A 57671-nucleotide genomic window follows, 5' to 3' on the forward strand; every position below is an offset into this window, starting at 1 on the left:
TAGCTGGAATTACAAATAATGTAAGAATCAACGAAAACATAATACCACCAATAATTACAATTCCTAATGAGATACGACTTGTAGAACCTGCACCAAATGCCACTGCAATTGGCAAAGCACCTAATGCCATAGTTAAACTTGTCATTAAAATTGGGCGCAACCTCATTGCTGCTGCACTTACAGCTGCTTCTGCTTTACTCATTCCTAATTTGCGTTGATGGTTGGCAAACTCTACAATTAAAATTCCATTTTTGGTCACCAAACCTATGAGCATTATTATTCCAATCTGACTAAAAATATTTAATGTTTGGTTGAAAATCCAAAGAGAAAGCATTGCACCAGCAATAGCTAATGGTACTGTAATCATGATGATAAGTGGATCTATAAAACTCTCAAACTGTGCAGCTAATACTAAGAATACTAATACCAAAGCTAATATTAGTGCAAATGATGTATTGGATGAGCTTTCTTCAAAATCTCTCGAAGTGCCTGATAATGCAGTAGAAAACGAGTCATCTAAAACTAATTTGGCAATTCGTCTCATTTCTTCAATTCCATCACCAACTGTTTTTCCTGGCGCTAATCCTGAAGAAACAGTGGCAGATTTATATCTATCATAATGATACCTTTGTGGTGGCTTAGCAACTTCTACCATTGTTATAATATTATCTAAAGAAATTAAAGTACCTTGATTATTTTTTACAAAAATATTTTTCAGATCATCAGGATTGTTGCGTTGGTCATATAAACTTTGTCCAATAATTTGGTATTGTTTTCCATCTTTCAGAAAATAGCCAAAACGTCTCCCACTCATTGTAAATTGTAGTGTTTGTGCTATATCTTGTACAGAAATACCTAATGCAGTTGCCTTATCCTTATCAATAATAATTTCTAATTCTGGTTTATTAAATTTAAGATTCACATCATAACCAAGAAATACTGGACTTTTTGAGACTTCATCCATAAATTTTGGTATTGCCTCTTTTAGTTTTTCAAAATCGAATGTTTTAATTACAAATTGTATAGGCATACCAAATCTTGCTGAACCAACAGAAATTGTTTGTTCTTGTATAACAAATGCCTTGCCTGTGTTATAGTTTGAGAAATTTCTATTTAAATACAATGCAACTTCATCTTGAGATTTTGTTCTATCTTCTTTCTCTTTTAAACGTATACGCATAAATGCTGTATTGGCAGCACCAGAGCCAGCAAATGATGGCGATGTAACACTCAGTGTCATTCTTTGTTCTGGTACAGAATCTAAAATAAATTGAGTAATATCGTCTACATAATTTTGCATTAATGGATATGATGTACCTTCAGGTGCTGTAACAGAAATTCTAAATGCTCCTCTATCTTCCATTGGTGCCAATTCAGATTGTAATGTTTTTCCAATAAAATATATTGTTGCAAAACATACTATGATGATAATGAAAGACACCCATCTTATGTTCATAAAAGATTCTAGCAAATTTTTATATGTGCTATCCATTGCATTAAAGAATGGTTCTGATTTTTTATAAAACCAAGTATGTTCATTATTTTTTCTGGCTACTAATACGTTTAATACTGGCGTAAGAGTAAGTGATACAAATGCAGAAATTAATACAGCACCAGCAACTACAATACCAAACTCTTTAAACAAGCTACCAACAAAACCTTCCATAAATACTATTGGAATAAATACTATGGCAATGGTAATTGATGTTGAAATAACAGCAAAGAATATTTCCTCAGAACCTTCTATTGCTGCTTGAAATCTTGGAATTCCTTTTTCAATTTTCTTAAATATATTTTCAGTAACAACAATACCATCATCAACCACCAACCCAGTTGCTAATACAATTGCTAATAATGTAAGTACATTAATAGTAAATCCAAAAACATACATAATAAAAAATGCACCTAACAAGGATACTGGAATATCTATTAATGGTCTTACTGCAATTATCCAATCTCTAAAAAATAAATATATTATTATAACAACTAAAACAATTGCAATGAGCAATGTTTCTTTTACTTCTTCTATTGATTTTTTTACAAATACAGTATTATCTAATGCAATATTTAATTTAATATCCTTAGGTACTTCTTTTTTTATTTCTTCCATTCTTTTATAGAACTCATCAGATATATTGATATAATTGGCACCTGGTTGTGGCACTATGGCTAATGCAACCATGGCAACTGCACTTTCTTTTAGGCTTGTTTCAAAATTTTCTGTACCTAAAACACTGTATCCAATATCTTTTAATCTTACTTTTTGGCCATCAGTATCTTTGATAATCATATCATCAAATTCTGTTGTTGTATTTAATCTTCCTAAAGAGTTTACGGTAATTTCTGTAGTAGAGCCTACAATTTTTCCAGAAGGTAATTCTACATTATTAGCATTTAAAGCATTTTGAATATCGATTGCGGTAATTTGATATGCTGCCAGTTTTATTGGGTCAAACCAAAGGCGCATAGCATAATTTTTTTGTCCCCAAATTTGTACAGTACTTACATCTGGTATTGTTTGTAGTCTTTGTTGTAATACATTTACAGCATAATCTGTAAGTTCTAACACACTTTTGGTTTCGCTTTGTACAGTCATAGAAATGATAGCGTCTGAATTGGCATCTGCTTTTGAAACAACTGGAGCAGCATCAATATCTTGTGGTAACAGTCTTACTGCTTGAGAAACTTTATCTCTTACATCATTTGCTGCCGTTTCTAAATCAGCAGATAATTCAAATTCTACTGTAATATTAGAAGAACCTTGATTACTTGCTGATGATATAGTACGAATGCCTTGTACGCCATTGATCGCATTTTCTAATGGTTCTGTAATTTGAGATTCAATAATATCTGCATTCGCACCAGTATAGTTTGTACGAACAGTAATAACTGGTGGGTCAATAGCTGGATATTCTCTTACGCCTAAAAATTTATATCCAATAATTCCAAATAGAACTATCATGACATTCATTACAATTGCAAATACTGGACGTCTTAAACTTAGTGATGGTAATCCCATAAAATAGTTATTATTTTATTTGTCTATGAATTATTTATTTTATGATAGATTTTGATGTAACTTCTTTGATTTTTACTTGCATATTTGGTTTTGCTTGTAATAAACCAGTTGTAAGTATTGTATCGCCTATGCTTATGCCATTTAATACTTGTACTTCACTTTCAGATCTGAATCCAATTTCTATATTTACAAATTTTACTTTTCCGCTATCAGTTACAACAACCTTGGTAGCTTTGTCATCAGGAATTACTGTATTGCTTGGAATCATGATAGTATTAGGCATTTCTTTTAATACTATCTTGGCTTTTATATATGCACCTGGAAATACTTTTGAAGTATTCGATTGTATCAATGCTCTTACTTTTAAATTTCTTGTATTTTCGCTGATGAATGGTTCTATAGCTATTACTTTTGCTTTAAAAATATCATCACTACTGGCTGTTTGACATTGTAGCATATCTCCTATTTGTATAAGACTGGAATATTTTTCTGGTACAAAAACATCAACTTTTAGTTGTGATGTATTTTGCAAACTTACTATTTGCGTTGATGGAGAAACATATGCACCTAAACTAATATTTCTCAGTCCTAATTTTCCTGAAAATGGTGCTCTTAATTCAGTTTTGTCAATTTGTACTTGCAACAATTGTAGATCAGCATCAATATTATTTAGATTATTTTCTGCGGCATCGTATTCCGCTTGCGATACACCTTTTATATTAATAAGTTCCTTTAGCCTTGTTAAATTAGTTTGTGCAATTTTTTGCTGAGTTTTTAGTTTAGCAGCTTGTGCTTTCAAATCTGCATCATTAATTTTTAGTAACAAAGTTCCTTTAGACACAATGGCACCTTCTTTAATATTTAGATATGTAACTCTACCTGAAGCCTCTGGTTGCAAAACAACTTCATCTTGTGCCAATACATTACCATTAACTGTAATTTCGTTATTTAACTTAGAATACTCAGCTACAAAACCATTGGCTATTAGAGTAGGTGACCCACCTTTTCCCATTGGTGCATTCTTTGCTTCCATCTCTTTGTTTTTGGAAATTTTTACATATGCCAAGATTGCCACAATGATTAATGTTATTAGTAAAAATATAATACTTGATTTCTTCATAAATATTAGTTATTTTTTATAGATTGGATAAATCTTTTAATGCTATTGATGTATACTTTTTCTGCTGATTCATTGCCTGATTTAATTTTATTCACCATTCTGATGGCAATAAATCCGTGAATAATAGCAATGTAATTATCACAAAGTTCTAAACTATATGTTTTTGACTTCTTTGCTTTAGTATTTATTTCTATGAATGAATTTATATAGAACTCAACTATATGAATTGGTAAATTGTCTTTTATTGGGCAAACGGCGCCTTGTAAATTATACATCAACTGATATATTTCTGAATTTTTTAGTGCAAATTTCCACCATGCTGATGCATATTCAATTAATCTATTTTCATGATTAGATGTCTTTGAATTAATTTTCTCAAATGTTAGTTTCATTTGTTGAAGACCATCATAACGTATATTTTCTAATATTTTCTCTTTACTTTCAAAGTATTGATAAATAACTGGTGCTGTATAATCTATTTCATCACATATTTTTCTGATTGTCAGATTTTGCCAACCATCTTTTGCTGCAATATTTCTTGCAGTAGATAGTATATGCTGTTGCATTTCTATACGTTCTTTTATCCTTCTTTCAGAAACTGACATTTTTATAACTAAGTTATATTTTATAACAAAGTTACAATTTATAGTAAATTAAAAAATTGTTTTATGTCAATAAATCATATAATAAACGTTATTTATGCTTAACATTATTTTTTATTATTTAATAATCTACTATTCTATCATTTTTATAAAAAAAAAGAGAATTTAGACTACAAAATATTTAAAGATGGATTTATTTAAAGTGTATCCTTTGTTTGACATTGAGTTAGAAAAAGCAAATGGTGTATTTGTATTTGATAAAAATGGCGAAAAATATCTGGACTTTTATGGTGGACATGCAGTAATTTCTATTGGTCATGCGCATCCACATTATACAAAACAAATAAAAGAACAAGTAGAAAAAATATCCTTTTATTCTAATTCTGTACATCTAAATATACAAGAAACATTAGCAAAAAAACTAGGTAAGATATCTGGTTGTGAAAACTATAATTTATTTTTAATTAACAGTGGTGCTGAAGCAAATGAGAATGCATTAAAGTTAGCATCATTTTATAATAAAAGAAAAAAGGTAATTGCTTTTCATGGTGCTTTTCATGGTAGAACTGCTGCTGCTGTTGCTGTGACTGATAATCCAAAAATAAAACCACCTATCAATTTTGATGACCATGTAATATTTTTGCCTTTCAACGACATAGATGCTTTAAAAAATACATTTGAAAAAGAAGGCAATGATATCTGCGCAGTAATTGTAGAAAGCATACAAGGATTGAATGGCATCTACGAAGCAACAGAAGATTTTTTGAAAACAATACAAACACTTTGTAATCAATTTGATGCCATATTTATTGCTGATGAAATACAATGTGGCTATGGCAGAACTGGTAAATTTTTTGCGCATCAGTTTGCTGATGTACAGCCAGATATTATTACTATCGCAAAAGGAATGGGCAATGGTTTCCCTGTTGGTGGTGTATTAATTTCTGAGAAGATAAAAGCAACTTATGGTATGCTTGGCACTACTTTTGGTGGTTCGCCTTTGGCTTGTGCTGCTTGTTTGGCTGTGTTGGACGTTATAGAACAAGAACAATTAATGCTACATGCTGAACAAATGGGCAAATACATATTAGAACAATTAAAACAATTCTCATCTATTAAAGCAATAAGAGGCAAAGGTTTGATCTTAGGTTTGGAGTTTGAAAATCCGATTAAAGCATTAAGAGAAAAATTACTCTACACACATAAGATATTTACTGGAAATTCAAACAATGCTAATACTTTGCGTTTGTTGCCTAGTCTTACCATACAACAACAAGAAATAGATATTTTTATTAATGCTTTGAAGGAAGAAATTAGTTAAGTAGTAATAAATCTAATATGGTACAAATTGCAAATAGTATGCTTGCAATACCATTTGTAGTAAAGAATGCTAAATCTACTTTTTGTAAGCCAAATCTGATAATTAAACTATGTTGATAGATTAGCAATATCGCAAAAATGCAGATGCCTGTCCAATACATAAAATGAAATTGCCCTAAAATTCCTGCATATACCAAACAAGTCATGCTGAAAAAGTGTAGAGTTCTTGAAATCCACTTTGCTCTATCTTGACCAAAGTAAGATGGAATAGAGTATAAATTATTTTCTCTATCAAATTGTTCATCTTGAAGTGCGTAAATAATATCGAAGCCTGATACCCAAAATAATACTGCAAACGAAAACATTAATGGTAATACATTAAATTTTCCTGTAACTGCAAGGTACGCTCCTATTGGTGCTAATGCTAAACCTATACCTAATACGATATGGCACAAAAAAGTAAATCTTTTGGTGAGTGAATAGCCTAAAACAACAGCCAATGCCACAAATGACAAATAAAAGCATAGTTTATTAATAAAATAAGTTGCAATTATAAATATAAGACAATTAATAATTATAAACCACAATGCATTTTTTGGCGTGATGATGCCTGCAGGAATTTCTCTAATGGCTGTCCTTGGGTTTTTTTCATCATATTTTCTATCTATGTATCTATTGAATGCCATTGCTGCATTGCGTGCCGTAAGCATACAAACTAATATCAATAACAATTTAATTGCCCAATATGTTATCGAAAAATTACTGTTACCATGTGTAGTATGGAATGCTAAGAAAAAGCCAATCAAAGCAAATGGTAATGCAAATATTGTATGTGAGAATTTGAATAAAGAAAGGTAATTTTTCATATCTAGTTAAACAATAAAATTGAAATTTGGTTTATTACTTAACCTTTACTGAAAACTTAACTTGGTTTGAAGATGGGTTTGTATTTGCTAATACTGAAATTGTTTTTGTATGATTTCCATGTTTTCCTTCAGAATTAAATGTAAAGCTCAATGTATCTGACATGCCTGGTGCTAATGGTTCTTTTTTGTACTCAGGAACTGTACAACCACAGCTACCTATTGCTGAAAAAATTATTAATGGATATTTCCCAGTATTTGTATAAATAATATTGTGTTTAATTTTTTCACCTTCTTTTATTGTACCTAAATCATATAATTCTTTTTCAAATTTTAATACCGTTGGAAATTGCATCAAACTATCTGGATTGCCTAATCTTGCTGTATCATATACTGGTCTATTACTTCGCAATATCTTTCTTATAGAATCCAATTTTGCCTTAGCTTCTTCTGGAGTCATTTTCTTTTCTTTCTTTGAAGAAGAATTACAAGCAGAAAGCACTACAATAATGCTCATAATAATAATGATAATATGTTTTTTCATTCTAAAATTTTAAGATGATTGCGAAAATACTTTTTTTATCTGATAATTTATAACATCATATCTCATTAAAAATAATTATCGATTATTTCTTTAACTGTGCTATAAAATCCTGAGCATTATAGGTATTAATGCAATTATTTTTCATCAACAGTCCTTTTCTTGCAGCCATTACACCATGTCTAATATCATGAATTCCATGCAAATTATGTGCATCTGGATTGATGGCAATTTTTACATTTTTCTCTTGACAATATGGTATCCACGAATAATCAATATCTAAACGATGTGGATTTGCATTAAGTTCTACACAAACATTGTTTGCAGCACAGGCATCAATAACTTTTTTGTAATTGAGTGGATAAGCTTTCCTTGAAAGTAACAATCTACCTGAAAGATGCCCAAGTATATTTGTGTAAGGATTTTCAATAGCTTTGATGATTCGTGCAGTCGCAGTTTCTTCATTCATTTTTAACTGCGCATGTACTGATGCAATTACCAAATCAAATGACTTTAAGATATCTGCATCGTAATCTAAATTTCCATTGTATAAAATATCAGCTTCTATACTTTTAAAAATTTTAAAATTTGGATATTTCAGATTTAGCGCATCAATTTCCTGATGTTGTTTTATAATATCTTCTTCTTTTAATCCACCTGCGTAAAATGCGCTCTTGCTATGATCAGAAATTGCCAAATATTCAAAATTTTGTTGCATACAATAATTTACCATTTGCTCAATAGTATTACTACCATCAGAATATTTGGTGTGTGTATGTACTATACCTTTTATATCTTTTAGCGTAATAATATCTTTTAATATATCATTTTCTGATAATTGAATAGTATTCTCTACATTGCGAAATTCTGGTTCTATGTATGGTAATTTTGCATCACTATAAATTGTTTCTTCTGAAGTATAAGTTTTATTGGCTGGCAGTCTTTTCTCTATCTCACTAATATGTTCTTCGTTGGAAGAAAGTCTAAACTGTTGGTTATAAAAATCATCATTTGTACAAAAATGAAAAGTGACTGGATAGTTCTTAAAATCTTGAATTAACTTTTCTTGAACAGCACTGTCGTTACTTGCTATTAAAATATCAATATTGTCTAATATAATTTCTTTAGTTCTAAACGCACCTACTACACTCATCATAATATTTGGAAATTGTTGTTCAATTTCTTGTTGAATTTCTATAACTAATGGTTCTGCACTTGCCCACAAGAAACTACTTGCATTTTTCTGCATAAACTCAATTTGCTCAATAATATTTGCTTGAGTTTTCTCTCCAAAACCTTTGATTGTTGTAAGTCTATTTTCGTAGCATGCATATAATAATTCTCCAATAGATTCAATCTGCAATTCATCCCAAAGTAATTTTATTTTTTTTGGTCCAATGCCTTTTATTTGTAAAATTTCGACAATACCAATTGGTGTGATAGCCAAATATTTTTCAAGCAAATCGAATTTATCTTCGTGTAGTAACACATAAATTTTTTGAGCTATAGCTTTGCCAATTCCTTGAATTTGTTCAATTTCTGAAGTTGATAGTTCAGTAAGATTTATATCTAAATTTTTGAGTGTGCGTGCTGCGAAATAGTAACTTTTAGTTTTAAAATCATTTTCGCCATGCAGTTCCATTAGTTCAGCCAATAGCTTAAATTGCTGTGATAATTGAGCATTTGTCATACGAACAAAGGTAGTTAAAATTGTTTTTTGTTAGTTAGAAAATAAAAAAGGCGACTTGCGCCACCTTAGTTGTATTAGCTCAAATATTGTTATTGTTTTTAATGGTATTCGTGAAACATATGAAATAAAAATGCCTCCTGATAATGGACAAGAGGCGAACCAATGCTTTCACAACGGAATAATCCTTATTGTGAATTGATTTTAAATTGTAGAATACAAAGTTACAAAACAGTTATGATATAAAAAAATATTTCTCTATTTTTATTGGAAAATTAAAAACTATGAATAAAACAATTTTAGGCTTAGACTTAGGTACCAAGAATCTAATAAAAAAAGATGGACAAGATTTCTCTTATCCATCTTCCAATTTAAAAATCAATTCACAACTAATTCTACACATATTATTAAACAATAATATACTTTGAATTATGTACATAATGCTACAAGTCATTGGGTTGAGCTTGCAAGGTAGTTTGAACCTACTCAATAATAATTCGTCAATCATTATACATTATATCGAATCGTCATTTGCAAATGTAATAAATAATATTTAATATTGTGTAGAATTAGAGTTTTACAAAATAATGATTTAACAATAAATACACATTAAAAGCTATGAAAACAATTTTAGGACTAGACTTGGGAACCAATAGCATAGGTTGGGCTTTGGTGAATGAAGACGATAAAGCTAACGAAAAATCAAGTATTATAAAACTTGGTGTAAGAGTAATACATTATGGCGAAAATATGGTAAAGACGGATTCTGGTGCAGCTTCTATGAAACCAGAAGAAGATTTTTGTTCTGGAAAAGGAATTTCACCTAATGCAGGAAGAACCAATAAAAGAAGTGCAAGAAGAAATTTACAAAGATTTAAATTGAGACGAAAAGAGCTTATTAGCATACTCAACAAAAATAAAATAATTAGTGACGATAATTTATTAATTGAAGATGGAAAAAACACCACTTATGAAACACTTAAATTAAGAGCAAAGTCAGCTGTAGAAAAAATTGAATTAAATGAATTTGCTCGAGTACTCTTAATGATTAATAAAAAAAGAGGTTATAAAAGTAGCAGAAAAGCAAAAAGTACAGATGAAGGAAGTTTAATTGATGGTATGGCTATTGCTAAAAAACTTTATGACGAAAATTTAACTGTTGGTCAATTTGTTTATCAATTATTAAGTAGTGGGAAAAAATATATACCAACATTCTACAACTCAGATTTAATAAATGAATTCAATCATATTTGGGAATTTCAAACTCAATTTTATATTGATTTATTTACTAAAGAACTTTTTGAAAAGTTAAAAGGAAAAAACAGTGGACAAACTTGGAAAACATTACAAGAGAATTGGAATTTAGTTGGTATTCAGCAAAAAGGTAATGCAACTGAAAAGAAAATAGAAAAGTATAAATGGAGAACTGAAGCTTTAAAAGAAAAATTTGACTTAGAAACTATTGCTATTGTATTGCAAGAAATCAATAAAGAAATTAGCTCAAGTAGTGGCTATTTAGGTAATATTAGTGATAGAAGTAAAGAATTATATTTTAATAAGCAAACAGTTGGACAATATTTATATAATAGTATTTGTAAAAACAAGCATCATTCATTGAAAAATAAAGTTTTTTACAGACAAGATTACTTAGATGAATTTGAACAGATTTGGGAAACACAAGCAAAATATCATTCAATACTTAGCAATCAATTAAAAGAAGAACTAAGAGATATTATAATTTTTTATCAACGAAAATTAAAATCACAAAAAGGATTAATAAGTTTATGTGAGTTTGAGCATAAAGAAATTATAGTCAAAAATAATGGAAATGAAAAGAAAAAAATTATTGGTTCTAAAGTAATACCAAAGTCCTCTCCTATTTTTCAAGAATTTAAAATTTGGCAAATACTAAACAATGTAGTTATAAAACACAAAACAGAAAAAACAAAACATGTATTAAGTGAAGAAGACAAAGAAACTATTTTTAAAGAATTAAATATACGAGGAAATTTAAGTCAATCAGAGGTATTAAAACTCATCAATATTAATTCAAAAGATTGGGAAACAAACTACAAAAAAGGTTTTGAAGGCAATAATATCAATCAATCATTTTATAATGTTTTTCAAATAATTGCAGAAAATGAAGGCTATGGTTTTGATTGGAATAAAAAGTCAGCAGATGAAATTAATGAAGAACTAAAAGCAATTTTGCCAACATTAGGTATTAATCCAGATATTTTATTTTTTGATAGTGATAAAGGTATCAATCAACCAAGTTATCAGTTATGGCACTTATTATACTCAGCTCAAGATGATGATAAAATTTCAGAAGCAGATAAATTAATTTATGGCGATACTGATGTAGCACTCAAAAAAAATCTTCACACCAAATTTGGAATTCCAATTGAATACACAAATCTATTTTGTGCCATCAATTTTTCTGATGATTATGGCAATTTATCATATAAAGCTATTAATAAAATTTTACCTAAATTAAAAGATGGATATGAATTTTCTAAAGCTTGTGAATTAGTTGGATATAATCATTCTAATTCAAAAACTAAAGAAGATATTTCTAACAAGAAAATAGAAACATCTATTCAACTATTAAAAAAGAACGAACTTAGAAATCCAGTTGTAGAAAAGATATTAAATCAAATGATCAATTTGGTAAATGAGGTAATAGAAAATTACGGCAATCCAAATGAAATTAGAATTGAATTAGCAAGAGAACTAAAAAGTTCTGCAAAAGAAAGAGAAAATTATACAGCATATATCAATGAAGCCAATATCAAACACCAAGAAATTATAAAAATATTACGAAGTAACCCATTTAATATAAAAAATCCTACAAGAAATGATATTATACGATATAAATTATATGAAGAATTAGCAACTAACGGATACAAGGATTTATATACTAATACTAAAATCAATGCAGAAGATTTATTTTCAAAGAAAATAGATATAGAACACATCATTCCAAAAGCAAAACTATTTGATGACTCATTTTCTAATAAAACTTTAGCATTCAGACAAAACAATTTAGACAAAAAAGACCAAACAGCTATTGATTATATCAGTAGAGTTTTGCCAGATAATTTAGAAAAATATAAGGATACTTTAAAAATGCTCTTAGATAAAAAAGTTATTTCTAAGCCCAAATACAACAAGCTATTAATGACAGAAGCAGAAATTCCATCTGATTTTATCAATAGAGATTTAAGAGATACACAATACATTGCAAAAAAAGCAAAAAATTTATTATATACAGTAACCAAAACTGTAGTAAGTACTACAGGAAGTATTACAGATAAATTAAGAGAAGATTGGGATTTAGTCAATGTAATGAAAGAAATTAATTTACCAAAATATAAAGCAATAGGTCTTACAAATATTATTGAAACCAAAGACAATCAACAAAAAGAAGTAATCACAGATTGGACAAAAAGAAACGATCACAGACATCATGCTATGGATGCATTAACAGTTGCATTTACAACACATAATCATATACAATATATAAATAACCTAAATGCATCTAATGAAGAAAGTAAACCATTATTTGCTATTAGAAACAAAATAACAAAAAGATTAATAGATAGTAATGGCAATAGCAAAAGACTGTTTATTCCACCAATGGAAAATTTTAGAACAATAGCCAAAGAACACATAGAAAACATATTAATTTCTTTTAAAGTAAAAAATAAAGTTGTTACTAGAAATATCAACAAATCAAAAAAGAATGGAAAAAATAATTTTAACAAATTTACTCAATTAACACCACGAGGACAATTACACAAAGAAACCGTTTATGCATTAAGCAAAAAAATAGTAATAAAAGAAGAAAAAATAAATGCGAGTTTCGATATTGATAAAATAAATTTAGTGTGTAATAAATTATATAAATCATTATTATTGAAAAGATTAGAAGAAAATAATAACGATGCAAAAAAAGCATTTACAGGTAAAAACGCACTCAGTAAAAATCCAATTTATCTCGATGATAAAAAAAAAAAAATAGTTCCAGAAATTGTAAAACTAAAATATTTAGAAGACAATTATACCATTAGAAAAGACATTAATAAAGATCTAAAAATAGAAAAAGTAGTAGATGAAAAAATAAGAAAAATACTTCAAAAAAGATTAGACGAATTTAGTGGAAAAGCAGATAAAGCATTTGCAGATTTAGAAAATAATCCAATATGGTTAAATAAAGAAAAAAATATTTCAATAAAAAAAGTAACCATCACAGGTATTGCTAATGGATTAGCATTGCATCATAAAAAAGACCACAAAGGTAATTTAATACTTGATGAGAACAATAAGAAAATTCCAAATGATTTTATCAGTACAGGCAACAACCATCATGTAGCTATTTATAAAGATGCAGATGGTAATTTACAAGAATCTATTGTTTCCTTTTTTGAAGCAGTAGAAAGAGCCAATCAAAAATTACCAATTATAGATAAAACATATAATCAAGATTTAGGATGGCAGTTTTTATTTACAATGAAACAAAATGAGATGTTTGTTTTTCCATCTGAAGACTTCAATCCCAATGAAATTGATTTATTAGATGAAAAGAACAATAAAATTATTAGTAAAAATTTATATAGAGTTCAGAAAATTGCGACAAAAAATTATTTTTTTAGACATCATCTAGAAACAACAGTTAATGAAATTAAAGAATTAAAAGATAAAGCATACATTAATTTAAGAAGTACTAGTAATTTAAGTACAATAATTAAAGTAAGAATAAACCATCTTGGAAAAATTATACAAATTGGAGAATATTAGATTAAGAAAACACTTGACATAAATTATATTTTTATTTAATTTTAGTATAATATAATTAAAAAATATTATAAACTACAAACACAAACCATAAAACATTATTTATGATTTTCTATAACCAACATATACTTGGGTATTTCAACATGGAATTATCAAATAAGTTATTTATTCAAATAGAAAAGCATAGCTCAAAAATCTTGCATCATGATAAAGAAAACACTGTATTTTGGTCAGCAAAGCTATTTGTCTGTCAAGCAAAATCAACTACAAATAAAACAGGATGAATTTGAAAGATTTGTTCCTATTGAAGATATTGGCGTATTGGTGTTAGACAATTATCAAATAACTATCACACACAATGTAATACAAAAATTATTAGATAATAATTGTGCCATTATTAAATGTAATGACAAACACCATCCAACTGGTTTGGTGCTTAACTTAGATGGACACACGCAACAAACTGAAAAATTTAAGGCACAGATTAATGCATCAGAACCACTAAAAAAACAATTGTGGCAACAAACCATTAAAGCGAAAATATATAACCAAACAAAAGTGCTTGATGCATGGGAAATAAACGCAACATATATCAGAAATATAATACCAAATGTATTGAGTGGCGATAGCAATAATCATGAAGCACAAGCTGCAAAATACTATTGGAGTGTGCTATTTCAAGAAGAAGACTCATTTTTTTACAGAGAACGTTTTGGTGAGTATCCAAATAATTTTCTAAATTATGGCTATGCCATTCTACGAGCAACTGTAGCAAGAGGACTGGTTGCATCTGGATTATTGCCTACTCTTGGCATATTCCATAGAAATAAATATAATGCCTATTGTCTTGCAGACGATATTATGGAACCATACAGACCATATGTAGATCATATTGTAAAAGAAATAATAACTGATATACCTGAAGAACAAGAGCTCACAAATGTTATAAAAAAAAGACTACTAGAAATACCAGCAATAGACATTGAGATAGATGGTAAGAAAAGTCCACTAATGGTTGGACTACAACGTACCACAGCATCATTAGCATCGTGTTTTGAAGGAAAAACAAAAAAAATAATATATCCAGAATTTAAATAGAAAATCTTCCTATATAAATATACTAAATTATCAAACTAAACTATGCATTTCAGTGCTTATCAAATTATGTGGGTTCTAGTATTTTTTGATTTACCAACAGAAACTAAACAAGACAGAAAACGTTACACAAAGTTTAGAGACAATCTATTGAATGATGGATTTGGTATGTTTCAGTTTTCAATTTATCTAAGGCACTGCAATAGTAGAGAAAATGCCGATGTACATATAAAAAGAATTAAGAAATTTCTTCCACCAAACGGACATGTAGGAATTTTATGTATTACAGATAAACAATTTGGGCAAATGGAATTGTTTTTTGGGAAAAAAGAAACAGAACTTCCAAATGTTCCACAGCAGCTAGAATTATTTTAGAAAATAAAAAATGGACATAAAACCATATAAACTACAGCAAAATGTCCATTTTTCAATTGCATCAACAGATTAAAACATCAATAAATATTAGTATCCTAGCCAAATGCGTTGATACAAATATAAAGAACTACAATTTTAAATCAATTCACAACACTACAAATGTTCATACGAAGCACTAAAACGTTGATACAAATATAAAGAACTACAATTTTAAATCAATTCACAACGCTTTTGAAGTCTTTATAGCTTTAAAATTAGTTGATACAAATATAAAGAACTACAATTTTAAATCAATTCACAACGGTAGCTAAATACTCCGCTATAGGCTGGTAGTTGATACAAATATAAAGAACTACAATTTTAAATCAATTCACAACCCATTAGTTTTGTTATATCAAAACTTTTAGGTTGATACAAATATAAAGAACTACAATTTTAAATCAATTCACAACTTAATTCCATTTATTAAAATACAAAACTTTGTTGATACAAATATAAAGAACTACAATTTTAAATCAATTCACAACAGTATAGCGTTCTAATTTAAGTGTTCTGCCGTTGATACAAATATAAAGAACTACAATTTTAAATCAATTCACAACGGTATTGCCGATGGTGGGGCATTAAACCACGTTGATACAAATATAAAGAACTACAATTTTAAATCAATTCACAACGGTGGAGGTAAAACCTATTCTGCAATACTCGTTGATACAAATATAAAGAACTACAATTTTAAATCAATTCACAACTTACAACACAATTTTTATCCCAAAGTTGTCGTTGATACAAATATAAAGAACTACAATTTTAAATCAATTCACAACACTTGCTTTATTAATGGCAAAAGAAAAATTGTTGATACAAATATAAAGAACTACAATTTTAAATCAATTCACAACAAATAAGAATGGATTAAAAAAGTAGTTAGTGTTGATACAAATATAAAGAACTACAATTTTAAATCAATTCACAACGGTTGGACATACAAGGATCAAGGGCAACTCGTTGATACAAATATAAAGAACTACAATTTTAAATCAATTCACAACTGCCAAAATTCGCTAACTTCTTCTTGATTAGTTGATACAAATATAAAGAACTACAATTTTAAATCAATTCACAACCGAAAAATCGGCATCTATATTATCCATTTTGTTGATACAAATATAAAGAACTACAATTTTAAATCAATTCACAACTATGTTAATTATCATACATTTGTATATCTAGTTGATACAAATATAAAGAACTACAATTTTAAATCAATTCACAACGACTTAGTAACTGATTTTATTACAGATGGGTTGATACAAATATAAAGAACTACAATTTTAAATCAATTCACAACTATGCAATCCTTGAAAAAAGGATTGAAATTGTTGATACAAATATAAAGAACTACAATTTTAAATCAATTCACAACGTATCTTTCCTTGCTCCGATATTTGAAGTTGTTGATACAAATATAAAGAACTACAATTTTAAATCAATTCACAACTGCTAACAATGTTTCCTTACTTTTAGGATTGTTGATACAAATATAAAGAACTACAATTTTAAATCAATTCACAACTTCTCGCCAATGTGGCGTTTTTTTGACAAAGTTGATACAAATATAAAGAACTACAATTTTAAATCAATTCACAACAGCTATTCAAAAGATTTATGTGTAGCAGGTGTTGATACAAATATAAAGAACTACAATTTTAAATCAATTCACAACTGCAATTTTTGTTGTTAATAATTTAACTTGGTTGATACAAATATAAAGAACTACAATTTTAAATCAATTCACAACTCATAAAATCTTAATTCTATGAGCGTTCCTGTTGATACAAATATAAAGAACTACAATTTTAAATCAATTCACAACTTGTATAGTTTTAATGATTTTTCTTCATCAGTTGATACAAATATAAAGAACTACAATTTTAAATCAATTCACAACTGTGTACATGGGTAGGCAAACTAAAAAGCAGTTGATACAAATATAAAGAACTACAATTTTAAATCAATTCACAACGGATTTAATTGTTAGTACATTATCCTCATCGTTGATACAAATATAAAGAACTACAATTTTAAATCAATTCACAACAGCCAAATGTTTTTCATCGACATCCAATCTGTTGATACAAATATAAAGAACTACAATTTTAAATCAATTCACAACTTCCAAATGGAATACTTTCCGCTTCGCCTAGTTGATACAAATATAAAGAACTACAATTTTAAATCAATTCACAACTGCAAATCTTGTGGTTCAACTGAAATTTCTGTTGATACAAATATAAAGAACTACAATTTTAAATCAATTCACAACAATGGCATCTATAAGAAGACTGGAACTATGGTTGATACAAATATAAAGAACTACAATTTTAAATCAATTCACAACTGTTGTTCCGGTTCTTCCAAACCATCTTCTGTTGATACAAATATAAAGAACTACAATTTTAAATCAATTCACAACTGCCAAAATTCGCTAACTTCTTCTTTATTAGTTGATACAAATATAAAGAACTACAATTTTAAATCAATTCACAACCTCCTTTACCTCCATCCTTACCAAGAGCAAGTTGATACAAATATAAAGAACTACAATTTTAAATCAATTCACAACATATAGATAGTAGTCAATTTTGTTACAAAGAGTTGATACAAATATAAAGAACTACAATTTTAAATCAATTCACAACAAAGAATAAAAAATAAATTATAAAAAAATGGTTGATACAAATATAAAGAACTACAATTTTAAATCAATTCACAACAGCTGGTATATTATTAATCTGCAAAATAGAGTTGATACAAATATAAAGAACTACAATTTTAAATCAATTCACAACGATTTTAAAGACGAGGGTAGAAGTATTTTTGTTGATACAAATATAAAGAACTACAATTTTAAATCAATTCACAACTATAAAATGGGCCATTCTTTAAGTCGCTTAGTTGATACAAATATAAAGAACTACAATTTTAAATCAATTCACAACCCAGATGGTCGCAAGGTTGCAGACAATTTGGTTGATACAAATATAAAGAACTACAATTTTAAATCAATTCACAACATAATTTGTGGATATGTCATAATGGTTGTTGTTGATACAAATATAAAGAACTACAATTTTAAATCAATTCACAACAGTAGTACCTTCTGCAGTAGATTCGACTTTGTTGATACAAATATAAAGAACTACAATTTTAAATCAATTCACAACAAGTTGACCATAACCAAAAATTGATGTTGTGTTGATACAAATATAAAGAACTACAATTTATGAAATATATTTATTTTTATTTTATTGTGTTCATCAGTCGCTGCGCTCGTGTTAAATCAATTTACAACACTTATCAAGACACCAAATAAAATATTACAGTCTAATATTACAACCACTTAAAAATTCTTTTAAATATTTTTTTGTCATACTCTTTTTCACCTCTTTGGATATTACTCTAATAGCTTCCGCTTTAGTCTTATATTTTTTGACTTTTTGCTTTTTGATTTTTAAACTTTCAAGCATCATATTCAAATTTACAAAAAAACAATGGATAATATTAATTTTTATTGTAATTTAGTAGTATGGTTTATGTGGCAATAGATACAGATTCAAAAGATGGCAAGGCATTGTTAGATTATTTGGCAAAATTATCAATTGTTGAAGTGTATAAAGAACCGAATGAAGTTACAAAAAAAGCAATGCAAGATGTAAAAAAGGTAACACTAAAGAAGTGGATAATGTTACCACATGGTTTAATCGCTTGGTTCAGTAATGTATAAAATTCTTACGACAAATCAGTTTGAAAAAGACGTAAAGAAATGTAAGAAAAGACATTTAGATATGTCCGTATTGTTGGATATTATAAAAAAATTACAGAATAATGGAGAACTAAAACAAAAGTATAAGCCACACAAATTATCTGGTAATTTTGCAGGATTTTGGGAGTGTCATATTAGACCAGATTGGTTGTTAATTTGGTCGCAAGATGATGAAAAATTATTAATAACATTAACACGTACAGGTACGCATTCAGATTTGTTTAAATAAAATAAAAAATTTAAAATACATATAATTTAAAAACATAATCGAACGTATAAGCTTTGCAGAACTAATACAAATATAGAGAACTACAATTTATTAAATATATTTATTTTTTATTTTTGTGTTGATCAGTCGCTGCGCTCGTGTTAAATCAATTTAAATCTCTCATCTCAATTCTCACATCTATTTATGATACAAATATAAAGAACTACAATTTATGAAATATATTTATTTTTATTTTATGTGTTCATCAGTCGCTGCACTCGTGTTAAATCAATTTAAGTCTCTCATCTCAATTCTCACATCTATTAGTTGATACAAATACAAAGAACTACAATTTATTAGAAATGCAAAAAATATTATATAACATAATAGATTTGATGAAGTAATGTATATTGTTTATTTTTAATAAACTCTATTTATGAAAAGTATAAAATCTACAGCATTAAGAAAACTACTATCAAACTTGCATACTGCAATAGACGAAATTAATATAAAAAATAAGTACAATATATCTTATGAACGTAGAACATTTATTAAGAACTCAACAAAAAGTTTAGTTGCTATTGGTGCGTCATGCTATATTCCTTCTCTACTAACATCGTGCAATAGCAACAATGAAAATATTTTAGATGTTGCCATTTTAGGTGGTGGTATTGCTGGTCTTAATTGCGCCAATCATCTTATTCCTACTAAGCTAAACTTTCAAGTATTTGAAGCTAGCAAAAGACTTGGCGGAAGAATTCTTACACACTATAATGATTCTACTGGACTTGCTATTTTTCCAGAATTTGGTGCTGATTTTACTGATTCTAATCATAATGATATTTTAGATTTAGTGGATGAATTTGGACTTGAATTAATCGACTTAGAAAAAGAAATAAAAGAAAATAATTTAATAAAAGATATATTTTATTTCGACAATAGAAAAATATACGAAGCAGAAGTTATTCAAGAGTTTAAAAAAATTGCTCCTAAGATTGCAAAAGATAAAATTGCATTAGGCGAAAATTATGATACAGATCGTGCCATTGAATTAGACAATACTTCACTGTATAAGTATTTACACTCAATGAAATGTGCAAACTGGCTTAAAGAATTATTAATTGCTGCATTTGTAGCAGAATTTGGGTTAGATGCTCAAGAACAATCTGCCCTAAATTTTATTGATTTAATAGAAACTGATACTGAATATGGTTTTAAAGTTTTTGGCGATAGTGATGAAAAGTTTAGAATAAAAGGTGGTAATTCAAAAATTATTGAAAACTTAGTTACTAAAATTGGCTCTGATTATATTAAAACAAATTATGAATTAACAGAAATCAATCAAAGAAGTAGTGGCTTGTATGATTTAAAATTTGCAAACGGTGAAAAAGTAACTGCAAAATATTTAGTATGTACTATACCATTTACAATTTTGAGAAAAATAAAACTAAATATCATTAATATGTCTAAAGAAAAACGCAAATGTATTGATGAATTGGGCTATGGTATCAACACAAAATTGATACTTGGTTTTGAAGGCAAACCATGGCGTGAGTATTCAAAAGCATATGGCTTTATGTTTCAAAAAGAGATTACAAATGCTTGGGATTCTAGCTACAACAAAGCACCTGAAAATCCTAATAATTTGTTGGTGTGTTTTTATGGTGGTTCATACTCATCATATCTCAATAGTGTTTCTTTTAAAAATAAAATGGCACCACCAACGCATGTATGGAAAACAGAATTACCAGAAAAATTATTGGAAATAACTTAAATAATATTGATAAAGTATTTGATGGCTCAAAAGCAAAATATTTAGGCAAACATGTTTTTGTAAATTGGATAGATTATCCTTATGCAAAAGGTAGTTATAGTTGTTATAAAGTTGGGCAATGGACAAGTATTTCTGGTTTAGAAATTGAACCAATTGGAAATATGTTTTTTGCTGGCGAACATTGTAGTGAAATGTTTCAAGGTTTTATGAATGGTGGTGCAGAAACTGGAAGAAGAGTTGCCGAAGAAATAAAGAAGCTATTTATTGATAAATAATTTATACCTTTTCTAATGCTTTTTTATAAATATTCAAGCATCTGTTTCTTGCAAATTCGTGTTGTACTATTGGCAATGGATAAGACATAGTTTCAAGTTCTGGTATCCATTTTTTTATATATATTAATTTAGAATCAAATTTTTCTGTTTGCAAAGTTGGATTAAATAACCTAAAATATGGTGATGCATCAACGCCAGTGCCTGCGCACCATTGCCAACTTCCATTGTTTGATGCCAACTCAAAATCTAATAATTTTTTTGCAAAATATGCCTCGCCCCAACGCCAATCTATTAATAAATGTTTGCATAGAAATGATGCAACTATCATTCTAACTCTGTTGTGCATATAACCTGTTGCGTTCAGTTCTCGCATGCCTGCATCTACAATTGGATAGCCAGTCATACCATTGCACCAAGCATCAAATTCTGCATGGTTGTTTCGCCATTCTATTTTGTCGTATTCTGGTTTAAAACTTTGTTCAATCACATTTGAAAAATGATATAAGATATGTATATAAAATTCTCTCCAAATTAATTCGTTTAAATATTTTTCTGCTTGTAACTCCAAACATCTGCTAACTAATTTTCGGATAGAAATAGTGCCAAATCTAAGATGCACACCCAACCTTGATGTACCTTGAATACTTGGAATATCTCTTGTTTCACTATAATTTGCAATTAATACATCTTCTACATTTAATGTTGGAAAATCTAAATTTTTATGTTCAAATCCAATTTCATTTAAAGAAAATAATTCTGATTGTTGGTTGGTTTGTAATAAGTTTTTCAGGTATTGCTCTGATGGAAAAGCTTGAATATATGTGTCATTCAATGTTGATTTCCATTTTTTTGAATATGGTGTGTACACCAAATATGGTGTGTTATTATCTTTTATAATTTCATTTTTTTCAAAAATCACATGGTCTTTGTAGCTGTAAGTTTCAATATTATTTTTAGTAAAAAATTCTTGTAGTTTTTCATCTCTTTTTATGGCATAAGGCTCATAATCATGATTGAAATAAACTGCATGTACATTATTTTCTTTTATAATTTTATGCCATACATCATATACATTTCCATAAAATATTTTAATATCTGAATTATAATTTGCTAATTGATTTTTTATATTTTTTAGTTGTTCATATATAAAAATAACTCTTGCATCTAATATTGCAGTACTTTTATCTTCCTTTAAATCATCTAATATTTCCTCATCAAAAATAAATATTGGAAGCACAGCATACTTTGACTGCAAAGCATGAAAAAGCGCTACATTGTCTTCTAGTCTTAAATCTCTTCTAAACCAAAAAATTGAAATGGGTTGCATACTACTTAAACCAAATCTTCGCCATAATGTTCAGCTACAGTTGCTTTAAATTCATTAAACACTTGTATTGAAATATCATTATCTAATATTTTATCTTCCAAATGTGTAGCTATTTGTATGCCTTTGATAGCATTTGTCAGAAAAATTTCATCAGCCATATAAACATCTTCAACAGTAATATTTTTTTCAATAATATTGAGTTGCTTTATTCTATTGAGTAATAATTTTCGTCCTGTTCCATCAACTGGTGCATCAGCTAATGTTGGTGTATATATCTTTTTATCTTTTACAATAAAAACATTATAAATGGTGGCATCTGCAAGAAAATTCTGAGTATTGAATACCAATGCTTCGTTCAAGTTATTTTCTGTAGCGAAAGCATATGCTCTACTATATATTTCTCTGTCTGTGTGTTTTAAGTTTGAAAACTCATCAATAATTTTCTTATCTTTTAGGAAAACACCAATTTTTATTGACTTTTCGTTTAGTGTAAATTTATTTTGTTCTAATGGTTTTATGGTAATATTCCATTTGAGTTCGCCAATTTCTGGCATATATTCATGCAATCTATTTTTTTGTACTTCTATTCTGAGTTTTATATTTTTTAAGCCTTTAGATAGACATTCATATTTTAGTAAACGCAATATTCTATCTTCCAATTGATAGATATTAATTGGTACATTTAATAGCTTTAAACCATTATTCAATCTTTCTATATGTAGATTTTTGAATACTAGTCTACCATTAACAACTTTGATAGTTTCTATAAGTCCAAGCGTGTTCACTTGTACAATATAACAAAAGAATTTTTAATTAAACGTTAAACAAGAATTTCTGATGGAAATTTGAATTTTAATCCATCAATTTCTTCAGATATTTTTATTTGGCACGATAATCTACAGTTTCCTGTATTGCATGGTAATGTATCTAAAATACACATTTCATCGTCATTTGCTTCGTATAGGCTAATAGCTTCTTTGTTTAGTACTTCTACTCTACATGTTGCACACAATGCCATTCCACCACAAATTGCTTCAATTGGATAGCCTTCGCCTTTTAAGACTTCCATTAGACTTAGTTCTACGCCCAATGGAATTTCCAAAGGTGTGAAACTAAAATCGTCTTGTTGTATATATACTGTAATATTTTCCATTAATTATTAATTAGAAAAATTAAAATGAATTAACACCATTAACTGTTGTGTATTTTAATGTTGGTTTTTTTCCATTAATGATTTCAGAAGCACTGTGGCACATTAATGCTGCTTCATGGAAACCACAAAGAATCAACTTTAACTTGTTTTCATATGTATTGATATCGCCAATTGCATAGATACCTTTTATGTTTGTACTATAGTCTTTTGTATCAACAATAATTGCATTTTTATCAATATTTAAACCCCAATTTGCAATTGGTCCAAGTTTTGGACTTAAGCCAAATAATGCTAAGAAATGGTCTGCTTCATAATCTGTTGCAGTACCATCGTTGTTGGTTATAGTTACCTTATTCAAATGATTATCGCCATGCAAATGAGTAACATTAGAATTAAGTACCATTTTTATTTTACCTTCTTCAGCTAATTGCTTGCACTTATCAACGCTATCTGGCGCACCTCTGAAAGTTTCGCCTCTATGTACCATAATCAATTCTGATGCCATTTCTGCCAAGAACATAGTCCAATCTAATGCACTATCTCCACCTCCAGCAATAACTATTTTTTATCTCTGAACTTTTCTGGGTCGAGTACCATATACTCACTCCTTTGTGTTCATAGTCATTGATATTGCTAATAGCTGGTTTTTCTTGGTTCGAATACGCCTAGTCCACCAGCAATTGCAATAATTTTCGCTTTAATTTTTGTACCCTTATGTGTAGTTAGTATAAATGTTTCGTCTTCTTGCTTATTAATTTCTTCGACACGTTCTCCAAGTGTAAATGTTGGGTCAAAAGGTTTAGCTTGCTCCATCAAGTTATCTACTAGTTCTTGTGCTAAAACAGTTGGAAAACCTGGAATATCATAAATTGGTTTTCTAGGATAAATTTCTGATAATTGTCCTCCTGGTTGAGGCAAATAATCTACTAAATGGCATCGCATTTTTAGTAGTCCTGCTTCAAATACAGTGAACAAACCTACTGGTCCTGCTCCAATTATACAAATATCCGTTTCAATCATTTTTTTCAAATTTAAGCTATCAAAAATAAATAATTGAACTTTAAAGGAATGTTATTAATTAGTTAGAGGAAGATTCTTGCTAATCTCAGCTTCTTTAGCTTCTTTTTTCTTTGCTTTCTTCTCTTTGTTATAAAAATCAATATTAGAAAGTAAGCTAATTTGTAAAGTATGGTTGCGTTCTATTTTCACACCATCTGGTTTATTTACAGTTTGTAATAAGTATCCTATTTCTAGTTTTCCTGCTTTTGGTATTTTATAACCAAGACCTACACCAAATCTATTTTGGTCAAAAATATTGTAAGCTACGTGTTTTCCAAAACTTACAAAAACCTCATCGTAGGCATATGCAAAAAATGATTTATCAACTATTGTTTTGCCTTTAAATGGTATGGATACCTTACCCATGTATCTAAATCTATTGGTATATACTGCATCTCCAATTGAATAAGAACCATCTGTATTTTGCACAGGAAGTTTTGAAAATCTTTGTTCTAATCTAAAACGATTGACAAATTCGAATCTATCAATTTGTGATTTTACTTGTACTTGTTCCCAAATTCTATGTTCTGGAAATTCTCGTTTTACAGGAAAATCTCCGTAAGGATATGTACCTGCATAAGCATAGCCTAAAGTAGCAAATGCATTCTTAAAATAATAATTTACACCAGTTCTAAAGAATAGTTGTTGAAATCTCATCACTGCATCATTCACTCTGAATTGAGCTTCTAAATGCACGCCCCATTTGTCAGCAACTTTGTGGTCGCCTGCATATGCATACCAAGTATTGAAATTATTTGTGTATTTATGTACTGATTGTGCTTGTATTTTAGTGCATACAATTACCATCAATATTATTAATATTCTTTTCATTTTTAGTAATTTAATTTAGGTAATATTTTATTTTTTTCTTGCTGCCAATTCATGTTCAGATAATGGTTTGTGTTCATCTAGGCCAACAATCTTAAATGTTCCACCATCTTCAATATAATCGTGTTGGAAATGATGAATATTTTCTAATACTGAATGGTCTACTAGCTTTGTTTTAGCAAAATTTAAAACAACATTCATTCCTTGTGGTATTGCTTCTAACTTGCTTTTTAATCCTAAATAATTAGAAAATACTGCTGCTTGTTCTACTTCAACTAAATAATCATTATCATTAAATGATACTGTAGCTGGAATTTTGAATAATGATTTGATTGATGCTCCATTGAATAAATGTATAATCATTTTTAATAAAATACCTGCTGCTATTCCTACTAATAAATCTTCAAATAGTGTAAAGAATATAGTTACTACAAATATTGCCAATTGTTCTTTACCTATTTTAAATATATGAAAAAACTCTTTTGGGTGTGCAAGTTTGATACCAACTGTAATTAACATCGCTGCTAATGCTGCGTTTGGAATTAATTCGATAAGTGGTGTAGCAAGCAATAAAAATACTAAAATAAAAAATCCATGAAAGAAATTTGCCCATCTAGTTTTTGCGCCATTATTTACATTTGCAGAGCTACGTGCTACTTCTGAAATCATTGGTAAGCCACCTAAAATTGCAGAAATTACATTTCCAATTCCGACCGCAATCAAGTCTTTATTTGGGTTTGATTTTCTTTTGTATGGATCCATCATATCAATAGCTTTTACAGTCAATAAAGATTCTAATGAACCAACTAAAGCAAACATTATCACAAATTTTATAAAAATACCAATATGACTAACGCCTGAAAAATCTACATTGGTTTTGATATTTTCAAATAAATTTCCAATATGTACTAATGCATATGGTGGTTCTGTATGTTGAAAATCCATAATTAATTCTGCTGGAATTGCTATTAATAAAACTACTAATGGTGCTGGTATTTTGCTAATAAATGGTACTTTATTATTTGCCCAACCCATCATTATCCATAAACTAATTACACCAACAAGCGCCGCTTTTGGGTCTAAATGTGTAATAAATAATGGTAGTGATGCTAAAAGCTCAAATGGAGATTTTCCTTTTGCTAATGCTGGATCTACATCTAATAAAACTGGAATTTGTTTGAGTATGATAATGATTCCGATTGCTGCCAACATACCATGCACAGCAGAAAGTGGAAAGAAATCTACTAATTTGCCTAATCTAAATACTCCAAACAAAATTTGAATGATACCTGCAACTACCATTGCACCTAATGCTAAGTGCCAACCTTGCTCACCGCCACCAAACTCTGCTACTGCACCAACAACGATAACGATTAAACCTGCTGCTGGTCCTTTGATGGTCAACTTTGAGCCTGCAAAGAATGATACTACAATTCCACCTATAATTGCTGTAACTAAACCCATTAATGGTGGAAAATCTGATGCTTTGGCAATACCTAAGCTAAGTGGCAATGCTAATAAGAAAACTATGAATCCTGATGTTGCATCAGAAGCGAAGTTTTGTTTTAAACCAGCAAATCCATCTGCTGGAATATTTTTTGTGTTATTTTCTTTCATATTATTTATTTTAATTGTTTGTTTATAATTATTAATTAACTATTTTGATTTGGTAATTCATGATATGCTTTGCAATGTATGCCTAAGAATAATCTTGCATAAATTCTGATTGCTGCAATGCCACCAATGATAAAACTTTGTGATACAAGTACTGCTAACACTACTTGATTTTCTTTGATATGACTAAAAATTAAATCTTCACCAATAAATGTAGTTGTGATTGGGAAACCTGATATGCCTATTGCTGCAAGAAAAAATATAAACGCAAGTTTTTTGTGTTCGTATATATGTCCTAAGTATTTTTTTAGATAAAAAATACTTTCTTGCTTTTGCAAAGTATATAGTGCTAAAATGCCAACTATTGCTGCAAACAATACGCCTGAAAGGTAAAGAACAATCTCAATAACATCTATATTTTGATTGAATAATATTGCAATAACTATCCATAAGTGATTAAAGATAACTAAGAACCAAGCTGCAAATGGGCTTTGTGTTTCTGCAAATGCTTTTATTGCTGAAAATACTGCAAAAGATGCAAAGACTATGGATAATATATGATTCGCTCCAGAATTAAATCCACTTAAATACAAACCAACAGCAATTGCATATAATAGTACATATCCTATAATGAATAATTTTGTACTGATAATTTTTGTACTACTACTAAGTTTTTTTAATGGTTTCCAGAATACAAAGCTCATAATAGATTCTAGCTTAAACTCATTTAAGCTTAATAAGAATATTGAGTTTTTTAATTTTTCTGTTAATGACTCCTCAAATACATGTTCCTTTTTTTCAAATGAATAGAATTGTTCTTTGATTAAATAACTAACTACTGATGGTGAAACTAATAACTGATAGGTGCGCAAAAATGCATTTCCTGCAATGTGTACTAATGCTAAAATGTGTAATCCTAATGCAATCTCAATAAATATGATTCCTATTTGTGCTATTGATGAGTATGCGACTTGTGCTTTAACTGATGATTGTACTCTTGCAATCAATGATGCTGAAACACTTGTTATTAATCCAATAAAAATAATTAATACTCTAACCATAACTTGATGTTCCCAAAATGGGTATGTACGCAACAACAAAAATGCACCTAAATGCACTGATAATGAACCATAGAAAATGGCACTTGATGGTGTTGGTCCTTCCATTGCTCTTGGCAACCAAGAAGAAAATGGAAATTGTGCTGATTTTACTAATGCTGCAAATAACAAAGCTAACGAAATACACAAACCAATAATAGTATGTGCTTGTAAGTGTTCGCTAACTAATAGATAATTACTTAGCTTGTAGAATGTAATGTTTTCGTGCCACAAATGATGGCTTGCCCACATAGCTAAAATAATACCTATATCTCCTATTCTGTACATTGAAAAAACTTTGAATGCATTGGTAACTGGCAAATAACGTTCTCTATAAAATGCTATTAATAAAAAAGATGATATACCTATAATTTCCCAACCAATGAATAGTGTTTCAAAGTTTCCTGATGCAATAACAATATTGAACCCTAAAAAGAAAAATAGTATAGTATTGAAAAATCTTTTGTACCCTTTTTCTTTGTGTAAGTAATATCTACTATATGTAGTAACAAGTAAAGTAAGTGTAGAACCTAAAAACAAAAATAGAAATGTAATTTTATCAAAAAAGAAATCGATAAAAAACACATAGCTATCTGAAGAAAAGATTGTTGTTTCATTGATGTTTACACTTTTGCCTACAACAAATAATACATATATGATTGATGCTAATAAAAATATACAATACAAACCTATGCTTAAGAAAGCTACTCTTGATATTAGTTCTTCTTTTTCTTTTGGAATGAACACACTTATAATAAAACTTATAAGTGGTAATAATATTAAAACTATTAAATAATTCTCCATAATTACTTGATTAAAAAGATTGGTAAATTTTCACTATGATTCTCGTACAATTTCTCTTCATCTTTGAGAATTGGTAATGCATGGAAAGTTGGTTGATATTCTACAAAAGCTTCATCTTGGAACTTATATAGTTTTTTATTTTCAGGATTAACAACAACAAGATGTATCCATTCGTTTTTAAACCATTCGTAAGTTTGCTCTTTTGAGAGAATTGTTTTCATTACTACGTCAGGAAAATGTTCTACAATTATCATCAACCTGAGTGGATCGTGTAGTTCTATCATTTGACTAGGTAATCCTGTTCTTAAATCACCGTTTATTCCATTTGCAACACCAATCAATCCCATTACATTGTGTGGTAATTTTGTGCCAGCACCTAGTTTGTAATTATCTACTCTAGAAAAATAATATTCTAAATTGATGCCACCACAAACTGGCGCAGCTGCGTTTAAAATTCCAAACAAATATTTTCCTTCTGGATCAAGTCTATAATCGTATGAATTCATGAATGCTCTTCTATCTAAAAATAAATTTTTAGTAAGCTGTCTTCTGCCAACAATACAAAGTGTATTGGTTGCGTGATTCAGTTCTGGTCTTGGCTCAAATAAAGATACAGAACGTTTTTTTACATTATTGTATACTTTATCCAATGGCAAATGTGAATGAGTTGTATCAAATCTTCTAGATCTTTCTTTTGCATTGTGTTTTAATGCTTCATGAAATGTTGCTTTATTACTTTCATGTAATTTGACATTATTTTCATTAAGATTTTGAACATCATAGAATGCAATTTCATCTCTTGTAGTATCATGCAAGGCAGCAACAAATTGAGTAGTATCTGGAATTTGCAAGCCTTTTTCTTTTAATATTGCTCTTACTTTTGGATGGTTTGCCATATATGCAATTACCTTTGAATTTACTGAGCCTGGTCTTCCTGAACATGCACCACAATCGTAGCCAGCATAGTGTGTATTGTTTATACTTGTAGCACCATGACCAACAAAATAAACGATGTCAGCAAAATTTTCAATCAAACCAATACTTCTAAATAGATTTTCTACACGAGTAGCCATTTCTTCTACTTTAAAGCCAAGTTGTCTTCCATCTTCTTTAGCATATTCTTCTTTATTTTCAATAATTAGTTCAGCATCTATGTCAATATGTTTGAATGATGATGTCGTTGCTGGTGTCATTCTTGGACTAAAAATATTTATAGCTAAATTGAGTGCTGATGAAAATCCTAAGCTTTGAGAAATTAGCCATCCTTTCAGTAATGTGTGCGAATTTTTGTTGTAGTGTAAGTCTTTTTTTACCTTTTTACCATTTCCAACTTCTTTTATAATATACTCTGGATTGAGTGGTGCTGGACATAGTTTCGTATAAAATTTTCCATTAATTGGTTGATAATAAAACTCTACTCCAAAAAAACCAGGTGATGCAAATGTTTGTGCATTTTTATCAAGTTTTTCAATGTGTCTTCTAAAAGAACACTCTCTATCATCTATACAAAAAATTGCTTGAAATGAAGTTTTTTCGTGTTGTGTTTCTTGCTCAATTGAAGTCATACAAAAGTGAATGCCATTTAAAACTTCATCATAATAACTCCATTCAAAAGCTTCTTGCCAAATAGAAATTAATTCAAAATCTTCACTATAATTTACCTTATCAAAAAGTGGTGTTGGATTTTCTTGTATTACATCGCCTAATGGCTTCCAATTTTCTGGCAATAAACTATCTAATGTGTCTATTTCAAATAACAACTCAAGGATAATAAATTCACGCAAAGAAATGATTTTATCATCAAATAAAGTGTGTGGATTATCTTCTATGTATGCTACCATGCCAGACCAACCTGGATGTACAAATTGCTGGTCAAATATGTATTGCTCATACAATGATTCTTTGCCTACCAAAATTTTCAACAAATCATTAATTGAAATATCTTTTTCGTTTAATAAGCTTTTGGCTCTTTTGTTTTTAAAGAAAGATAAGAAATTATTATTTTCAATTGCACGCACTGAATTTAGCAATCCTTCTTTATGTGTTGGAAAATTGTACAATGCAACGCCTTGGTCTAAATAATTACTAATTATTCTAATTATGTTTGCTTGAACTGTTTTATCAATTTTCACATTATAATAAGCTCTCCATTTTGCTCTTAATTGACCAATTCTTCCATTATAATTGATTAAAGAATCTTGGTCTAATAATTTTGACTTCCATTCTGATAAATGCTCTATGCCTTTTCTTTGAATAATTACACTCTCTAAAGCATGCTCTTTTATTTTACTTTGTGCGTATAGATTTCTATACTCAGATATAGACAATGTTGTTTTATAACCAAATATCTCAGATGCAGTTTGCAAAGCTGTAAAAAACTTATCTTGCTGAAATGCATGCAAAGTATTGTGGTGAATAAAATCTTTAAGTGGTGCCTGTGAAGGCAAATAATGTTTTAGATGTTCAAGCACATGATGTTCATCAAATACATGGTGATTGTTACCCATAAAAAATATATAAAGTGAAAAAATTATACTTAAATGATATTAAGTATATGATATCCTAAACAATTAGAGTAATTATACTATTGGATATGCTTTTATCTGTCGATAGAGTACGTAGAGTGGTACTTTGTGACAGTTTTTATTTTTCCAGATTGGATGATAAGAAAATACATCAACAACTAAATTGTTTATTTCAATTTTAGGTGTATGTATTGAATTTGTAAAAAACTGTGTTCTTTCAAATTCTATTTCATCGTAGTAAAAAGTATTTTCTTTTGGTTCTGCATTTTTATCAAAAATATAATTCTTCTTTTCTAATGTAGAAATGTAAGATTCAATTTTTGATTTAGTAAAATTAGGTGCAGAGAAACCATAAGCTTTTAGAATAATAATACAAACAAACAGAACGCTAGGAAAAGCGAAAAATTTGCTCATATTTATTTTATAACTATTCATAAAGCATTAAAATCTGTACAAATATAATTCCTTTCAATATTCGCGTAAATTACATTTATGTTATGAAAAGTTAAACACAATAAATTTAATAGTTGCACATTTTTTTGTATATTTGTTGTCCATAACACTTAAATTAAGTTATGGCAAAGTTTATCTTCGTTACTGGTGGCGTTACATCATCTTTAGGAAAAGGAATATTAGCAGCATCATTAGCTAAACTACTACAATCTCAAGGACTAAAAGTTACAATTCAAAAATTTGATCCATATATTAATATTGATCCAGGCACAATGAATCCATATGAACATGGCGAATGCTATGTAACTGAAGATGGTGCTGAAACAGACTTAGATTTAGGTCATTATGAACGTTTTTTGGGCGTGCCAACATCGCAAGCAAATAACGTAACTACAGGAAAAATTTATTTGGAAGTCATCAACAGAGAAAGACGTGGTGATTACTTAGGCAAAACTGTGCAAGTAATTCCTCACATTACTGATGAAATAAAAAGAAGAATGTTATTGCTTGGCAATAGCAACGAGTATGATATTATTATTACTGAAATTGGTGGCACTGTTGGTGATATCGAATCATTGCCATTTGTAGAAAGTATTAGACAACTAAAATGGCAACTACCAAAGCAAGATTATTTGGTATTGCATCTTACTCTTGTACCTTATTTGGCATCAGCAAAAGAATTAAAAACAAAACCTACACAACATTCTGTAAAAGAAATGCAGTCTTATGGTGTGCAACCAAACATTATAATTTGTAGGACAGAACATGAATTAGGCTTAGAAAGAAAACATAAAATTGCAGAATTTTGCAATGTAGAACCTGAATGTGTGATTGAAGCTTTAGATGCTGACAGTATATATGATGTGCCAATTTTACTTAAAAATGAAAAGCTTGATGAAACTGTTCTAAAGAAATTGGGTTATGATAATTTGCCAGAAGCTGATTTGAGTGATTGGAAATTGTTTTTGCAAAGACATAAACAACCTAGCAAAGAAATAAATATTGTAGTTGTAGGAAAATATATAGAATTGAAAGATGCTTATATTTCAATTTATGAATCATTTATTCATGCTGGTGCTTTTCACAATTGCAAAGTGAACATCATTAAATTGCATGCTGAAGAAATCAACGAAGAAAATATTGACAAAATATTAAAAAATATAAATGGAATATTTGTTGCACCTGGTTTTGGACAACGTGGTGTGAATGGTAAAATATTAGTTATTAAATATGCAAGAGAACATAATATTCCATTTTTTGGTGTGTGCTTAGGTATGCAAATGGCAGTCATTGAATTTGCAAAAAATGTATTAAACATAAGTGATGCAAACTCAAGAGAAATGGATGCGAATACGCCAAATGCCGTAATAGACATTATGCATGAGCAAAAGAACATAGAAAATAAAGGTGGAACAATGAGATTGGGTGCATACAATTGCACACTAAAAGAAGGCACATTGGCATATAAAATTTATAATACAAAAGAAATATCTGAAAGACATAGACATAGATATGAGTTTAACAACCAATATCTAGAACAATATGAAAATGCTGGAATGATTGCAAGTGGCAAAAACGAAGCAAATAATTTGGTAGAAATTATTGAGCTAAAAAACCATCCATTTTTTGTTGGCGTGCAGTTTCATCCAGAGTATAAAAGTACAATCTTAAATCCACATCCATTATTTTGTGCTTTTGTAGAAGCTGCTTTAAAACACTAGTTAATCTAAACTGATGATTAAAAATTGTTGATTAAATACATCAAAGTTTTTTATAAGATTGTCAATAAAACTTTGACCATATTTTGCATAGTATACTGAAAAATTTTCTTCTCTTTCTTGTAGATTTTGATTGGGAAATATCTGTTGATATACCTTTTCAATTTGATTGAGGCTATTTTCGTTTTTTTGCTTTAATGATTTTAAAACTTTAGCTTCTATGGTTTCTAAAGATTTTTCTAATTTATTTTGTTCTGCACCTAAAAATCCAACTAAGCTTGAGTCTATGCCATCAATTTTTGATTGAATAGATTTGAATTGTGCAAGCATATTTTCTTTTTCTTCTGCAATATCAAATTGATTAAATCCATCAATATATTTTCTTTTGATGACATCTACATCAGCAAAAAAATCAATAATATTGAGATTCAATTTCTCTATTCTTTTATTGATGTTTTCTGTTAGCAACAAAGCAGAATTTCTAAGTAATAATATTGGGAAATTAATTTTATAAAACTCAAAAGTTGTTTTAAGTTGCAACCAATATGCAATTTCGCCAGCACCACCAATGTATGCAATGGATGGCAATATTTTTTGTTGAAATAATGGTCGTAAAATTACATTTGGCGAAAATCTTTCAGGATGTGTGTTGAGTTCCGTTTGTATTTGTTCTTCAGTAAAAGTAATTGTTGTATTCAACACTTGATATGTATTTTTATCAGCATCAAAAACAATACGTTCACGTAAATTATCTTTTAAATAAAACAAATTTATTTCTCGTACTGTTGCCTGAGATTTATAATTATGTTCTGTTAATGCTTTATTCGTTTGTTCTACCAAACGAAATGCATTATGATTTTTTAAATCATCTAACATAATATTTGAAAACTGTTTTTTGAAAACAGAATCATTACCATCAACGACAACTAAACCATAATTTCCAAATAATTTATTCACTAAAAATCTTGTGGCTTTAGTAAGATTTTCTTGTGCGTATGCATCTTTAAATAGTTGTATAATTTCTGATGTATAAGTTTGTTCGCCTAAAATATTTTTTATCTCATCGATTAATAATAAGATATTTTCTGTAGAAAAAATTCCAGTAGCACCACTTTGTGCATCATTCCATTCTATTTTTTTGTTAAACAAATTAATATGATTAATTTCTGCAAAATCATGGTCTTCACTGCCCATCCAATAAATTGGAATAAAATTATAGTTTGAATATTGCTGCTTTAATTGATGACATGTAGCAATTGTTTGTGCTATTTTATATATATAATACAATGGTCCAGTAAAAACATTTAACTGATGCGCTGTAACAATACAAAAAGAATTATCTAACTTAAGTAATTCAATATTTTCATCAACCAATACTACTTTATCTGATATATGTTGATACTGATGCTGTATTGCACTAGCCAACAATTCTCTATCAATATTTTCATTTTTTTTATGCTCAATGCACAATTCTATATCGAAAGAAGTGTTGTTATAATTGTAAAATGATTTTGTATTTTCTTTATTTTCGATAAAATCAATTACCAATGCACTAAATAAATTAGTATTACTAAAATATATATTATCTACTTTCAATTATCTTAATTTATAAGTTCAGCGTATAAGTCAAAGTCTGTGCAATCTACAATTTTGGCTTGTACAAAATCGCCAACTCTACAATAGAATTTTTGTGCATCAATCAACACTTCGTTATCTACATCAGGCGAATCGTACTCTGTTCTTCCAACAAAATAGCCACTCTCCTTTCTATCTATCATTACTTTAAAAGTTTGCCCAACTTTCTCTTCATTTTTTTGGTATGATATCTCTTGTTGAATTTGCATTAACATAGATGCTCTTTCTTCTTTGGTATCTGTATCAATTATATCTTCCATCAAATAAGCAGAAGTATCATCTTCGTGCGAATATTGGAACACACCCAATCTATCAAACTTCATTTCTTTCACAAAGTTGCATAAGTCATCAAATGCTTCCTCAGTTTCATTCGGAAAACCAACCAACATTGTTGTTCTAATTGCAATATCTGGATTTATTTCTCTTATTTTTTGAATTAATTCTCTTGTCTCAGCTTGCGTTATCTGTCTTTTCATTACATTCAACACATCATCATTTGCATGTTGCAATGGAATATCAAGATAATTACAAACTTTATCACAATTTTTTATGGCATCAATTACATCCAAAGGAAATTTTGATGGATAAGCATAGTGCAATCTAATCCACTCAATTCCATCAACCTCATTGAGTTGATACAACAAATCAGACAAAGCTCTTTTTTTGTAAATATCTAAACCATAATAGGTTAATTCTTGAGCAATCAAAATAATTTCTTTCACACCTTTTGATGCTAAATTTTTTGCCTCAGTGATGATATCTTCTATTGTTTTAGATTGATGTTCGCCACGCATTAATGGAATGGCGCAAAAAGAACAAGTTCTATTGCAACCTTCAGATATTTTTAGATAAGCATAATGCTTTGGTGTTGTCAAAAATCGTTCTCCAATCAATTCTTGTTTATAATCTGCTTTAAATTTTTTGAGCAAAGCAGGCAATTCACTTGTTCCAAAAAATGCATCAACAGCAGGAATTTCTTTTTCTAAATCATCTTTATATCTTTGAGACAAACAGCCAGTTACATACAATTTATCAATTTTTCCATCATCTTTTGCACTTGCATATTCTAATATGGTGTTAATCGATTCTTCTTTTGCTCTATCGATAAATCCGCAAGTATTGATGACTACAATATTTGCATTGTTTTTTTCCGACTGATGCTCAACATCAACAGGATTATGTTTTAACTGTGAAACCAACACTTCTGAATCAACCAAATTCTTTGAGCAACCAAGTGTTATCACATTAACTTTATCTTTCTTAATACTTTTTGTTTTCATTTTGTAGGCAAAGGTAAGACAAATAAAAATTTCAGAACTAAAAAATGTTAAATCAATTTATTAAATATGGCATCAAACTTGTATATATTAAAAAAAAAATGCAAATTTGAATTATTAAACTACTATAATGAAAAAACTATTATTTGTTGCCGTACTTTCAATGATAAGTACACTGATTTTTGCACAAAAAGTTGTATTGTGCGAAGACTATGATAAAACTACTGGTGTGCCAAGTGGTGTTTATGCTTCTTGGAATGTAAAATCTAGTGGCTCATATATTTATACAATATATACCCAAAGTAAACCAATTACCAAAACACTTTCTGTTTATATAGACAAAAAAAGCAGTTCTGGTTCTTATGTGGCTTACGAAACACATTTTATAGAAGAATCTGAATCTAAAGGAAGAAAATGGGCAATGATAGATTTGAAATTTTCTGAAGCTGGAGATTACAAAATTTCTATTTCAGATGGTGCTGGCAACGAATTGGCAAGTACGTATGCAGTAATATCATATATAGATGATGAAGATGAAGATAACGATGACGATGAAATAGATACTTATTATTATGAAAACTCTGAAATTTCAATTGCAGAAGACATTAATAAATCAACATATGAAATTATCAATAAAACTGACGAAGCATATCTATCAAGTATTAGAGGCAAAGAATTTTATATTATAGTTGAAAACGACAAAGTATTTAAAACAAATTTATTTTATGTTGGAATATATTTAGGTGATGATTTGTTAGAAACTTTGGAAATAGATGTTGAAGAAGGTTGGGATATTGCATGGACAAATTATTCCTTTACAAAGAAAGGAAACTATACAATAGATGTTTATAATGCTGATGATATTTATGTAAATACAACAGAATTTGTAGTAAAATAATTATTTTAGATTATGATAGCAAAAGCCATTCTACTTTTTTAGAATGGCTTTTTAGTTTATAATGATATACAGCACTAAAATGCTAATTTTTTTTACACAACTGCATGGTTGAGCTAATATATGACCTATTGTGTACAAGAGAGACAGGTGATAACACCTGTCTGAGGCTGAGTCACTTGCTTGAGTTAATCACTATCTTGAACTCTTTTTGAAATAACGACACTATCTTTATTAAATTCTATTATATAATATAATGTTTGCCAGTCATTTTCATATAAAATCTCAAACTTAGACGAATCACCTTCTTTGTAAAATGGATTTTCGATTATATATGGTGTAGTACCTAATAAATGTATTACTTCATTATATTTCAAATCTTTTTTAATAGATTCAAACTTATTTTCTGTAAAATTTATAGACTTATTTCCCTTATATTTAAAACATAAATAACAACTTTCAGATACTTTACATCCTGATTTTACAAAAGCATAGACAACTATAATTAGCACTAGTGCTGATATTATCATACTTACTATTATTATAAATTTATATACTAATTTTTTCATGCTATTTGATTTTAAGATTTACACATATTGATGATTCTTGCATACCCAAGCTCTCGCAAGTTTAGCAAAGCAAAGCCATAGCGTAGCTGCGTAACTTGTGAGTGCATGGCATATAAATTTAAACCTTTTTCTACCTGACAATATTTTAAACTTTCTACTATAATATCTCTATATATTACTCTTGTAAAAACATCTATCCAACCAACTACTGCAAAAGTGTATTTCCATATCTTATTCATTATACTATTGATACGCCAAATCGTTTTGTTCTCATTGAAGCCGTGATTTGTGCTTACCAAAACCCTGATGATGCTTACCTAAAAAAATAAAACAAATTATTTAATTGCTGCCGAATCTATCGGCTCACTTGTTTTTATCCTATAAATACTATCTATTGGCTCAAGCGTAACATAACTAATAACTGATTTATTTTTTTGTTCATAGTTTCTGCCTGATATTAAAAATTCCTGCTTATTCCTAAGCATTATAAAGTACGGAGAAACACGAAGATTATTTGATGTATTTAATGATTTTATAAATTTTACTTTTCCGTGTTTGTACAATGCATAGACAATATAATAATGTTTATCTGTTAAGGCAAATAAAGTATTAATATTAACAAAAATACTATTGTAGTATTTTCTGTATGCTTCATATAATTCTGGCTTATTATCTTTTACTTGTACTAACAAAGGATATTCTCCGAAATAATAAATACTATCATACTCACCTAAATTAATTGTATATGCAAATTTATATGGATCTGACATTATACCAGATAAATCAACAATACTATCATAAACTATAATTGAATCCCTTTTATATGATGTTTCATACTTCTTAGTTTGTGAGAATAATTCTTCATAAAACTTTAATTCTGTTACTGAAAACAAATAGTAAATAAATAAAAGTGCTATCAAAACAAATATAATCATAGAAAAAATTAATTTCTTCATGTTATTATGGTTTTAGGGATTCTAAAATTTGAATTAAATTATTTGCTGTAGTTTGTGACAAGAAAGTAATAACGGGTTTGTTATTACTACCATTTACTGCATAACCAATAGTCTGCATTAGTTTAACAACCTCTATTGAATAGGAATAAGGATCAGCAAATGTCTTATTTAAAGCATTGATTGCTGGTATGTATTTATTAATAACTAGTGCATTATTTACTTTATCTGTATTTGAATCAAAGATATTTGGGTCTCCTAATTCATGTCTGTCCATATTTTTTTCCCGCCTTTGTTGGTTTTTAACCAACAAACCACTATCTGAATTGTATTGCATTTTATTCATCGCCTTGTTTTAAAAAATCCCAATCTTTTTCATTAGTTATATAAAACTTTGCACTACTATATTTATATTCTTCCTCAAATATACAAATTCCTGCCTTAACTGGATTATTGTGTATATAATTTAATTTTGTTCATATACTTTTTTTGTTCTTAAATCAATACTTAAAGAGTTACGTTGCCACACTTGGAATTTTCTATCTTTTAAATTTGCTTCTAATTGATTAATCATTTCGGAATGATTATCTTTTAAATATTTTAAAATTTGTTTTGCTGTATGATGTAAAAAATCGCGTTGAATATCTTGTCGTAGGTATCCTTTTTTTATTCGCCAAATAAGATGCGTGTGATTATCCATTAGCACAAAGGCATGAACTTCTATCTTATTTTGTTGTGTTAAATATCTTAGGCTTTCTATAATAATTTCTTTTGCCTGATTGCTTTTTATTAAGGCTAACCATTCATAACAAGTAATTGTTATAAACTCTGGAAATTTATCTTCGTAATTCAATATATATAAACTTCAAATTTAATAATTTTAATCTTTAATTTTATATATGTTCTGTGGTTTGTTGGTTAAAAACCAACAAAGGCGAGGTCATCATATAACTCTGGTTTTATATTTTTTACTTGAACTGGCAACGGATATTCTCCAAAATAAAAAATGCTGTCATATTTACCTGTATTCAGTGAATATTCAAAAGAATATCTATCTGAAACTATATGTGATAATATTACATTGCTGTCGCCTATATCAAAAGTATCAGATTGATGATGTAATGAATATTTTTCGGAAATTGAATAAATTTCATTATAAAACTCAATATTTTTAACTGAGTTTGAAAAAAGTATATATAATACATAGATGCTCCCGATCAGTAATATAATTACAATAGTTTTAATACTATTTTTCATAGGTTGGGGATTATTTATATTTTTCTAAAATATTTATTAAATAATTTACTGATTCTGGTGTTAAAATAAATTTATCTATATTATCGCCAACAATTTTATAAGTTGGTGACGCATGCCTACACACTTTGCCACGCTAAGCTAAACACCAACACGGGCGAGGTATCACAAGTTACGCTTCGCTAAACTTGCGAGAGCATTGGGAGTATTACTTTTTATCTTTCAAAAATAGAAAAAATACAATAAAATAAAAATTAATATTATATAATTTATAAATGACAAGTATAATCCTTTAACTATTTCAATATCTTTGTTCTTAAAATAGTTAGTAAGATAAATAGTTACCCCTATAGAAGTAAAAATAATCACAACGCTAATATATTCCATAAACCTAATAGAAAAAGCAAGAGAATGAAATGAGGTTTCAAATCTTTTATACCCAAAACCATAAAAGGATATGAAAAAGCTTGATAATAATGCTACAAATAGCAAAAAACCATGTCCGAAAAATACTGCATATTTTTTCATATATTAGAATTTAAAACTTTTATTAAAATCCTTATAAATACTCCAACTATTACCAGATATATAGATGTTAAAATCTACCAAATCCTGTCCAAAATAAATCTTGTTACCAGGACTATAAATATTAAGAATATTTCCAATTGGTTTAACATAAATAATTGAATTATCTGCAAAAACGAGATCTTTAACTTTTACTGCTTTGTTCCCAATCATATTTAAGTCAATTTGTATTCCTCCATTAACACGTAAAACTTGGGTAATACCAAGAACTGCAGCTTTAGGTAACATTGGGAATATAACCCCGCCTTTGTTGGTTTTTAACCAACAAACCACTATCTGAATTGTATTGCATTTTATTCATCGCCTTGTTCTAAAAAATCCCAATCTTTTTCATTAGTTATATAAAACTTTGCACTACTATATTTATATTCTTCCTCAAATATACAAATTCCTGCCTTAACTGGATTATTGTGTATATAATTTAATTTTTGTTCATATACTTTTTTTGTTCTTAAATCAATACTTAAAGAGTTACGTTGCCACACTTGGAATTTTCTGTCCTTTAGATTTACTTCTAATTGATTAATCATTTCGGAATGATTATCTTTTAAATATTTTAAAATTTGTTTTGCTGTATGATGTAAAAAATCGCGTTGAATATTTTGTCGTAGGTATCCTTTTTTTATTCGCCAAATAAGATGTACGTGATTATCCATTAGCACAAAGGCATGAACTTCTATCTTATTTTGTTGTGTTAAATATCTTAGGCTTTCTATAATAATTTCTTTTGCCTGATTGCTTTTATTAAGGCTAACCATTCATAACAAGTAATTGTTATAAACTCTGGAAATTTATCTTCGTAATTCAATATATATAAACTTCAAATTTAATTATTATATTCTTTAATTTTACTCGTTATGTAAGTTCTGTAGTTTGTTGGTTAAAAACCAACAAAGGCGAGGATTCGCCAAGTAAGATGCATGTGATTATCCATTAGCACAAAGGCATGAACTTCTATCTTATTTTGTTGTGTTAAATATCTTAGGCTTTCTATAATAATTTCTTTTGCCTGATTGCTTTTTATTAAGGCTAACCATTCATAACAAGTAATTGTTATAAACTCTGGAAATTTATCTTCGTAATTCAATATATATAAACTTCAAATTTAATTATTATATTCTTTAATTTTACTCGTTATGTAAGTTCTGTAGTTTGTTGGTTAAAAACCAACAAAGGCGAGGGTATCCTTTTTTTATTCGCCAAATAAGATACATGTGATTATCCATTAGCACAAAGGCATGAACTTCTATCTTATTTTGTTGTGTTAAATATCTTAGGCTTTCTATAATAATTTCTTTTGCCTGATTGCTTTTTATTAAGGCTAACCATTCATAACAAGTAATTGTTATAAACTCTGGAAATTTATCTTCGTAATTCAATATATATAAACTTCAAATTTAATTATTATATTCTTTAATTTTACTCGTTATGTAAGTTCTGTAGTTTGTTGGTTAAAAACCAACAAAGGCGAGGGAAAATAATACCATCTTTGTTATCGCTATCGTTTTTGCTGGTAAAGATTTTATCGACTTTAAAAATAGATAAAACTTTACAAAACCTATATAATTGTTTTGTGTAGTTTTATCTTAATCTTTAATTTATTATCACATCTCGTTTTACTGCTATATGGTTGGTATTCTATCTGTCCTTTGGTATTATACCATTCATTATCTGTCAATATTGTATCAACTTCTCCTTTGTATAATTTAAACGATATATCATTTTGGTATTTATGGTAATCCATACTATAATTATCTAAATTTATAATTACAGAATCAGAAAAAACATTCCCTTTAATTCTTATGTCTATTGAATAGACTCTTTCTGAATTTGGATCAAAATAAAACTCTTTCTTATTGCAATTTTTATCTTCAATCTTAAAACAAAATCGCCCATTATAAAAGAATAAAAAATAATATATTAAAACTAATATTACAAGCATGTAAATGATAGATTTTACTTTCATAAATTATTATTTATTAGTTGGAATTAATTGAGTACCTGTTGAATCAAAATACCATAATAGACCATTATTAAATGCATTTCGAACAGCTTCAATAATAGTATTATAATGTATTCCCCGCCTTTGTTGGTTTTTAACCAACAAACCACTATCTGAATTGTATTGCATTTTATTCATCGCCTTGTTCTAAAAAATCCCAATCTTTTTCATTAGTTATATAAAACTTTGCACTACTATATTTATATTCTTCCTCAAATATACAAATTCCTGCCTTAACTGGATTATTGTGTATATAATTTAATTTTTGTTCATATACTTTTTTGTTCTTAAATCAATACTTAAAGAGTTACGTTGCCACACTTGGAATTTTCTGTCCTTTAGATTTACTTCTAATTGATTAATCATTTCGGAATGATTATCTTTTAAATATTTTAAAATTTGTTTTGCTGTATGATGTAAAAAATCGCGTTGAATATTTTGTCGTAGGTATCCTTTTTTTATTCGCCAAATAAGATGCATGTGATTATCCATTAGCACAAAGGCATGAACTTCTATCTTATTTTGTTGTGTTAAATATCTTAGGCTTTCTATAATAATTTCTTTTGCCTGATTGCTTTTTATTAAGGCTAACCATTCATAACAAGTAATTGTTATAAACTCTGGAAATTTATCTTCGTAATTCAATATATATAAACTTCAAATTTAATTATTATATTCTTTAATTTTACTCGTTATGTAAGTTCTGTAGTTTGTTGGTTAAAAACCAACAAAGGCGAGGTTAAAAACCAACAAAGGCGAGGAAATACAAATAATTATTATATACAAATATACATTTTTTTATTTAATTTAATATTGTGATTAAAACGTGTTGGTGACGCATGCCTACACGCTTTGCCACGCTAAGCTAAACACCAACACGGGCGAGGGCAAAATTGTTTTTTAAATAATCTTCTGGAAAACCAACAAATTCTATAGTTCTGTAGTTTGTTGGTTAAAAACCAACAAAGGCGAGGAAAACCAATAAAGGCGAGGAGCCTTATAAATTAATAATTTATATACAAAAAAACTTATACGATTACTAATATTAGTCAAGAATCCAAGCTATAGTATCTCCAAAGTATATCTGCATAATAATTCTAATAGTAATACAAATTAGAAAAAGTAATACAACCTTTTTGCTATAAATTAATTTGATTTTTTGCTTAGAAATAACTGATTTAATAAATAAAATTACATTAGTGTCCGATAAAACTACGGAATATTTTTTTGATATTGATAATCAATATAAATGTGTGATAAAATTACAATAAAACAAAAGCAGGTTATCCTGAAAATAATTGTATTTGATTTTGTGTAGCAACGATGTAGTGTTTTTGTGGATTTTTGAGGAATGATTTTAGATTAATATAGTTAAATAAATGTGTTCTGATTAGTGAACAAAGATTTGCAAATGCCCATTTTCGTTTTTCTACTTTTCTTTGAATAACGGTGATAAGTAGATTGTAAATAAGCGTACACCAAATCTGTATAATAATTGCATTTTCATTATCACCTAAAAAATAATTAAGTGGAAAATTTTGTTTGAGTTGTTTGTGCAATAACTCAATTTGCCATCGTTGCTTGTATATTGTAGCAATTTGTTCTGGTTTTAAATCGTAGATATTGGTAATAAATTCGTAGCATTTGTTATGCTGTTCGCTCCAATAGGCAATTCTACGAAGTGGCAATTGTCTTGTTATTGTGCCATTTTCTCTAATGTCTAATTCTATTTGCTCATCTTTCAAAATAGCATCATCTTTGCAGTTATCCAAACTAAATTCTTCTTTAGAACTAAACTTTGCATTGTCTTTAATACGGGTTACAAATGGTATTTGTGTTTGATTAAATCTCTCAAAGAGTAGATAATCAACATAACCTCTGTCAAAGCAATAGATGGTGTTGGAGTCAAAAGAAATATGCTGGATAAAGTTACTATCATGAACAGTAGCATCTGTAAATTTTACTAAAGTAGGCAAATTATAATCTGCTCTAATTTGCAGATGCACTTTAATACCACCTTTATTTTTGCCATTTATCGGTTTACGCCCAACACATTTTAAGATGTCTTTAAACAAGAAAATAGTAGTAGAATCGATAATGGACAGCTCTTTACCATAACTTTCTCTAAATCGGCTGTCCGATAAAGTTGATTTATAAAAAGCCAACAAGTCATAATAGATTTGTTCAAACACAACAGCATTTCTACGTTTGTTAGCATCACCAAGCGTACTCTTTTTAGGTGGTTGTTTGAGTTTAATATGTTTGAGTTTGCCTTCTAAACCTAATAAATTAGTACAAACCTCACGAAGCGAAGTACTGTTGGAGCCAACACAAAACAACATCGTTACTAAATGTTCTAGTGTTGTAAATCGTTTGATATATCTATCACTGTTATGCTTGTTAACAGCTGTATCAATAATAGAATTAGGAATTAAAGAAATCAGCTGTCCGAGAACCGAATTACCAAAATTATGCGTACTTTTATTCATATAGTAAGTTGTGCAAAAACAAACTATATATTTTGAGCCATAATCCCAAAATTATGGCTCTCTTTTTTTATCTTTATCGGACACTAATGATAAAATTATAACTCTTATAACAGCATAAATAAAGCTAAAAAGAACTACAAAGAAAAAAATACTACTAATTGAACTTAAATTAAAAAACAGTAAACCATTTGGTTCTTCATTTATTGCTTACTTAGGTAAATACCCAAAATGAATATAACTTAATAAGAAAATTAACAAGTCAATCAAAACGCTCACTATAAAAATATATAGGTATATATTAATTTTAAATTTTAGAGTTTCCATATTCACCTATTTTCTACTTTTTTGAAATAACAGCTTCCAATTAATCCCTAAATCTTCCCAACTATTATAATAACCCCCGCCTTTGTTGGTTTTTAACCAACAAACCACTATCTGAATTGTATTGCATTTTATTCATCGCCTTGTTTTAAAAAATCCCAATCTTTTTCATTAGTTATATAAAACTTTGCACTACTATATTTATATTCTTCCTCAAATATACAAATTCCTGCCTTAACTGGATTATTGTGTATATAATTTAATTTTTGTTCATATACTTTTTTTGTTCTTAAATCAATACTTAAAGAGTTACGTTGCCACACTTGGAATTTTCTATCTTTTAAATTTGCTTCTAATTGATTAATCATTTCGGAATGATTATCTTTTAAATATTTTAAAATTTGTTTTGCTGTATGATGTAAAAAATCGCGTTGAATATCTTGTCGTAGGTATCCTTTTTTTATTCGCCAAATAAGATGCATGTGATTATCCATTAGCACAAAGGCATGAACTTCTATCTTATTTTGTTGTGTTAAATATCTTAGGCTTTCTATAATAATTTCTTTTGCCTGATTGCTTTTTATTAAGGCTAACCATTCATAACAAGTAATTGTTATAAACTCTGGAAATTTATCTTCGTAATTCAATATATATAAACTTCAAATTTAATAATTTTAATCTTTAATTTTATATATGTTCTGTGGTTTGTTGGTTAAAAACCAACAAAGGCGAGGGTTAATAATATATTTAATTGATTTTCCATGTATTCTATTCTATTGGTTATAATTTTATGCTATAAATATTTGATTAAGAAATATGCTTTAAACATTGCTACACATACAAGAACTATTGCTACATATACAAAAATAGTTTTGGTATATGATAGAATCTTTAATTTGTATACTACTAACACTGCCAGATATGCTAAAATGCTTCTGTAATATATCTGAGCATTTGAAGTATATGAAAAAGTGCTTAATTCTGATGTAGCATGCTTTGCTACGTTTAAAAAATTGGATACCTCATATACAATATGGATTGCTATATATATATATATATATATGTAGCAAGGCATAAATGATAAGAAAAAATGTAACAATATTGGCTTATAGTGTGTTGGGTATGCGGTATGCGGTATGCGGTATGCGGTATGCGGTATGCGGTATGCGGTATGCGGTATGCGGTATGCGGTATGCGGTATGCGGTATGAATTTGATTTTTCATGGGAATTTTTATGGTACTACGAAGATATATATTAAAAATAAATCTACAAAATAAAATGTATCTTTTTTATAAAAAATTATTTTTAATAGTATGTTTTTTATTAATGCATTATATATATCAATGTATTAAGCTAAAATTATTCAATTTTGTATTTATTTATAATGGTTCTTATGCTGACTACAATACAAAGAGTTAGAATAATATTTATTTTTTGTATTTACTGGCAATAAAATATAGTTTAATTACATAAACATGCTTTGATAAAAAATAAAATATCGTTTTGTTCGGCATAGAAATTAGAGGAAAAGTATTCATTCTCACTTTTTGAGTTTGGCTTTTTTATTTATACACAAATATTTGTTATTTTGAGCAAAAAATAGAGATGAAAGTGGATATAGATTTTAATTTGAATGAAGATAAGATGCGTCTAAGTGTTGATGAGCTGAAAAATAAATTATCAAAAATTTATTTGGGTGGTGGGCAAAAGAAAATCGACAAGGAACACGAAAGAGGAAAACTTACTGCACGTGAGCGTATTCAATATCTAATAGATGATAATACTTCAACTATTGAAATTGGTGCTTTTGCTGGCGACGGAATGTATGCAGAACAAGGTGGATGCACAAGTGGTGGCGTAGTGGTAGAAATAGGCTACGTATCTGGCAGACAGTGCATGATAATAGCTAATGATGCAACTGTAAAAGCTGGTGCATGGTTTCCAATTACAGGAAAAAAGAACTTACGTGCACAAGAAATTGCCATGGAAAACAGATTGCCAGTTATTTATTTAGTAGATAGTGCTGGTGCATTTTTACCTATGCAAGATGAAATTTTTCCGGACAAAGAAAACTTTGGAAGAATTTTTAGAAACAATGCAAAAATGTCTGCCATGGGCATACCACAAATTGCAGCAATCATGGGTAGTTGTGTTGCTGGTGGTGCCTATCTACCAATCATGAGCGACGAAAGCTTAATAGTTGAAGGTTCTGGAAGTATATTTTTAGCAGGACCATATTTAGTAAAAGCAGCCATAGGCGAAAATGTAGACAAAGAAACACTAGGTGGCGCACACACACAGACAGCTATTTCTGGTGTATGTGATTATAAAATGAAAGATGACAAAGAATGCTTAGACACCATAAAAAAATTGATTGATAAATATGGAAAATTTGAAACAGCTAATTTTGATAGAATAAAAGCAAAAAAACCAAAACTAAACGAAAAAGAAATTTATGGTATTTATACATCAGCAACAGGAAAACCTTATGATGTAAGAGAAATCATTAAAAGAATTGTAGATAATTCTGAGTTCACAGAATATAAAGAAGAATATGGACAAACTATTGTTTGCGCTTATGCCAGAATTGATGGTTGGAGTGTTGGCATAGTTGCCAACCAACGAAATATTGTAAAAAGCGCCAAAGGCGAAGTACAAATCGGTGGTGTTATTTATTCAGATTCTGCTGACAAGGCTGCGCGTTTCATTATGCTTTGCAATCAAAAAAGAATTCCATTGGTTTTCTTGCAAGATGTAACAGGTTTTATGGTTGGCTCACGTAGCGAACATGGTGGCATTATTAAAGATGGTGCAAAATTAGTTAATGCTGTGTCAAACTCAGTAGTACCTAAGTTTACAATAGTTACAGGCAACAGTTATGGTGCTGGCAACTATGCCATGTGTGGAAAAGCATATGACCCAAGATTGATTGTAGCATGGCCATCAGCAAAAATTGCAGTGATGGGCGGCGACCAAGCATCTAAAGTGATTTTGCAAATACAAGAAGCAGCATTAGAAGCAAAAGGACAAACACATACTCAAGAAGAAAAAGAAAGCATACTTAAAGCAATAAAAGATAAATACGAACAAACAACTACTGCATATTATGCAGCATCACGTATTTGGGTAGATGCCGTTATTGATCCATTAGATACTAGAAAATGGATTTCTATGGGCATAGAAGCAGCAAACAATGCTCCACTTGAAAACTTTAGTGTAGGTGTATTACAAACTTAGAATTAATACAAAATAATTATATTTTAATTTATAATGAAAAATACACTTCAACGATTATACACAGGACATTTTCTATCTGAAGAAGAAGCATTTCAACTGATGCTTGATATTACAAATAGGAAATTCAATGATATACAAATTTCTGCTGTACTTTCTGCACTCAATATGCGTCTACCAAATTCATCAGAAATGCTTGGGTTTAAAAATGCTTTGTTAGAACAAGCTGTGCATATCAACTTAAATCAAAAAAATATACTGGATATTGTTGGCACTGGTGGCGATGGAAAAAACACTTTTAATATATCAACCTTAGCATGCTTGGTATGTGCTGGTGCTGGAGTAAAAGTTGCCAAGCACGGAAACTATGGTGTATCATCAGTATCTGGTTCTTCAAATATTCTAGAAGCTGTTGGTGTTGTTTTTAGTAATGATGAATCTGTTTTACAACAACAAATTAATGATGCTAATATTACTTTCTTGCATGCACCATTATTTCATCCAGCAATGAAGAATGTAGCAGAAGTAAGAAAAAATATGGGCGTAAAAACTATTTTTAATTTATTAGGTCCACTATCAAACCCATCAAAGCCAACTACACAGCTTATTGGTGTGCACAGCGAATGGATAGGAAAATTATACAAAGATGTATTAAGACAAACAAAAACAAATTTTGCCATTGTACATTCTATTGATGGGTATGATGAAATTTCATTAACCTCAGAAACAAAAATATTTACTAAAAAACAAGATATTTTCTACACGCCACATGCATTTGGAATGGACATCATTACACCTGAGTCTATTTTTGGTGGCGATACAATAGAAAGTAATCAAAATATATTTATGAATATTCTAAATGGCAAAGGAAGTACAGCACAGAATAATGTGGTCATTGCTAATGCTGCCTTGGCTATTTCATTATATTTTGAAAAAGAACTTGACGATAGTGTTGCCTTAGCAAAAGATAGCTTACTTGGCTTAAAAGCATTAAGTAGTTTGAGAAAATTGACAAAAAGTTAAAACCATTCACAAAATAAATTGTTATTTTTATAGTATGACAGCAAAAGTGGAAAAAGCAAAAATAGAAAAAGCCTTAAAAGCTGTATCAAAAACAGTCATTAGTCGAGCTAAAAAATTTAATCAACCAGTGGTGATTGTTGAAAATGGAGTGGTAAAAGAAGTTTATCCTTACAAAAAGGAAAATTAATGGCACAAAAATTCAGACTATTTGCTGGACCAAATGGCTCTGGAAAATCTACAATGTTTAATAGATTTAAGCATCAAAAAATTATACATACAGAAATATATGTGAGTGCTGATAGTATAGAAGTTACTTTAAAAGAAAAAAAACAATTTTATTTTCCAGCATATAGAATTCAAGCTACGCAAGAAGAATTTATCAATCATATAGAATCTTCATCTTTATTTAAAAGAATAAAAGATAAAGCTACTTTTTTAGCTAGTTGTAAAATAAAGTCTGGAATTTTAACCATAGAAAATACTGCAATCAATTCTTATCATGCATCATTTGTAGCAACATATCTTGTAGATAAAATTTTTGAAACAAAACAATCATTCTGTTTTGAAACGGTCATGTCGCATCCATCAAAAATTGAATTATTTAAGATTGCAAAAAAATACAATTACAAAACATATTTATATTATTTATATACAAATAATGTTGAAGCAAATATTGCAAGAGTAAAATTTAGAGCAGCACAAGGCGAACACGATGTGCCTGAAGCAAAAATTAGAGACAGATACAAAAAATCTTTACAACTATTGAAAGATGCGTTGGAAGCAACCGAAACAGCCTATATATTTGATACATCAACACTTGAAACAGTTAATGTATTGTACAAAAAAAATAACAACATAGAAAAATATCACGAATTACCTAAGATTACAAATTTATAACCATGAACATTCTTGATAAAATAGTAGCTCAAAAGAGAATAGAAATTGAAAATGCAAAACAAAGTTTTTCAATACAAGAACTAGAACGCACAAATTATTTTAATAGAAACACGATTTCTGTAACGCAAAACTTCTTAAAAGAAAATAATACTGGAATAATTGCTGAGTTTAAAAGACAATCACCATCAAAAGGCATTATCAATAATACAGCGAATGTGGTAGATGTTGTAAAAGGCTACGAGCAAGCTGGTGTTGTTGCAAGTTCAATATTAACAGACACAGATTTTTTTGGTGGAAGTAAAAATGATTTGATGCAAGCTCGTACACATGTAAATATTCCATTACTAAGAAAAGATTTTATGATTGATGAATACCAATTTGTAGAAGCAAAAAATTGGGGCGCAGATATTATATTATTAATTGCATCAATTCTAACACCACAACAAGTAAAAAACTTTACAAATATTGCACAAAATTTAGGTTTAGAAGTTTTGCTTGAGTTGCACAACGAACAAGAACTAGACCATGTGTATCATAAAGTAAATATGGTTGGCATCAACAACAGAAACCTAAAAACATTTGAAGTAGATATTGAACAAAGTATCAAAATGGCAAACTATCTTGGAAAAGATTTTATAAAAGTTGCAGAAAGTGGCATTGGAAATACTGAAACATTATTGCATTTTAAAAACAATGGATTTCAAGGATTTTTAATTGGCGAAAATTTCATGAAAAATGAGCACCCAGCACTTGCTTGTCAGTCATTTATTCAAAAAATTAGCAATACTTAAAATTAGGTAATCTTTGCTTATACTCAATATTTTATATCTATTTAATATATTATAGTGTATTTTCGCAATTCAGAATAATTCTAAATTGAGAACAATAAGCCAAATACCTATTAATAAAAAAGCAAAAATATGTGCTATTCACGACCAATCTATAGCACAAAAACTATATTCAATGGGAATTTTACCAAACTATATGATTGAAGTAAAGAGAAAAACATTAAATGGTAATACTTTTTTTCTAAACATCAACAACCATCATAATATTGCAATAAGGAAAGATGAGGCACAATACATTATTGTAGAAGAACAAGATTAAAACGTTGAAGCAAGATAACACTAAAAATATTGTTCTACTTGGAAATCCAAATGCAGGAAAATCATCTGTGTTTAATCAACTTACAGGCTTACAACAAAAGTTGGAAATTTTGCTGGTGTTACCATTGATAGAAAAATTGGACAATGCAACACTGAAGATTTTTCGCTAAAAATAATAGACTTACCAGGCACCTACAGCTTGTATCCAAGTTCTATTGACGAAAGTATTGTTTTAGATATACTACTTGAACCTAACAACAAAGATTACCCAGATTTAATTGTTTATGTTTTAGATATCAATCAAATTGAAAGACATACATTACTGCTTACACAATTAATAGATTTGCAATTCAACATTATTGTTGCTGTAAATATGTTGGACATTGCACAAGCAAATGGCATAAATATCAATTTAGAAACTTTAGAACATGAGTTTAAACTTAAGTTTGTTGCCATTAATGGAAGAACAGGTAAAAACATTCATTCATTAAAAGATATAATTAATGAACAATTAAAAACACAGCAACAACACAGCACATTCTATGCATTAAACAATACTGAAAAAAGCATAGTAGATGCATTTCAATACAATACATCGAATGATTACCAAAAATTACTATTATTACATCATTCAGAAAAGCTTAAATGTTTAACATCTGACGAAAAAACAATAATTTCTGAGTTAAAATCTAAGTTCAGTTTCAAAAGTATAGAATTACAATTAGATGAAATTATGGAACGATACGAAAAATTTGTTCCTAAAATTCAAAAATCAATAGCGTTTTCAAGCATCAAAAAAAATAACTTTCTTGACAAAATAGATCAAGTATTAGCACACAAAACATTAGGCATTATATTTTTTTTCATCTTAATGCTAATTGTATTTCAGGCAATATTCAGTTGGTCAGCTATTCCAATGGATTTTATTGATAATCAATTTGCAAACTTATCAAATTTTTTATCAGAGCAATTACCTAACAATATGTTTTCAAGATTATTGGTAGAAGGCATAATTCCAGGCATCAGCGGAATACTTATTTTTGTACCACAAATTTTAATACTATTTCTAATCATTACATTTTTAGAAGACATAGGATATATGTCACGTGTCATTTACCTATTCGACCATACGATGCAAAAATTTGGACTAAATGGAAGAAGTATCGTTGCACTTATTTCTGGTGGTGCGTGCGCAGTACCAGCTATTATGAGTACAAGAACAATTAGTAATTGGAAAGAAAGAATTATTACAATATTAGTCACACCATTTATTAGTTGTTCGGCAAGAATACCAGTTTTTGCTCTATTGATAGCAATTGTAATTCCACAAAAACAAATCTTTGGTTTTTTTAATCTACAAGGAATTGTATTTATGAGTTTGTACCTTCTTGGAATTATTGCAGCACTAGGCTCATCATTTATTCTAAGTAAAATTATTAAAACAAAAGAAATATCCTATTTAATATTAGAATTGCCAAGCTACAAAACACCACATTGGAAAAACATAGGCATGGAAGTATGGAACAAGGTAAAAGCATTTATTTTTGGCGCAGGAAAGATAATTCTATTCATTTCAATAATTCTATGGTTTTTAGCAAGCTATGGACCAAATTTAAAAGAAAAGGAAAGAGAAGCTATTCAATATACAAAAATGCATCAAATGAATAATGCTGATGCTGACTTATACATTTCTGCCAACAAGTTAGAAAATTCTTATGCAGGCATTATTGGAAAAGCTATAGAACCAATCATCAAACCATTAGGCTTCGACTGGAAAATTGGAATTGCACTCATCACATCATTTGCAGCACGAGAAGTATTTATTGGCACAATTTCCACATTATATAGTATTGGGAAAGACGCAGAAAGCACAACAATACAAGAAAAATTAAAAACTGAAAAGAATCAAAACACACAACAACCAGTGTTTAATTTGCCTGTTGCTTTCTCATTAATTATCTTTTACGTATTTGCCATGCAATGTATGAGTACTCTAGCAGTCGTTTACAAAGAAACAAAATCTTGGAAATATCCAATTTTACAATTTACATTTATGAGCATTTTAGCCTACGTATCTTCGTTTATTGTATATCAAATTTTTCAATAAAATAGAAAATCTTAACTAATGCTAAATTTCTGTTTCTACATCTAAATTTGTCTATATTTTATTACTTTTGCAAAAAAAATAATTATGAGCGATTTTTTGCAAAACCCAATGGTAAAACAAATAGCAAAGTCTTTAAATTTACCTTTGCCCATTCCAGCACTATTAAATAGAAATAATAATGCATATTCTAAAAACGAGTGGCAAACTAAAAAAACAGCAATCGTAACTACATCAGATGAAGATACTGAAGCACAAAAAATAATTCAAATATTAAAACCATACATTAACGAATCATCTTTATATCAAGAAAATATAGATGCTGTTGTTATCTCAGGTTTAGCTATTGATAACATAGAAATGAGTGTAGAGTTTTTTACAAAAGCACAACTTGCTGTTCAAAAATTAAATAAAAATGCAAGAGTTGTGGTGTTATCTAAAAAAGGAAATAATGCAGAAAGTATTACCATTCAAAAAAGTTTTGAAGGATTTTCTAGAGCATTATCAAAAGAATTAGGCAAAAATGGAACAACAGTAAACCATTTAGTAATTAAAGATACACCAGCTGAAGATGTAGCTCGTGCAATTTTATTCTTCATTTCAGACAAATCATCATTTATTACAGGACAAGTAATTGTGCTTAATAATAATTATGCAACTGCAATACAATCAACAAATCAATTACTAAGCGGAAAAACAGCAATTGTTACAGGCGCAGCTAGAGGAATTGGTGCAGCTACGGCAACTTTCTTAGCAAGAGAAGGAGCAAAAGTAATTATAGTTGATGTACCACAAGCTGAAGAAGATGCAAAAAAACTAGCAGAAGAAATCAATGGAGATGTTTTATTAATGGACATTACACAAGAGAATGCTGTTGCATCTATACAAAAACACGTTATTGACAATTATGGTCAATTAGATATACTTATCAATAATGCTGGAATAACAAGAGACAAAACGCTTGCAAAAATGAGTATTGCACAATGGAACTCAATAATGCAAGTAAATTTAAAAGCCGCAATGAATTTAACTGAAGCATTTATTGCAAAAGGGTTTTCTAAAAATCCAAAAATTGTAGGCTTAGCTTCAATTTCAGGAATTGCAGGAAATGTAGGACAAACAAACTACTCAGCTTCAAAAGCAGGTATGATAGCATTTATGAATACCTTATTTGTAGAAAAAGGACTAATGGCAAATGCTGTAGCACCAGGTTTTATAGAAACTAAAATGACAGAAAGTTTGCCACTTTTTGTAAAAGAAGGTGGTAGAAGATTATCTACACTTAAACAAGGCGGACAACCAGAAGATGTAGCAGAACTCATTACTTTCTTATCATCATCACTTTCTGATGGCGTGGCAGGACAAGTAATTAGAGTGTGTGGCGGAAGTATGATTGGTGCATAAAAGTAAATTATAAATATACATCATTAAGCCTATCAACATTTGATAGGCTTTTTTTATGAAAAAAGTTAAAAAATTATATACAAAATGTTTCTTTTTTATGTTATTTATGTTTACTTTTGGTCACTAATTAAAAATGTTAATATGAAATTTAAAATAATTTTTCTCTACTTTTCTTACTAGGAATAAGTAATTCTTTTGCTACTCAATTTTTGGCAGATGATGAAAATAAAGAAGTGCAAGATTTAAAAGCAGAAATTGAAAGCCTAAAAGCAGAAAATGAAAAGTTAAAAAAAGATGCTGGCTTAAAATTAAAAACAAACAAAGAAGATGTTGCTGATCAATCTTTAAAGTTAAGAATTAGAAATAAAGTAATTAGACCATTAGGTAAAGATTGGTATGTGACATTATCTGCAGGATATGGTATGCCATTCTTATCTGCCAATAAAAGGTCTCCACTAAAAGAGACAGGAGAGGGTATTTGGGATCAAACGCCTACAATGCTTTCACGAAAAGCTACTTTTGGTACTTCAGGAGGTGGTTTTGCATTTAACTTTGGTTGGGGGCACATGTTTAATAAACACATAGGTATAGACGTATTGCATACACTTGCTTGGCACCCAGAAACTTTAAATGGTAGAATAAATACAAAAGGGGAGCCATTGGTTTTAGGTTCATTAAATTTGGGAGCACCTTCATATTATGCAACACAGAAAACTAGCACATTTGCAATGTATATCTCTCCACATTTAGTAATGAAATGGGATAATGGAAAAAGATTTGGAATTACAGGTAAAGCAGGGTTGTTGTTGCCTATTTTTGGAAATGTAACATCAAGAGCTAGTATTGATGATAATTCTGGTAGGTTATTACAAACTTTAAACGGTATTCCGCCAATTCTTGGTATCCCATTAATTCACATGAAATTAGATGCAACAGCTAAAACAAAATTAAAACCAACTATTGGTATTAGTACTTCAATTGGTTTTGATGTTAAGCTTTCTAAAAGAGTTTGGATGTATGCTGAAGCTAGAGTTCAGGCATACACTATAAAATTAGTTCAAACTGTCATGAAAGAATTTAAAATGTCAACAGCACTTAAAATTGGAGATATCGAAATTCCAACATCAATAGCGGATGATTTAATTAAAGAAATTTCTGGTGGATTATTATCTTTAGCATCTCTTACAGGTGGACTTCCTTTGAATATTAATAGTGCAGCAGAAGCTCCTGTATTCTTAACTCATCACAATTATGTTGATGAAATTACAGCCGAATCAAATACAGCAAGATATGGTACAAAATCTTTAATAACTGGACCTTTAAATTTTACTGGAAAGCCAGGTGTTGATTTGGATAAACCAATGGACGAACCAGCACAAAGATTAAATGCTTCTACTTTGTATTTTAATTTGGGCTTAAGAGTTGATTTTGATCTTTGGGATAAAAAAAGAAAAGAAAAAGCAGCAAAAAAACAAGGTTTATAATTATAAATTAATTATATTTAAACACAAAAGACTGTCAAATTTTGACAGTCTTTTTTATTCAGCTATGTATCAAAAAACAATAGTAAAAACAATTGAAATTATAGGAAAAGGGTTGCATCTAGGCAAACAATGCAAGCTTACACTATATCCAGAACAAGCAAATGAAGGTTACACATTTAGACATAATAATCAAAAATATAAAATTAATGCATTTAGTGTTTTCGATACTACAAGATCTACAAACTTAAAATTTGGAGATAATGTGGTCTATACAATAGAACACTTATTATCAGCCTTGGCAGGTCTTCAAATAGATAATATTTGCATTGAAGTTGAAGGCGATGAAATACCAATATTA

Annotated in this window: 52 protein-coding genes, 2 pseudogenes and 2 CRISPR repeat arrays (2 of these 56 running past the window's edge); of the genes and pseudogenes, 21 read left to right on the top strand and 33 right to left on the bottom strand. The window is 28.9% G+C overall.

Translation table 11 applies throughout. The annotated features are described in order from the left end of the window. The 3 genes in view from IPK18_01200 to IPK18_01210 are tightly spaced (at most 34 nt apart) and all read right to left on the bottom strand, a layout consistent with a single transcriptional unit that may run on beyond the window. Nucleotides 1-3019: the 5' portion of an efflux RND transporter permease subunit gene (locus IPK18_01200; GenBank protein QQR98184.1), read on the bottom strand. The gene continues 32 nt to the left of window position 1, outside the view; 3019 of the gene's 3051 nt are visible here — the first part of the coding sequence; the start codon lies at nucleotides 3017-3019; the stop codon falls past the left edge of the window. A 34-nt stretch (nucleotides 3020-3053) separates the two neighbouring features. Next, the gene (locus IPK18_01205) at nucleotides 3054-4139 is read right to left on the bottom strand and encodes an efflux RND transporter periplasmic adaptor subunit (GenBank protein ID QQR98185.1); all 1086 of its coding nucleotides are present in this window, start codon (nucleotides 4137-4139) and stop codon (nucleotides 3054-3056) included. A 5-nt stretch (nucleotides 4140-4144) separates the two neighbouring features. Then, nucleotides 4145-4744 (bottom strand): TetR/AcrR family transcriptional regulator, encoded by a 600-nt coding sequence (locus IPK18_01210; protein QQR98186.1) that lies wholly within the window; start codon nucleotides 4742-4744, stop codon nucleotides 4145-4147. A gap of 184 nt (nucleotides 4745-4928) precedes the next feature. On the opposite strand from IPK18_01210, the gene IPK18_01215 reads away from it, so the two are divergent. Beyond that, the gene (locus IPK18_01215; GenBank protein ID QQR98187.1) at nucleotides 4929-6062 is read left to right on the top strand and encodes an aspartate aminotransferase family protein; all 1134 of its coding nucleotides are present in this window, start codon (nucleotides 4929-4931) and stop codon (nucleotides 6060-6062) included. Here the strand turns inward: IPK18_01215 and IPK18_01220 are convergent. From IPK18_01220 to IPK18_01230, 3 genes are all read right to left on the bottom strand, one after another. Further along, a complete protein-coding gene (locus IPK18_01220) occupies nucleotides 6055-6927 on the bottom strand; it encodes a UbiA family prenyltransferase (GenBank protein ID QQR98188.1) in 873 nt (290 codons plus the stop codon). The genes IPK18_01215 and IPK18_01220 overlap by 8 nt on opposite strands. Before the next feature lie 34 nt (nucleotides 6928-6961). Further along, nucleotides 6962-7468, bottom strand: a complete 507-nt coding sequence (locus IPK18_01225) for a DUF1573 domain-containing protein (protein QQR98189.1) — start codon at nucleotides 7466-7468, stop codon at nucleotides 6962-6964. A gap of 82 nt (nucleotides 7469-7550) precedes the next feature. Next, nucleotides 7551-9155, bottom strand: coding sequence for a DNA polymerase/3'-5' exonuclease PolX (locus IPK18_01230; protein ID QQR98190.1), 1605 nt, complete (start codon nucleotides 9153-9155; stop codon nucleotides 7551-7553). A gap of 281 nt (nucleotides 9156-9436) precedes the next feature. Between IPK18_01230 and IPK18_01235 the strand changes: the two genes are divergently transcribed. The 4 genes from IPK18_01235 (at nucleotide 9437) to cas2 (ending at nucleotide 15419) form a co-directional block, all read left to right on the top strand. Continuing rightward, a complete protein-coding gene (locus tag IPK18_01235; GenBank protein QQR98191.1) occupies nucleotides 9437-9580 on the top strand; it encodes a hypothetical protein in 144 nt (47 codons plus the stop codon). 190 nt (nucleotides 9581-9770) lie between these two features. After that, nucleotides 9771-13952, top strand: coding sequence for a type II CRISPR RNA-guided endonuclease Cas9 (gene cas9, locus IPK18_01240; protein ID QQR98192.1), 4182 nt, complete (start codon nucleotides 9771-9773; stop codon nucleotides 13950-13952). Between the two features lie 201 nt (nucleotides 13953-14153). Then, nucleotides 14154-15047: a type II CRISPR-associated endonuclease Cas1 gene (cas1, locus tag IPK18_01245; protein ID QQR98193.1), complete on the top strand. Its 894-nt coding sequence runs from the start codon at nucleotides 14154-14156 to the stop codon at nucleotides 15045-15047. A gap of 42 nt (nucleotides 15048-15089) precedes the next feature. Then, a complete protein-coding gene (gene cas2 / locus IPK18_01250; GenBank protein QQR98194.1) occupies nucleotides 15090-15419 on the top strand; it encodes a CRISPR-associated endonuclease Cas2 in 330 nt (109 codons plus the stop codon). Between the two features lie 482 nt (nucleotides 15420-15901). Beyond that, a CRISPR array of direct repeats spans nucleotides 15902-16770; the repeat unit is 45 nt; unit sequence GTTGATACAAATATAAAGAACTACAATTTTAAATCAATTCACAAC. 105 nt (nucleotides 16771-16875) lie between these two features. Continuing rightward, a CRISPR array of direct repeats spans nucleotides 16876-18646; the repeat unit is 45 nt; unit sequence GTTGATACAAATATAAAGAACTACAATTTTAAATCAATTCACAAC. 153 nt (nucleotides 18647-18799) lie between these two features. Here cas2 and IPK18_01255 read toward each other — a convergent pair. Then, nucleotides 18800-18952, bottom strand: a complete 153-nt coding sequence (locus IPK18_01255) for a hypothetical protein (GenBank protein QQR98195.1) — start codon at nucleotides 18950-18952, stop codon at nucleotides 18800-18802. A gap of 56 nt (nucleotides 18953-19008) precedes the next feature. On the opposite strand from IPK18_01255, the gene IPK18_01260 reads away from it, so the two are divergent. From IPK18_01260 to IPK18_01275, 4 genes are all read left to right on the top strand, one after another. Continuing rightward, a complete protein-coding gene (locus tag IPK18_01260; GenBank protein QQR98196.1) occupies nucleotides 19009-19206 on the top strand; it encodes a hypothetical protein in 198 nt (65 codons plus the stop codon). Beyond that, nucleotides 19199-19474 carry a type II toxin-antitoxin system YafQ family toxin gene (locus IPK18_01265; GenBank protein QQR98197.1) on the top strand — a complete coding sequence of 92 codons (276 nt, stop codon included), beginning with the start codon at nucleotides 19199-19201 and terminating at the stop codon, nucleotides 19472-19474. The genes IPK18_01260 and IPK18_01265 overlap by 8 nt, the downstream gene beginning before the upstream one ends. Nucleotides 19475-19889: 415 nt before the next feature. Next, a complete protein-coding gene (locus IPK18_01270) occupies nucleotides 19890-21227 on the top strand; it encodes an FAD-dependent oxidoreductase (protein QQR98198.1) in 1338 nt (445 codons plus the stop codon). Continuing rightward, nucleotides 21185-21502 (top strand): FAD-dependent oxidoreductase, encoded by a 318-nt coding sequence (locus tag IPK18_01275; GenBank protein QQR98199.1) that lies wholly within the window; start codon nucleotides 21185-21187, stop codon nucleotides 21500-21502. The genes IPK18_01270 and IPK18_01275 overlap by 43 nt, the downstream gene beginning before the upstream one ends. A gap of 1 nt (nucleotide 21503) precedes the next feature. Here the strand turns inward: IPK18_01275 and IPK18_01280 are convergent, their stop codons facing one another. The 9 genes and pseudogenes from IPK18_01280 to IPK18_01320 form a co-directional block, all read right to left on the bottom strand. Continuing rightward, nucleotides 21504-22829, bottom strand: coding sequence for a deoxyribodipyrimidine photo-lyase (locus IPK18_01280; GenBank protein ID QQR98200.1), 1326 nt, complete (start codon nucleotides 22827-22829; stop codon nucleotides 21504-21506). A gap of 5 nt (nucleotides 22830-22834) precedes the next feature. Further along, nucleotides 22835-23614, bottom strand: a complete 780-nt coding sequence (locus IPK18_01285) for an aminotransferase class IV (protein QQR98201.1) — start codon at nucleotides 23612-23614, stop codon at nucleotides 22835-22837. Nucleotides 23615-23649: 35 nt separating this feature from the next. Next, nucleotides 23650-23982 carry a (2Fe-2S)-binding protein gene (locus IPK18_01290; GenBank protein ID QQR98202.1) on the bottom strand — a complete coding sequence of 111 codons (333 nt, stop codon included), beginning with the start codon at nucleotides 23980-23982 and terminating at the stop codon, nucleotides 23650-23652. A 19-nt stretch (nucleotides 23983-24001) separates the two neighbouring features. Further along, nucleotides 24002-25002: pseudogene (locus IPK18_01295) on the bottom strand (NAD(P)/FAD-dependent oxidoreductase). A 54-nt stretch (nucleotides 25003-25056) separates the two neighbouring features. Continuing rightward, on the bottom strand, nucleotides 25057-25872 hold the full coding sequence (locus IPK18_01300) for a DUF2490 domain-containing protein (protein ID QQR98203.1): 816 nt from the start codon (nucleotides 25870-25872) through the stop codon (nucleotides 25057-25059). A gap of 27 nt (nucleotides 25873-25899) precedes the next feature. Then, nucleotides 25900-27486, bottom strand: a complete 1587-nt coding sequence (locus IPK18_01305; GenBank protein ID QQR98204.1) for a SulP family inorganic anion transporter — start codon at nucleotides 27484-27486, stop codon at nucleotides 25900-25902. A 35-nt stretch (nucleotides 27487-27521) separates the two neighbouring features. Continuing rightward, on the bottom strand, nucleotides 27522-29384 hold the full coding sequence (locus IPK18_01310; protein QQR98205.1) for a hypothetical protein: 1863 nt from the start codon (nucleotides 29382-29384) through the stop codon (nucleotides 27522-27524). Nucleotides 29385-29386: 2 nt separating this feature from the next. Beyond that, entirely contained in the window at nucleotides 29387-31891 is a 2505-nt protein-coding gene (locus IPK18_01315; protein QQR98206.1) for a DUF2309 domain-containing protein, read from the bottom strand. Nucleotides 31892-31963: 72 nt separating this feature from the next. Further along, complete coding sequence (locus IPK18_01320) at nucleotides 31964-32323, bottom strand: hypothetical protein (GenBank protein ID QQR98207.1); 360 nt, start codon at nucleotides 32321-32323, stop codon at nucleotides 31964-31966. A 161-nt stretch (nucleotides 32324-32484) separates the two neighbouring features. On the opposite strand from IPK18_01320, the gene IPK18_01325 reads away from it, so the two are divergent. Further along, nucleotides 32485-34083: a CTP synthase gene (locus IPK18_01325; protein ID QQR98208.1), complete on the top strand. Its 1599-nt coding sequence runs from the start codon at nucleotides 32485-32487 to the stop codon at nucleotides 34081-34083. On the opposite strand, the gene bshC is transcribed toward IPK18_01325, so the two are convergent. Both bshC and rimO read right to left on the bottom strand, forming a co-directional pair. Then, the gene (gene bshC / locus IPK18_01330) at nucleotides 34084-35676 is read right to left on the bottom strand and encodes a bacillithiol biosynthesis cysteine-adding enzyme BshC (GenBank protein QQR98209.1); all 1593 of its coding nucleotides are present in this window, start codon (nucleotides 35674-35676) and stop codon (nucleotides 34084-34086) included. Between the two features lie 5 nt (nucleotides 35677-35681). Beyond that, on the bottom strand, nucleotides 35682-36995 hold the full coding sequence (gene rimO, locus IPK18_01335; GenBank protein QQR98210.1) for a 30S ribosomal protein S12 methylthiotransferase RimO: 1314 nt from the start codon (nucleotides 36993-36995) through the stop codon (nucleotides 35682-35684). A gap of 127 nt (nucleotides 36996-37122) precedes the next feature. Here rimO and IPK18_01340 point away from each other — a divergent pair, with 127 nt between their 5' ends. After that, entirely contained in the window at nucleotides 37123-37890 is a 768-nt protein-coding gene (locus IPK18_01340; GenBank protein QQR98211.1) for a hypothetical protein, read from the top strand. A gap of 185 nt (nucleotides 37891-38075) precedes the next feature. Here IPK18_01340 and IPK18_01345 read toward each other — a convergent pair whose 3' ends face one another. The 15 genes from IPK18_01345 to IPK18_01415 all read right to left on the bottom strand — a co-directional run bounded on the left by IPK18_01345 (nucleotide 38076) and on the right by IPK18_01415 (nucleotide 46707). Continuing rightward, nucleotides 38076-38456 (bottom strand): hypothetical protein, encoded by a 381-nt coding sequence (locus IPK18_01345; GenBank protein QQR98212.1) that lies wholly within the window; start codon nucleotides 38454-38456, stop codon nucleotides 38076-38078. Nucleotides 38457-38467: 11 nt separating this feature from the next. Next, the gene (locus IPK18_01350; protein ID QQR98213.1) at nucleotides 38468-38695 is read right to left on the bottom strand and encodes a hypothetical protein; all 228 of its coding nucleotides are present in this window, start codon (nucleotides 38693-38695) and stop codon (nucleotides 38468-38470) included. A 96-nt stretch (nucleotides 38696-38791) separates the two neighbouring features. Continuing rightward, complete coding sequence (locus IPK18_01355; GenBank protein ID QQR98214.1) at nucleotides 38792-39412, bottom strand: hypothetical protein; 621 nt, start codon at nucleotides 39410-39412, stop codon at nucleotides 38792-38794. Between the two features lie 4 nt (nucleotides 39413-39416). After that, the gene (locus IPK18_01360) at nucleotides 39417-39746 is read right to left on the bottom strand and encodes a hypothetical protein (protein QQR98215.1); all 330 of its coding nucleotides are present in this window, start codon (nucleotides 39744-39746) and stop codon (nucleotides 39417-39419) included. A gap of 129 nt (nucleotides 39747-39875) precedes the next feature. Then, on the bottom strand, nucleotides 39876-40262 hold the full coding sequence (locus IPK18_01365; protein ID QQR98216.1) for a transposase: 387 nt from the start codon (nucleotides 40260-40262) through the stop codon (nucleotides 39876-39878). A 65-nt stretch (nucleotides 40263-40327) separates the two neighbouring features. Further along, on the bottom strand, nucleotides 40328-40666 hold the full coding sequence (locus tag IPK18_01370; protein ID QQR98217.1) for a hypothetical protein: 339 nt from the start codon (nucleotides 40664-40666) through the stop codon (nucleotides 40328-40330). Between the two features lie 528 nt (nucleotides 40667-41194). Then, nucleotides 41195-41521 (bottom strand): hypothetical protein, encoded by a 327-nt coding sequence (locus IPK18_01375; protein QQR98218.1) that lies wholly within the window; start codon nucleotides 41519-41521, stop codon nucleotides 41195-41197. Nucleotides 41522-41541: 20 nt separating this feature from the next. Continuing rightward, nucleotides 41542-42006 carry a transposase gene (locus IPK18_01380; protein QQR98219.1) on the bottom strand — a complete coding sequence of 155 codons (465 nt, stop codon included), beginning with the start codon at nucleotides 42004-42006 and terminating at the stop codon, nucleotides 41542-41544. 122 nt (nucleotides 42007-42128) lie between these two features. Further along, a complete protein-coding gene (locus IPK18_01385) occupies nucleotides 42129-42335 on the bottom strand; it encodes a hypothetical protein (GenBank protein ID QQR98220.1) in 207 nt (68 codons plus the stop codon). A 40-nt stretch (nucleotides 42336-42375) separates the two neighbouring features. Next, nucleotides 42376-42627: a hypothetical protein gene (locus tag IPK18_01390; protein ID QQR98221.1), complete on the bottom strand. Its 252-nt coding sequence runs from the start codon at nucleotides 42625-42627 to the stop codon at nucleotides 42376-42378. A 179-nt stretch (nucleotides 42628-42806) separates the two neighbouring features. Continuing rightward, nucleotides 42807-43214 (bottom strand): hypothetical protein, encoded by a 408-nt coding sequence (locus tag IPK18_01395; GenBank protein QQR98222.1) that lies wholly within the window; start codon nucleotides 43212-43214, stop codon nucleotides 42807-42809. Between the two features lie 6 nt (nucleotides 43215-43220). After that, nucleotides 43221-43379 carry a hypothetical protein gene (locus IPK18_01400; GenBank protein ID QQR98223.1) on the bottom strand — a complete coding sequence of 53 codons (159 nt, stop codon included), beginning with the start codon at nucleotides 43377-43379 and terminating at the stop codon, nucleotides 43221-43223. A 129-nt stretch (nucleotides 43380-43508) separates the two neighbouring features. Further along, complete coding sequence (locus tag IPK18_01405) at nucleotides 43509-43895, bottom strand: transposase (GenBank protein QQR98224.1); 387 nt, start codon at nucleotides 43893-43895, stop codon at nucleotides 43509-43511. Nucleotides 43896-44533: 638 nt separating this feature from the next. Beyond that, on the bottom strand, nucleotides 44534-45739 hold the full coding sequence (locus IPK18_01410; GenBank protein QQR98225.1) for an IS4 family transposase: 1206 nt from the start codon (nucleotides 45737-45739) through the stop codon (nucleotides 44534-44536). Nucleotides 45740-46191: 452 nt separating this feature from the next. After that, nucleotides 46192-46707 (bottom strand): transposase, encoded by a 516-nt coding sequence (locus IPK18_01415; protein QQR98226.1) that lies wholly within the window; start codon nucleotides 46705-46707, stop codon nucleotides 46192-46194. A 965-nt stretch (nucleotides 46708-47672) separates the two neighbouring features. On the opposite strand from IPK18_01415, the gene IPK18_01420 reads away from it, so the two are divergent. The 10 genes and pseudogenes from IPK18_01420 to IPK18_01465 all read left to right on the top strand — a co-directional run. Further along, nucleotides 47673-49298, top strand: a complete 1626-nt coding sequence (locus IPK18_01420; protein QQR99275.1) for an acyl-CoA carboxylase subunit beta — start codon at nucleotides 47673-47675, stop codon at nucleotides 49296-49298. A 33-nt stretch (nucleotides 49299-49331) separates the two neighbouring features. Next, a complete protein-coding gene (gene trpD / locus IPK18_01425; protein QQR98227.1) occupies nucleotides 49332-50318 on the top strand; it encodes an anthranilate phosphoribosyltransferase in 987 nt (328 codons plus the stop codon). A 34-nt stretch (nucleotides 50319-50352) separates the two neighbouring features. After that, nucleotides 50353-50505: a hypothetical protein gene (locus IPK18_01430; protein QQR98228.1), complete on the top strand. Its 153-nt coding sequence runs from the start codon at nucleotides 50353-50355 to the stop codon at nucleotides 50503-50505. Continuing rightward, on the top strand, nucleotides 50505-51215 hold the full coding sequence (locus IPK18_01435) for a zeta toxin family protein (protein QQR98229.1): 711 nt from the start codon (nucleotides 50505-50507) through the stop codon (nucleotides 51213-51215). Before IPK18_01430 ends, IPK18_01435 begins: the two co-directional genes overlap by 1 nt. A gap of 2 nt (nucleotides 51216-51217) precedes the next feature. After that, nucleotides 51218-52006: an indole-3-glycerol phosphate synthase TrpC gene (gene trpC, locus IPK18_01440; protein QQR98230.1), complete on the top strand. Its 789-nt coding sequence runs from the start codon at nucleotides 51218-51220 to the stop codon at nucleotides 52004-52006. A gap of 85 nt (nucleotides 52007-52091) precedes the next feature. Continuing rightward, nucleotides 52092-52322: a ferrous iron transport protein A gene (locus tag IPK18_01445; GenBank protein ID QQR98231.1), complete on the top strand. Its 231-nt coding sequence runs from the start codon at nucleotides 52092-52094 to the stop codon at nucleotides 52320-52322. After that, nucleotides 52318-54428, top strand: a pseudogene (gene feoB / locus IPK18_01450) (ferrous iron transport protein B). Before IPK18_01445 ends, feoB begins: the two are co-directional and overlap by 5 nt. An 84-nt stretch (nucleotides 54429-54512) precedes the next feature. Beyond that, entirely contained in the window at nucleotides 54513-55829 is a 1317-nt protein-coding gene (locus IPK18_01455; protein QQR98232.1) for a 3-oxoacyl-ACP reductase, read from the top strand. Between the two features lie 209 nt (nucleotides 55830-56038). Next, nucleotides 56039-57313 carry a hypothetical protein gene (locus IPK18_01460; protein ID QQR98233.1) on the top strand — a complete coding sequence of 425 codons (1275 nt, stop codon included), beginning with the start codon at nucleotides 56039-56041 and terminating at the stop codon, nucleotides 57311-57313. A 64-nt stretch (nucleotides 57314-57377) separates the two neighbouring features. Then, a protein-coding gene (locus IPK18_01465; protein QQR98234.1) for a UDP-3-O-acyl-N-acetylglucosamine deacetylase crosses the window boundary here: on the top strand, nucleotides 57378-57671 show its beginning. The gene runs 600 nt beyond the window's last position; the window shows 294 of its 894 coding nt (coding positions 1-294); its start codon is at nucleotides 57378-57380; its stop codon lies beyond the right edge, outside the window.

The organism is Sphingobacteriales bacterium (genome assembly GCA_016699615.1).
GTDB lineage: Bacteria > Bacteroidota > Bacteroidia > Chitinophagales > JADIYW01 > JADJSS01.

Excerpts from the sequence above, each read along its gene's own strand:
- IPK18_01205 (QQR98185.1), bottom strand. The coding sequence starts at position 4,139 with ATGAAGAAATCAAGTATTATATTTTTACTAATAACATTAATCATTGTG.
- IPK18_01210 (QQR98186.1), bottom strand. The coding sequence starts at position 4,744 with ATGTCAGTTTCTGAAAGAAGGATAAAAGAACGTATAGAAATGCAACAG.
- IPK18_01215 (QQR98187.1), top strand. The coding sequence starts at position 4,929 with ATGGATTTATTTAAAGTGTATCCTTTGTTTGACATTGAGTTAGAAAAA.
- IPK18_01220 (QQR98188.1), bottom strand. The coding sequence starts at position 6,927 with ATGAAAAATTACCTTTCTTTATTCAAATTCTCACATACAATATTTGCA.
- IPK18_01225 (QQR98189.1), bottom strand. The coding sequence starts at position 7,468 with ATGAAAAAACATATTATCATTATTATTATGAGCATTATTGTAGTGCTT.
- IPK18_01230 (QQR98190.1), bottom strand. The coding sequence starts at position 9,155 with ATGACAAATGCTCAATTATCACAGCAATTTAAGCTATTGGCTGAACTA.
- IPK18_01235 (QQR98191.1), top strand. The coding sequence starts at position 9,437 with ATGAATAAAACAATTTTAGGCTTAGACTTAGGTACCAAGAATCTAATA.
- cas9 (QQR98192.1), top strand. The coding sequence starts at position 9,771 with ATGAAAACAATTTTAGGACTAGACTTGGGAACCAATAGCATAGGTTGG.
- cas1 (QQR98193.1), top strand. The coding sequence starts at position 14,154 with ATGATAAAGAAAACACTGTATTTTGGTCAGCAAAGCTATTTGTCTGTC.
- cas2 (QQR98194.1), top strand. The coding sequence starts at position 15,090 with ATGCATTTCAGTGCTTATCAAATTATGTGGGTTCTAGTATTTTTTGAT.
- IPK18_01255 (QQR98195.1), bottom strand. The coding sequence starts at position 18,952 with ATGATGCTTGAAAGTTTAAAAATCAAAAAGCAAAAAGTCAAAAAATAT.
- IPK18_01260 (QQR98196.1), top strand. The coding sequence starts at position 19,009 with ATGGTTTATGTGGCAATAGATACAGATTCAAAAGATGGCAAGGCATTG.
- IPK18_01265 (QQR98197.1), top strand. The coding sequence starts at position 19,199 with ATGTATAAAATTCTTACGACAAATCAGTTTGAAAAAGACGTAAAGAAA.
- IPK18_01270 (QQR98198.1), top strand. The coding sequence starts at position 19,890 with ATGAAAAGTATAAAATCTACAGCATTAAGAAAACTACTATCAAACTTG.
- IPK18_01275 (QQR98199.1), top strand. The coding sequence starts at position 21,185 with ATGGAAAACAGAATTACCAGAAAAATTATTGGAAATAACTTAAATAAT.
- IPK18_01280 (QQR98200.1), bottom strand. The coding sequence starts at position 22,829 with ATGCAACCCATTTCAATTTTTTGGTTTAGAAGAGATTTAAGACTAGAA.
- IPK18_01290 (QQR98202.1), bottom strand. The coding sequence starts at position 23,982 with ATGGAAAATATTACAGTATATATACAACAAGACGATTTTAGTTTCACA.
- IPK18_01300 (QQR98203.1), bottom strand. The coding sequence starts at position 25,872 with ATGAAAAGAATATTAATAATATTGATGGTAATTGTATGCACTAAAATA.
- IPK18_01305 (QQR98204.1), bottom strand. The coding sequence starts at position 27,486 with ATGAAAGAAAATAACACAAAAAATATTCCAGCAGATGGATTTGCTGGT.
- IPK18_01310 (QQR98205.1), bottom strand. The coding sequence starts at position 29,384 with ATGGAGAATTATTTAATAGTTTTAATATTATTACCACTTATAAGTTTT.
- IPK18_01315 (QQR98206.1), bottom strand. The coding sequence starts at position 31,891 with ATGGGTAACAATCACCATGTATTTGATGAACATCATGTGCTTGAACAT.
- IPK18_01320 (QQR98207.1), bottom strand. The coding sequence starts at position 32,323 with ATGAGCAAATTTTTCGCTTTTCCTAGCGTTCTGTTTGTTTGTATTATT.
- IPK18_01325 (QQR98208.1), top strand. The coding sequence starts at position 32,485 with ATGGCAAAGTTTATCTTCGTTACTGGTGGCGTTACATCATCTTTAGGA.
- rimO (QQR98210.1), bottom strand. The coding sequence starts at position 36,995 with ATGAAAACAAAAAGTATTAAGAAAGATAAAGTTAATGTGATAACACTT.
- IPK18_01340 (QQR98211.1), top strand. The coding sequence starts at position 37,123 with ATGAAAAAACTATTATTTGTTGCCGTACTTTCAATGATAAGTACACTG.
- IPK18_01345 (QQR98212.1), bottom strand. The coding sequence starts at position 38,456 with ATGAAAAAATTAGTATATAAATTTATAATAATAGTAAGTATGATAATA.
- IPK18_01350 (QQR98213.1), bottom strand. The coding sequence starts at position 38,695 with ATGAATAAGATATGGAAATACACTTTTGCAGTAGTTGGTTGGATAGAT.
- IPK18_01355 (QQR98214.1), bottom strand. The coding sequence starts at position 39,412 with ATGAAGAAATTAATTTTTTCTATGATTATATTTGTTTTGATAGCACTT.
- IPK18_01360 (QQR98215.1), bottom strand. The coding sequence starts at position 39,746 with ATGCAATACAATTCAGATAGTGGTTTGTTGGTTAAAAACCAACAAAGG.
- IPK18_01370 (QQR98217.1), bottom strand. The coding sequence starts at position 40,666 with ATGAAAAATAGTATTAAAACTATTGTAATTATATTACTGATCGGGAGC.
- IPK18_01380 (QQR98219.1), bottom strand. The coding sequence starts at position 42,006 with ATGGTTAGCCTTAATAAAAGCAATCAGGCAAAAGAAATTATTATAGAA.
- IPK18_01395 (QQR98222.1), bottom strand. The coding sequence starts at position 43,214 with ATGAAAGTAAAATCTATCATTTACATGCTTGTAATATTAGTTTTAATA.
- IPK18_01400 (QQR98223.1), bottom strand. The coding sequence starts at position 43,379 with ATGCAATACAATTCAGATAGTGGTTTGTTGGTTAAAAACCAACAAAGG.
- IPK18_01410 (QQR98225.1), bottom strand. The coding sequence starts at position 45,739 with ATGAATAAAAGTACGCATAATTTTGGTAATTCGGTTCTCGGACAGCTG.
- trpD (QQR98227.1), top strand. The coding sequence starts at position 49,332 with ATGAAAAATACACTTCAACGATTATACACAGGACATTTTCTATCTGAA.
- IPK18_01430 (QQR98228.1), top strand. The coding sequence starts at position 50,353 with ATGACAGCAAAAGTGGAAAAAGCAAAAATAGAAAAAGCCTTAAAAGCT.
- IPK18_01435 (QQR98229.1), top strand. The coding sequence starts at position 50,505 with ATGGCACAAAAATTCAGACTATTTGCTGGACCAAATGGCTCTGGAAAA.
- trpC (QQR98230.1), top strand. The coding sequence starts at position 51,218 with ATGAACATTCTTGATAAAATAGTAGCTCAAAAGAGAATAGAAATTGAA.
- IPK18_01455 (QQR98232.1), top strand. The coding sequence starts at position 54,513 with ATGAGCGATTTTTTGCAAAACCCAATGGTAAAACAAATAGCAAAGTCT.